Annotated in this window: 54 protein-coding genes, 5 tRNA genes and 1 pseudogene (1 of these 60 running past the window's edge); 38 read left to right on the top strand and 22 right to left on the bottom strand. The window is 45.0% G+C overall.

Going from position 1 to position 57,671, the window contains the following annotated elements; genetic code table 11:
* Positions 1-1,230 carry the 5' portion of a phosphogluconate dehydratase gene (edd, locus tag C6H00_RS05420; protein WP_104749993.1) on the bottom strand. Its footprint begins 561 nt before the window's first position, so the window shows 1,230 of its 1,791 coding nt (coding positions 1-1,230); it begins with the start codon at positions 1,228-1,230; its stop codon lies beyond the left edge, outside the window.
* A 90-nt stretch (positions 1,231-1,320) separates the two neighbouring features.
* On the opposite strand from edd, the gene C6H00_RS05415 reads away from it, so the two are divergent.
* Genes C6H00_RS05415 through C6H00_RS05395 form a run of 5 tightly spaced genes read left to right on the top strand, consistent with a single transcriptional unit; the run spans position 1,321 to position 7,170 of the window.
* Positions 1,321-2,643, top strand: coding sequence for a glucose-6-phosphate dehydrogenase (locus C6H00_RS05415; RefSeq protein WP_104749992.1), 1,323 nt, complete (start codon positions 1,321-1,323; stop codon positions 2,641-2,643).
* A complete protein-coding gene (gene pgl / locus C6H00_RS05410) occupies positions 2,640-3,344 on the top strand; it encodes a 6-phosphogluconolactonase (RefSeq protein WP_233704439.1) in 705 nt (234 codons plus the stop codon). The genes C6H00_RS05415 and pgl overlap by 4 nt, the downstream gene beginning before the upstream one ends.
* On the top strand, positions 3,325-4,311 hold the full coding sequence (locus C6H00_RS05405) for a glucokinase (RefSeq protein WP_104749991.1): 987 nt from the start codon (positions 3,325-3,327) through the stop codon (positions 4,309-4,311). The genes pgl and C6H00_RS05405 overlap by 20 nt, the downstream gene beginning before the upstream one ends.
* Positions 4,308-5,972: a glucose-6-phosphate isomerase gene (gene pgi / locus C6H00_RS05400; protein ID WP_104749990.1), complete on the top strand. Its 1,665-nt coding sequence runs from the start codon at positions 4,308-4,310 to the stop codon at positions 5,970-5,972. Before C6H00_RS05405 ends, pgi begins: the two co-directional genes overlap by 4 nt.
* Positions 5,956-7,170 (top strand): sugar MFS transporter, encoded by a 1,215-nt coding sequence (locus tag C6H00_RS05395; protein WP_104749989.1) that lies wholly within the window; start codon positions 5,956-5,958, stop codon positions 7,168-7,170. Before pgi ends, C6H00_RS05395 begins: the two co-directional genes overlap by 17 nt.
* Here C6H00_RS05395 and ligA read toward each other — a convergent pair.
* The gene (gene ligA / locus C6H00_RS05390; RefSeq protein ID WP_104749988.1) at positions 7,167-9,356 is read right to left on the bottom strand and encodes an NAD-dependent DNA ligase LigA; all 2,190 of its coding nucleotides are present in this window, start codon (positions 9,354-9,356) and stop codon (positions 7,167-7,169) included. The genes C6H00_RS05395 and ligA overlap by 4 nt on opposite strands.
* 60 nt (positions 9,357-9,416) lie before the next feature.
* Between ligA and C6H00_RS05385 the strand changes: the two genes are divergently transcribed.
* The 6 genes from C6H00_RS05385 to carA all read left to right on the top strand — a co-directional run bounded on the left by C6H00_RS05385 (position 9,417) and on the right by carA (position 15,065).
* On the top strand, positions 9,417-10,367 hold the full coding sequence (locus C6H00_RS05385; RefSeq protein ID WP_104749987.1) for a chemotaxis protein: 951 nt from the start codon (positions 9,417-9,419) through the stop codon (positions 10,365-10,367).
* Between the two features lie 17 nt (positions 10,368-10,384).
* Positions 10,385-12,139, top strand: a complete 1,755-nt coding sequence (gene aspS, locus C6H00_RS05380; protein ID WP_104749986.1) for an aspartate--tRNA ligase — start codon at positions 10,385-10,387, stop codon at positions 12,137-12,139.
* A complete protein-coding gene (locus C6H00_RS05375) occupies positions 12,136-12,708 on the top strand; it encodes an adenylate kinase (RefSeq protein ID WP_104749985.1) in 573 nt (190 codons plus the stop codon). The genes aspS and C6H00_RS05375 overlap by 4 nt, the downstream gene beginning before the upstream one ends.
* A gap of 8 nt (positions 12,709-12,716) precedes the next feature.
* Positions 12,717-13,241 carry an inorganic diphosphatase gene (gene ppa, locus C6H00_RS05370; RefSeq protein WP_104749984.1) on the top strand — a complete coding sequence of 175 codons (525 nt, stop codon included), beginning with the start codon at positions 12,717-12,719 and terminating at the stop codon, positions 13,239-13,241.
* A 142-nt stretch (positions 13,242-13,383) separates the two neighbouring features.
* A complete protein-coding gene (locus C6H00_RS05365; protein ID WP_104749983.1) occupies positions 13,384-13,935 on the top strand; it encodes a DUF507 family protein in 552 nt (183 codons plus the stop codon).
* Complete coding sequence (gene carA / locus C6H00_RS05360; RefSeq protein ID WP_104749982.1) at positions 13,935-15,065, top strand: glutamine-hydrolyzing carbamoyl-phosphate synthase small subunit; 1,131 nt, start codon at positions 13,935-13,937, stop codon at positions 15,063-15,065. The genes C6H00_RS05365 and carA overlap by 1 nt, the downstream gene beginning before the upstream one ends.
* A 2-nt stretch (positions 15,066-15,067) precedes the next feature.
* Here the strand turns inward: carA and lpxB are convergent, their stop codons facing one another.
* The 16 genes from lpxB to C6H00_RS05280 form a co-directional block, all read right to left on the bottom strand.
* Positions 15,068-16,141, bottom strand: a complete 1,074-nt coding sequence (gene lpxB / locus C6H00_RS05355; protein ID WP_104749981.1) for a lipid-A-disaccharide synthase — start codon at positions 16,139-16,141, stop codon at positions 15,068-15,070.
* Positions 16,138-16,737, bottom strand: a complete 600-nt coding sequence (gene mua, locus C6H00_RS05350; RefSeq protein WP_199769195.1) for a nickel-binding protein Mua — start codon at positions 16,735-16,737, stop codon at positions 16,138-16,140. Before mua ends, lpxB begins: the two co-directional genes overlap by 4 nt.
* Positions 16,734-17,078, bottom strand: coding sequence for a hydrogenase/urease nickel incorporation protein HypA (gene hypA / locus C6H00_RS05345; protein WP_104749980.1), 345 nt, complete (start codon positions 17,076-17,078; stop codon positions 16,734-16,736). Before hypA ends, mua begins: the two co-directional genes overlap by 4 nt.
* 8 nt (positions 17,079-17,086) lie before the next feature.
* A complete protein-coding gene (gene flgE, locus C6H00_RS05340; RefSeq protein ID WP_104749979.1) occupies positions 17,087-19,243 on the bottom strand; it encodes a flagellar hook protein FlgE in 2,157 nt (718 codons plus the stop codon).
* A gap of 81 nt (positions 19,244-19,324) precedes the next feature.
* Positions 19,325-19,657 (bottom strand): single-stranded-DNA-specific exonuclease, encoded by a 333-nt coding sequence (locus C6H00_RS05335; RefSeq protein ID WP_104749978.1) that lies wholly within the window; start codon positions 19,655-19,657, stop codon positions 19,325-19,327.
* Positions 19,657-21,030, bottom strand: a complete 1,374-nt coding sequence (locus C6H00_RS05330; RefSeq protein WP_233704438.1) for a DHH family phosphoesterase — start codon at positions 21,028-21,030, stop codon at positions 19,657-19,659. The genes C6H00_RS05335 and C6H00_RS05330 overlap by 1 nt, the downstream gene beginning before the upstream one ends.
* Complete coding sequence (locus C6H00_RS05325; RefSeq protein ID WP_104749977.1) at positions 20,958-21,686, bottom strand: 7-carboxy-7-deazaguanine synthase QueE; 729 nt, start codon at positions 21,684-21,686, stop codon at positions 20,958-20,960. Before C6H00_RS05325 ends, C6H00_RS05330 begins: the two co-directional genes overlap by 73 nt.
* Positions 21,683-22,312, bottom strand: a complete 630-nt coding sequence (locus tag C6H00_RS05320; protein ID WP_199769194.1) for a 6-pyruvoyl trahydropterin synthase family protein — start codon at positions 22,310-22,312, stop codon at positions 21,683-21,685. Before C6H00_RS05320 ends, C6H00_RS05325 begins: the two co-directional genes overlap by 4 nt.
* Before the next feature lies 1 nt (position 22,313).
* Positions 22,314-22,964, bottom strand: a complete 651-nt coding sequence (locus tag C6H00_RS05315; protein WP_104749975.1) for a hypothetical protein — start codon at positions 22,962-22,964, stop codon at positions 22,314-22,316.
* Between the two features lie 40 nt (positions 22,965-23,004).
* Positions 23,005-23,772 (bottom strand): 5'/3'-nucleotidase SurE, encoded by a 768-nt coding sequence (surE, locus tag C6H00_RS05310; RefSeq protein ID WP_104749974.1) that lies wholly within the window; start codon positions 23,770-23,772, stop codon positions 23,005-23,007.
* Positions 23,769-24,659, bottom strand: a complete 891-nt coding sequence (locus C6H00_RS05305) for a polyprenyl synthetase family protein (protein ID WP_104749973.1) — start codon at positions 24,657-24,659, stop codon at positions 23,769-23,771. The genes surE and C6H00_RS05305 overlap by 4 nt, the downstream gene beginning before the upstream one ends.
* Positions 24,646-25,614, bottom strand: a complete 969-nt coding sequence (locus C6H00_RS05300) for a DUF7488 domain-containing protein (protein ID WP_104750151.1) — start codon at positions 25,612-25,614, stop codon at positions 24,646-24,648. Before C6H00_RS05300 ends, C6H00_RS05305 begins: the two co-directional genes overlap by 14 nt.
* A gap of 33 nt (positions 25,615-25,647) precedes the next feature.
* Positions 25,648-25,953 carry a YbaB/EbfC family nucleoid-associated protein gene (locus C6H00_RS05295; protein ID WP_104749972.1) on the bottom strand — a complete coding sequence of 102 codons (306 nt, stop codon included), beginning with the start codon at positions 25,951-25,953 and terminating at the stop codon, positions 25,648-25,650.
* On the bottom strand, positions 25,947-26,309 hold the full coding sequence (gene panD, locus C6H00_RS05290) for an aspartate 1-decarboxylase (RefSeq protein ID WP_104749971.1): 363 nt from the start codon (positions 26,307-26,309) through the stop codon (positions 25,947-25,949). The genes C6H00_RS05295 and panD overlap by 7 nt, the downstream gene beginning before the upstream one ends.
* Positions 26,310-26,317: 8 nt before the next feature.
* Positions 26,318-28,525 carry an AAA family ATPase gene (locus C6H00_RS05285; protein WP_104749970.1) on the bottom strand — a complete coding sequence of 736 codons (2,208 nt, stop codon included), beginning with the start codon at positions 28,523-28,525 and terminating at the stop codon, positions 26,318-26,320.
* Positions 28,526-28,542: 17 nt separating this feature from the next.
* Positions 28,543-28,959 carry a universal stress protein gene (locus C6H00_RS05280; protein ID WP_104749969.1) on the bottom strand — a complete coding sequence of 139 codons (417 nt, stop codon included), beginning with the start codon at positions 28,957-28,959 and terminating at the stop codon, positions 28,543-28,545.
* Positions 28,960-29,045: 86 nt separating this feature from the next.
* Between C6H00_RS05280 and bioD the strand changes: the two genes are divergently transcribed.
* From bioD to C6H00_RS05255, 5 genes are read left to right on the top strand one after another with little or no spacing between them, the layout of a single operon-like run.
* Positions 29,046-29,705 carry a dethiobiotin synthase gene (gene bioD / locus C6H00_RS05275; protein ID WP_104749968.1) on the top strand — a complete coding sequence of 220 codons (660 nt, stop codon included), beginning with the start codon at positions 29,046-29,048 and terminating at the stop codon, positions 29,703-29,705.
* A gap of 48 nt (positions 29,706-29,753) precedes the next feature.
* On the top strand, positions 29,754-30,395 hold the full coding sequence (gene sodB / locus C6H00_RS05270; RefSeq protein WP_104749967.1) for a superoxide dismutase [Fe]: 642 nt from the start codon (positions 29,754-29,756) through the stop codon (positions 30,393-30,395).
* Positions 30,395-31,171 carry a thiazole synthase gene (locus C6H00_RS05265; protein WP_013468976.1) on the top strand — a complete coding sequence of 259 codons (777 nt, stop codon included), beginning with the start codon at positions 30,395-30,397 and terminating at the stop codon, positions 31,169-31,171. Before sodB ends, C6H00_RS05265 begins: the two co-directional genes overlap by 1 nt.
* The gene (gene cmoA, locus C6H00_RS05260) at positions 31,168-31,866 is read left to right on the top strand and encodes a carboxy-S-adenosyl-L-methionine synthase CmoA (protein WP_104624928.1); all 699 of its coding nucleotides are present in this window, start codon (positions 31,168-31,170) and stop codon (positions 31,864-31,866) included. Before C6H00_RS05265 ends, cmoA begins: the two co-directional genes overlap by 4 nt.
* A gap of 11 nt (positions 31,867-31,877) precedes the next feature.
* On the top strand, positions 31,878-32,573 hold the full coding sequence (locus C6H00_RS05255; protein ID WP_104749966.1) for a tetratricopeptide repeat protein: 696 nt from the start codon (positions 31,878-31,880) through the stop codon (positions 32,571-32,573).
* Between the two features lie 14 nt (positions 32,574-32,587).
* Here the strand turns inward: C6H00_RS05255 and C6H00_RS05250 are convergent, their stop codons facing one another.
* Positions 32,588-33,616, bottom strand: a complete 1,029-nt coding sequence (locus C6H00_RS05250; protein ID WP_104750150.1) for a bifunctional 3,4-dihydroxy-2-butanone 4-phosphate synthase/GTP cyclohydrolase II — start codon at positions 33,614-33,616, stop codon at positions 32,588-32,590.
* Positions 33,617-33,719: 103 nt separating this feature from the next.
* Here C6H00_RS05250 and C6H00_RS05245 point away from each other — a divergent pair, with 103 nt between their 5' ends.
* The 18 genes from C6H00_RS05245 to nusA all read left to right on the top strand — a co-directional run bounded on the left by C6H00_RS05245 (position 33,720) and on the right by nusA (position 50,621).
* Entirely contained in the window at positions 33,720-34,418 is a 699-nt protein-coding gene (locus C6H00_RS05245) for a 5'-methylthioadenosine/adenosylhomocysteine nucleosidase (RefSeq protein ID WP_104749965.1), read from the top strand.
* Between the two features lie 49 nt (positions 34,419-34,467).
* Positions 34,468-34,543: transfer RNA gene (locus tag C6H00_RS05240), tRNA-Thr, on the top strand.
* A gap of 3 nt (positions 34,544-34,546) precedes the next feature.
* Positions 34,547-34,632, top strand: a tRNA-Tyr gene (locus C6H00_RS05235).
* A 2-nt stretch (positions 34,633-34,634) separates the two neighbouring features.
* Positions 34,635-34,711: transfer RNA gene (locus tag C6H00_RS05230), tRNA-Gly, on the top strand.
* A gap of 5 nt (positions 34,712-34,716) precedes the next feature.
* Positions 34,717-34,791, top strand: a tRNA-Thr gene (locus tag C6H00_RS05225).
* A gap of 49 nt (positions 34,792-34,840) precedes the next feature.
* On the top strand, positions 34,841-36,040 hold the full coding sequence (gene tuf / locus C6H00_RS05220; protein ID WP_104749964.1) for an elongation factor Tu: 1,200 nt from the start codon (positions 34,841-34,843) through the stop codon (positions 36,038-36,040).
* Positions 36,041-36,053: 13 nt separating this feature from the next.
* Entirely contained in the window at positions 36,054-36,212 is a 159-nt protein-coding gene (rpmG, locus tag C6H00_RS05215; RefSeq protein ID WP_104749963.1) for a 50S ribosomal protein L33, read from the top strand.
* Positions 36,213-36,233: 21 nt separating this feature from the next.
* A tRNA-Trp gene (locus tag C6H00_RS05210) sits at positions 36,234-36,309 on the top strand.
* Positions 36,310-36,331: 22 nt separating this feature from the next.
* Entirely contained in the window at positions 36,332-36,511 is a 180-nt protein-coding gene (gene secE, locus C6H00_RS05205) for a preprotein translocase subunit SecE (RefSeq protein ID WP_104749962.1), read from the top strand.
* An 8-nt stretch (positions 36,512-36,519) separates the two neighbouring features.
* Positions 36,520-37,047, top strand: coding sequence for a transcription termination/antitermination protein NusG (gene nusG / locus C6H00_RS05200; protein ID WP_104749961.1), 528 nt, complete (start codon positions 36,520-36,522; stop codon positions 37,045-37,047).
* Positions 37,048-37,056: 9 nt separating this feature from the next.
* The gene (gene rplK / locus C6H00_RS05195) at positions 37,057-37,482 is read left to right on the top strand and encodes a 50S ribosomal protein L11 (RefSeq protein ID WP_104749960.1); all 426 of its coding nucleotides are present in this window, start codon (positions 37,057-37,059) and stop codon (positions 37,480-37,482) included.
* A 2-nt stretch (positions 37,483-37,484) separates the two neighbouring features.
* Entirely contained in the window at positions 37,485-38,186 is a 702-nt protein-coding gene (gene rplA / locus C6H00_RS05190) for a 50S ribosomal protein L1 (RefSeq protein WP_104749959.1), read from the top strand.
* A gap of 86 nt (positions 38,187-38,272) precedes the next feature.
* Complete coding sequence (gene rplJ, locus C6H00_RS05185) at positions 38,273-38,755, top strand: 50S ribosomal protein L10 (RefSeq protein WP_104749958.1); 483 nt, start codon at positions 38,273-38,275, stop codon at positions 38,753-38,755.
* A 9-nt stretch (positions 38,756-38,764) separates the two neighbouring features.
* Positions 38,765-39,139: a 50S ribosomal protein L7/L12 gene (gene rplL, locus C6H00_RS05180; protein ID WP_104749957.1), complete on the top strand. Its 375-nt coding sequence runs from the start codon at positions 38,765-38,767 to the stop codon at positions 39,137-39,139.
* Between the two features lie 127 nt (positions 39,140-39,266).
* Positions 39,267-47,930 carry a DNA-directed RNA polymerase subunit beta/beta' gene (locus C6H00_RS05175; protein WP_104749956.1) on the top strand — a complete coding sequence of 2,888 codons (8,664 nt, stop codon included), beginning with the start codon at positions 39,267-39,269 and terminating at the stop codon, positions 47,928-47,930.
* 215 nt (positions 47,931-48,145) lie between these two features.
* Entirely contained in the window at positions 48,146-48,733 is a 588-nt protein-coding gene (locus tag C6H00_RS08825) for an HP0729 family protein (RefSeq protein WP_233704436.1), read from the top strand.
* 16 nt (positions 48,734-48,749) lie between these two features.
* Positions 48,750-49,418, top strand: coding sequence for a hypothetical protein (locus C6H00_RS08820; protein WP_233704435.1), 669 nt, complete (start codon positions 48,750-48,752; stop codon positions 49,416-49,418).
* 72 nt (positions 49,419-49,490) lie between these two features.
* Entirely contained in the window at positions 49,491-50,621 is a 1,131-nt protein-coding gene (nusA, locus tag C6H00_RS05165) for a transcription termination factor NusA (protein WP_104749955.1), read from the top strand.
* Here the strand turns inward: nusA and C6H00_RS05160 are convergent.
* The gene (locus C6H00_RS05160) at positions 50,618-51,922 is read right to left on the bottom strand and encodes an anaerobic C4-dicarboxylate transporter (RefSeq protein WP_104749954.1); all 1,305 of its coding nucleotides are present in this window, start codon (positions 51,920-51,922) and stop codon (positions 50,618-50,620) included. The genes nusA and C6H00_RS05160 overlap by 4 nt on opposite strands.
* A gap of 12 nt (positions 51,923-51,934) precedes the next feature.
* Positions 51,935-54,277, bottom strand: coding sequence for a VirB4 family type IV secretion/conjugal transfer ATPase (locus C6H00_RS05155; RefSeq protein WP_104749953.1), 2,343 nt, complete (start codon positions 54,275-54,277; stop codon positions 51,935-51,937).
* A gap of 56 nt (positions 54,278-54,333) precedes the next feature.
* On the opposite strand from C6H00_RS05155, the gene C6H00_RS05150 reads away from it, so the two are divergent.
* A complete protein-coding gene (locus C6H00_RS05150; protein ID WP_104749952.1) occupies positions 54,334-55,086 on the top strand; it encodes a type IV secretion system protein in 753 nt (250 codons plus the stop codon).
* Here the strand turns inward: C6H00_RS05150 and C6H00_RS05145 are convergent.
* Positions 55,079-55,870 (bottom strand): hypothetical protein, encoded by a 792-nt coding sequence (locus C6H00_RS05145; RefSeq protein WP_104749951.1) that lies wholly within the window; start codon positions 55,868-55,870, stop codon positions 55,079-55,081. The genes C6H00_RS05150 and C6H00_RS05145 overlap by 8 nt on opposite strands.
* 70 nt (positions 55,871-55,940) lie before the next feature.
* Between C6H00_RS05145 and C6H00_RS05140 the strand changes: the two genes are divergently transcribed.
* The 3 genes and pseudogenes from C6H00_RS05140 to C6H00_RS05135 form a co-directional block, all read left to right on the top strand.
* Entirely contained in the window at positions 55,941-56,960 is a 1,020-nt protein-coding gene (locus C6H00_RS05140) for a hypothetical protein (protein WP_104749950.1), read from the top strand.
* The gene (locus C6H00_RS08980) at positions 56,950-57,084 is read left to right on the top strand and encodes a hypothetical protein (protein ID WP_267891998.1); all 135 of its coding nucleotides are present in this window, start codon (positions 56,950-56,952) and stop codon (positions 57,082-57,084) included. Before C6H00_RS05140 ends, C6H00_RS08980 begins: the two co-directional genes overlap by 11 nt.
* Positions 57,085-57,303: 219 nt before the next feature.
* Positions 57,304-57,671: pseudogene (locus C6H00_RS05135) on the top strand (RNA-guided endonuclease InsQ/TnpB family protein); the annotation flags it as partial.

Raw genomic sequence — 57,671 nt, 5'->3', positions numbered from 1 at the left:
GCTAAAGGGTTCTTTTATAGGGCGCACAATATTAGTGTCTAGACTCTCCAATACGCCCTCCTTATAGGTGAGCTTGTCCTCCAGCAAATAGGGGTTTTTGGTGTAGGCATGTAGCCCCTCTCCCATGATTGTCTCACAATCCTCATGCAAGAGCCCGGCACTTAGCAACTCGCGCACCACAAAGGCTAACCCTCCGGCTGCCTCGAATTGATTCACATCGGCTTTGCCATTGGGATAGACGCGCGTTAGCAGGGGGGTCATCTGAGAAATCGCGTCAAAATCATCCCAATTAATGATAATCCCTGCGGCCTTGGCAATCGCTACAAGATGGATAGTGTGATTAGTTGAGCCTCCTGTCGCCATCAAGCCCACCATCGCGTTCACAATATTCTTTTCACTTAGCAACACCCCAATGGGTTTAACCTCTTGGGTAGCCATATGCGTAGCAGCTGCTTTAACTAAGGCCTGCCTCAAGGAGGTAGTAGGATTGATAAAGGCAGAATTTGGTAGGTGCAAGCCCATGAGCTCCACCATCATTTGGTTAGAATTGGCCGTGCCATAAAAGGTGCAAGTGCCCACAGAGTGGTAAGATTGCATTTCACTCTCTAAGAGCGCGTCTCGTGAGATTTTGCCCTGTGCAAAGAGTTCACGCGTTTTAGACTTTTGTGCGTTAGAAATCCCGCTACTCATCGGCCCTGAGGGCACAAAAATACTGGGCAAATGCCCAAAATGCAACGCCCCCATGAGCAAACCGGGCACGATCTTATCACACACCCCCAAGTAAAACGCCCCATCAAAGACATTATGAGAGAGCGCGATCGCGGTGCTCATCGCGATCACATCGCGCGAAAAAAGACTGAGCTCCATGCCCTCATACCCTTGTGTGATCCCATCACACATGGCCGGCACGCCTCCGGCAAATTGCGCGCTCAAACCATGTTTAAAAAGCTCTTCTTTGAGCAGATCGGGATAAGTTTTAAAAGGCTGGTGGGCGGAGAGCATATCATTATATGCCGAAACAATCGCAAAGTTGCGCCTTTGGGTGTCTTTGATAGTGTTTTTGAGATGAGCGGGTAGGCTGGCGTAAGTGTGGGCTAAATTCGCACAACCCAAGTCTTTACGCGCGATCTTGCCTTGATGCCCAGCGATGCGCTCTAAGTAAGCTTGACGGGTGGATTTACTGCGCTCCATGATAAGTTTTGTAACATGGTTGAGGGCTTTTAGTGCCATAGATGATCCTTATATGTCTTGTGCATGCGCAAAGTATGCTATCTTTTTGGTAAAAATATCCCATGCGTAGGCTGGGTTTAAAGGATTTTCATGCGTGAGGGTCATTTTATTTTGCTGGGCGCAACGGGGGATTTAGCCCTACGCAAAATATTCCCCGCCCTTTATAGGGCCTATAGGGATCAATTATTAACCCCTAATATTTTAGCCACAGGGCGCTCGCGCTTCACCCAAGAGGAATTTTTACATGTATTAGACTCTAAGGTCAAAGCAAAATTTGCCCCAAAAGAGCAAGATTTGTGGGAAAATTTTACCCAAAAAGTCCGCTATGCGTCCATGGATTTAAATAGGGCAGAAGATTTTAGAGCCCTCCAAACCTCTACCCTCCACCCCAATACTTTAATTTACTTTTCTATCGCCCCGGAGTTTTTTGCGCTCGCTTGCGCACACTTAGCCCAAGTGGGGCTGAATGCGCCCTCTGCCAAAATTGTGTTGGAAAAACCCTTAGGCGTGGATTTGCATTCCGCGCGCGCCATCCATGAGAGTATCGCCCAGTATTATCAAGAGAGTCAGATTTATCGCATTGATCATTACTTAGGCAAACAGAGCGTGCAAAACCTCCTAACTTGGCGCGCTTCAAACCCTTTGCTCCAAAGCCTTTGGAATAAAAATCATATCGATCATGTGCAAATTAGTGTGTGTGAGACTTTGGGAGTGGAGAGTCGGGGCGGTTTTTATGATCCCATGGGCGCGTTGCGCGACATGCTCCAAAATCACATGCTCCAAATGTTGAGCCTGCTCACCTTACCTCTGCCAAACAAGCTAGAAGCCCCCTTAATTCGCCAAGCCAAGCTCACCCTACTCAAAAGCCTCAAACCTCTGCAACCTAAAAACCTCGCCAAACAAGTGATTCGCGCCCAATATAGCGCGCATAGAGACTTTGTAGGTTATCGTCAAGAACCCCATATCAATCCACAAAGCCAAACGGAAACCTTTGTCGCGCTCAAACTAGAGATTGATCGCCCTGAGTGGGCGGGCGTGCCCTTTTATTTGCGCACGGGTAAGCGCATGGGAGACTCCTTTGTGCGCGCTAGAGTGGCTTTTAAAGGGGGTAATTTCCTAGAGTTTCATGTCCAACCCAATCCCTCTCTCTGTTTTAAGCTTGCTCCCTTTACACTTTCTAGCGCGCTAGAAAGTGGCATGGACGCTTACCAACGACTCATCTTGGACGCGTTTGACTCCAACCAAAGCGCGTTTAACCACCAAGACGAGTTAGAAGCCGCTTGGGTGTGGCTTGATCCCATCTTGCAAGCATGGCAAGCCAATGAAACCCCCTTGTATTTCTACCCAGCGGGGAGTTTTGGTCCCAAAGAGGCTTTTGATCTGCTGGAGAAGGAGGGGCGTGCGTGGTTTTGAATTTTTTAGAACTTACCGATATGGGTACTCCTCAAGGATGCCTAGATAGTTTTGGATGCCATGCTAGTGCATTCACGGATGATCTAGACTATCTTTATGCCACAGACGATCACCAAATCCATATCGCCTTTTCGGGAGGCAAAAGCCCGATCCCCTTTTTAGAATATTTAGCAGGTCTCACTTGGTGGGATGAATACACTCTTAGTTTGGTGGACGATCGCATTGTCCCCCCCGATCACGAGGATAGCAACGCGCGTTTGATCCATAGGCATTTTTTAGATAAGGTGCGCTCTAAATTTAACATTGATGTGCCCTTTACCCCCTTAGTTGCAGATGCCAGCCTCCCTCCCGAGATGATCTTACAAAAGGCCCTGGAGAGTTACAAGCAACCCGATTTGGCACTGCTTGGCATGGGCTTGGACGGACACACCGCCTCGCTTTTCCCCGATGCACCTGAATACGAGCATGCCCTAAGCACAACCCAGCCCCTTGTGCTCACCACACCAAAAAACGCCCCCCACAAGCGCATTAGCATGAGTTTGCACGCTTTAGAGAGCTGTAAGGAATGCTGGTTACTCATCTCTGGAGAGGAAAAACGCAGGGTTTTTGATGAGGCTTCTAAGGGGATCAACCCCCAACTTCCCATTTCCTACATCTTACATTCTGAAAAGGTGAGTTGTAATGTCTTCTATACTCGATAAAACTTACCCCCGCCTGCTTGCCGACATTGGAGGCACGAACGCACGCTTTGGGCTAGAGGTTGCCCCCCAACAGATTGAGCATATTGAAGTCTTGCCATGCCAAGACTATAGCACCGTTGTTGATGCGATCAAGGCGTATCTCTCTAAGGTCAAAAACCCCACGGTGAAATACGCCGCGATTGCCATCGCTAACCCGGTGATGGGGGATTGGGTGCAGATGACTAACCACCATTGGGCATTTTCTATTGAAACCACACGCCAAGCCCTGCGCTTAGAGGTGCTTATTTTGATCAATGACTTCACCGCTCAAGCGCATGCCATTTCTCAGATCAGCTCCGAAGAGTTAGTACAGGTGGGGGGGAATGTGTGCGGGATTGATGCACCTAAGGTGGTTTTAGGACCGGGTACAGGCTTAGGGGTGAGCGCGCTCATTCCCTGCTGTGATGGCTCTTACACCGCCTTAGCTGGAGAGGGGGGGCATGTGAGCTTTGCGCCCTTTGATGATACCGAGATTATGATTTGGCATTATGCGCGTAAAAAATATGGACATGTGTCTGCTGAACGCTTTTTAAGCGGTGCAGGCTTAGTGCTTATCCATGCCGCCCTAGCTGATCGAGAGGGCGTTAAAGTCAATCATATGACCCCTGAGCTCATCAGCCAACAGGCACTCAGCGGTAAATCACCTCTATGTCGTCTTACTTTGGATATTTTTTGCACTATCTTAGGCACTGTGGCCTCCAACATGGCCTTGATTTTAGGTGCGCGCGGAGGGGTGTATTTGTGTGGTGGGATTATCCCACGCTTCATTGACTATTTCAAAACCTCGCCCTTCCGTCTGCGCTTTGAAAATAAGGGGCGTTTTGCGGCGTATTTGGCGGCCATTCCAGTCTATGTAGTGCTCTCCAAATACCCCGGTATTAAAGGCGTAGCGGTCGCTTTAGAAAACCATTTAAAGGCAAAGGCATGAATTTTACCGCCCTGCCCGCCTTTAAGGCCTTAAGCGCGCATTTTACCCACCTCAAAGAAGCGCACATGAAAGACATGTTTGCCAAAGACCCAGAGCGCGCCACGCGCTATTTTCTCAAAGTGGGCAGTCTCTGTTTGGATTATTCTAAAAACCGCATCAGTGATGAAACTTTGAAGCTTTTGAGAGATTTAGCTCAAGGGTGTGGTCTAGAGCGCAAGATTGAAGCGATGTTTTCCGGGGAAAAAATCAACACCACAGAGGGGCGCGCGGTCTTGCATACGGCTTTGCGCAACCAAGCACACGATCCCATCGTGGTAGAGGGGGAAGATGTGATGCCCAAAGTGCGCGATGTGCTTGCGCGCATGGCAGATTTTAGCGACGCTCTGCGCTGTGGGCGTTGGCTAGGTTATAGTAATCAAGTGATCACTGATGTTGTTAATATTGGGATCGGAGGTTCAGATTTGGGGGCATTAATGGTGTGCAAAGCACTCAAACGCTACGCTCACCCGCGCTTAAACATGTATTTTGTTTCTAATGTAGATGGGATTCAAATTCAAAGCGTGTTGGATAAAATCCATCCGGAAACCACACTCTTTATTGTCGCTTCTAAGACTTTTTCCACTCAAGAAACCTTAACTAACGCTCTGAGTGCGCGCGCGTGGTTTTTAGATCACGCCCATGATCGCGCCCATATTGCCAAACATTTTGTCGCCGTGTCCACCAATAAACAAGCCGTGCAAGATTTTGGGATCGACACGAAAAACATGTTTGAGTTTTGGAATTGGGTGGGGGGGCGTTATAGTCTGTGGTCGGCAATTGGGCTCTCCATTATGATTTATCTAGGCAAGGAGAATTTTCAAGAGCTTTTGGGCGGGGCTTATGAAATGGACATGCATTTTAGAAATACTCCCTTTGAGCATAACATGCCCGTGATTTTAGCCCTACTAGGGATTTGGTATGTGAACTTCTTTGATGCGGGCAGTCATTTGATCGCCCCTTATGATCAGTATTTGCGCTATTTCCCTAGATTTATCCAGCAGTTGGATATGGAAAGCAATGGCAAGCGCACGACTTTATGTGGGGAAGTGGTCAATTACGATACTGGCCCCATCATTTGGGGTGATTTGGGGATCAACTCCCAACATGCCTTTTTTCAGTTGCTCCATCAGGGTACACATTTAACCCCCATTGATTTTATCGCTTCTTTGAGCAAGGAGGGCAATTTACCCGGCCACCATGAAATTCTTTTAAGCAATGTTTTTGCTCAAGCGGAAGCGTTCATGAAGGGTAAGGATTACACAGAAGCCTATCAGCAACTCCTAGATAAGGGCATGGAAGCAGAGAGCGCGCGCCTGATTGCGCCCCATCGGGTTTTTTCAGGCAATCGTCCTAGCAACATGCTTTTATTGGACGCGATCACACCTAAGAGTGTAGGTAATTTGGTTGCGCTCTATGAACATAAAATTTTTGTACAGGGGGCGATTTGGGATATTAATAGTTTTGATCAATGGGGCGTGGAGCTGGGCAAGGAATTAGCTAAGGATATTCTCATTCAGTTGCGCGAGGAGGAGTCCAAAAACCCCCATGATAGCTCCACCCAGCACCTCATCAATCTCTATAAAACCTACAACAAAGGAATTTCACATGCAGACCAAGAGTAACAGCTTTGCGCTGGGTGCACTGACGGCACTATTTTTTGCCATGGGTTTTATTACGGTTTTAAACGATATTTTGATTCCTCATCTCAAGAGAATTTTTGATCTCAACCATTTTGAAGCAGCTTTGGTGCAACTTTGTTTTTTTGGGGCTTATTTCATCACTGGAGGGCCTTTTGGAAAACTCCTAGATAAGATCGGGTATCCGGCAGGCGTGGTGGGGGGTTTTTTGCTCACCGCTTTGGGTTGTATTCTATTCTACCCCGCTGCCTCTACTGCCTCTTACCCTATCTTTTTAGGCGCATTTTTTATTTTGGCTAGTGGAGTCGTGCTTTTGCAAACTGCAGGTAATCCTTTTGTGACTCTGTTGGCCCCGGGCAAAGAGGCGAGCGCGCTCACTTTGGTGCAGGCCTTTAATTCACTAGGCACGACCTTAGGGCCTATTTTTGGGGCATCGCTCATTATTGCAGATACCACTCATATTGTAGATAAGATCAAAGACGCGCAATCTGTGCAAATCCCTTATTTAATGATTGCAGGGGTGCTTGTCTTATTGGGCATTCTTGTTTATTTGCTCAAGCTTCCGGATGTGCGCGATCGTGCTGAACAAATTAGTGAGGAAAATCACGATGGTAAGCAAAGTCTCTTTGAATACCCCCATTTGGTGCTAGGAGCTTTGGCGATTTTCTTTTATGTGGGCGCAGAAGTATCTATTGGATCATTCCTTATTCTAACAATGGAAAAAGTTGCTAACATGGATGCCAAAGTGGGGGCAACCTATATCAGTGCTTATTGGGGTGGGGCGATGGTGGGTCGCTTTTTAGGGAGTGCGATCATGCAAATTATTGCGCCCAATAAATGCCTAGGTTTTAATGCTGTAGTAAATGTGTTGCTGATTGCGCTTGCAATTGCATTTGATAATCACTTCACGATTTACGCCCTACTTATCATAGGGCTTTTTAACTCCATCATGTTTCCTACTATTTTCTCTCTAGCTACTAAAAATTTAGGCAAGTTCACAAGCCAAGCTTCTGGGATTATTTGTATGGCTATTGTGGGTGGGGCTATAGTACCTCCTACACAAGGTCTTGTAGCCGATCACATGGGTTTGATTGCTTCTTACCTAGTGCCTTTAGTTTGTTATTTTTATGTCATCTTTTTTGCTCTTTATGGCTATAAGATCGGCGCAGAGGACGACTCTTAGAGTATGAAGGAAGGAGGGGGCATACTTTCTTTAAGACACTTGCGCAATGCATCTATCTCCATAATAGGAATACCTTTTTTTTTGGCCTCTTCTAACTTACTTCCGGGATTTTCTCCACATAGTAGTAGGTGAGTTTTTGCGCTCACTTGGCTTTTTACCTGCGCGCCCAAACTCTCTAAAAATTGGCTTAATTGTTCTCTGGGCATGTTAAAGCTTCCCGTAATAACCACCACCTTGCCCTGAAAAAACCCATGCGTGTGTGCGCTCTGCTTAGGCTCAATACTAGGCTCAAGCAGGCACATCAAATGGGCGATCTGCTCTTTGTTAAGGCGTACAAATTCCCAAAAAGAACGCGCGCTTTTATAATCACCACTCTTGCCCGCAAAGACTTTCTTAAATGCCTCTTGATAACCCTTTTCATCTTGATTAAATACTTCTAAGCCTAGAATGCCCGCGAGCTTCTTACTCGCCCCCTTGCCGACATTTTCAATCCCCAAAGCGTTAATAAAACGCCATAAAGGAGCGTGTTTAGTTTTGGCGATAGCATCTAGCAGATTTTGGGCACGCTTGTGCTTCCAGCCCTCTAGCTGGAGCAAATCCTCCAATGTGAGCGCGTACAGATCGCTAATTTGGCTCACCAAACCCACTTGCAATAATTGCCCCACCACTTTATCCCCTAGCCCGCTAATCTCTAGCCCCTGCTTAGAAGCGAAATAAACCAAGCTGGCATGTAGTTTCGCCTTGCAAGAGGGATTAGGACAATAGAGCGCGCGTGTGTAGGAACTCAAGTCTAAGTTACAGCGATAACAAAAGGGCTTATATTCTAGGGCTTGCGCGCATAGGGGACAAGAACGCGCGTTTTTGAGGTGGGTATGGGGGGCAAAACGCACACAAGAGGAGCAAAAATTAGGCTTATCTTTAAGTAAAAGAGGCAAATGGCATTGTGGGCAGATATTAAGGGGCTGTTGTTTTAAGAGAGTCTTACAACTGGGGCAGTGGGTGGGGGGAATGATGGGGGCTTGTGAACCATCGCGCCAATGGATCAAAGGTTTGATCACTTGAGGGATCACATCACCGCTTCTAAGCACGACCACCATGTCATTAAGCCTTAAGTCCTTTTGCTGAATATCTGTATAACTATTGAGTGTGGCGCGCGCCACCTGCGCCCCATCTAAGTTAATGGGCTCTAGGCGCGCGACAGGAGTGATCGCCCCGCTACGCCCTACTTGAGCTATCACCTCTAATAAGCGGGTGTGTTTTTCAAGAGCGGGAAATTTGTAGGCAATGGCAAAGCGGGGGGCTTTGAGGGTGAAACCTAGTTCTTTTTGCATGGCAAAATCATCCACCACCACCACCATGCCATCCATGCCCACTTTGGCGCGCTCTCTTTGGGCATGCAGTTCTGTATAAACCTGTTGGATTTCCTCTATAGCGCTACAAAGACTAAAAGGCATGGGTAAAAAGTCTTGTAATAAGGAGTCCATCATGCCTTTAAAGCTGGAGCTAGAGGGGGTGCAACGCCCTAAACCCCAGGGAGTAAAATTAAGTTTACGCGCCGCGCTTATACGCGGATCAAGTTGGCGTAAACTCCCTGCTGCTGCATTGCGCGCGTTAGCAAAAAGGGGCTGGTTTAACTTTGCTCTCTGCGCATTGATCTTTTCAAAATCTGCGCTCTCAATGGTTACCTCTCCGCGGATTTCTAGGGGGTTTGTGGATGCAATGCGCAAAGGGATAGAGCGAATCGTTTTAGCAATATGAGTAACAAGCTCGCCCTCAATGCCATTGCCTCGCGTAGCAGCACTGATTAATTTACCTTGATCGTAGAAGAGATTGAGCGACACTCCGTCTAATTTGGGTGAACAAGTGAAGCGCGCATGGGGGTATACCTTAAGAATGCGCGCTATCCATGCTTGCAAGCCTTCCAAATCAAAGACATTATCCAAGCTCCACATGCGTTCTAAATGGGTGTGTTTGGGCAGATACGAAAGCAGAGCGTCGCCTACGCGTTGGGTGGGAGAATGCTCTAAAATCTGTTTTGGGTGAGCGCGCTCATACTCTGCAATTTGGGCATACAGCGCATCATACTCAGAATCGCTTACCAGTGGATCGTCTAGCACATAGTAGTGATGGGCGTATTTGCAGGCGCGTTCTACACAATTTTGGTAATCTTGAAAAGTTTGTATCATTGTCCAGTCTTTGCTATAATGGCGGGCATTGTAGCGGAGTTTAGGTTAAAAAGGACAAGCTTGATTAGCGATGTGGATTCTACTATTTCTTTACACCTCAATAATGAGGCGCAGTTTCTCTGCTTCACTCTGGGCGATGACACTAACCATGATGCCGAGCTTTATGGGATCAATATCTTTAAAATCCGCGAAATTATTTACTATGATGGAGATGTAACCGAGACTGTGGGGGGCAATGAGAGTATGATGCTAGGGTTTTTGACCATTCGGGGCGAATCTGTGCCCCTCATTGACATCAGCCGTTGGTTACATTACGATCCGCGCTACCCTACAAGGGATTTAAGCGCGGTGTCTATCCCCGGAGAGGAAAACCTTGTGATCGTGTGCGAGTTTTCTAGCTGTGTGGTGGGCTTAAAAATCTTTGCCATTAAGCGCATTGTGCACAAGAGTTGGGCAGATGTGAGCGTGGGGGATAAACAAGGTTTTAGCGCGGGGGACAAGGTGAGCGCGATCACGCGTTTTGAACAAGATCGCGTGATGCAGATTTTAGATGTAGAGCGCATGCTCGTAGACACTTTCCCAGAAATGCAAGAGATCGATCATCTCAGAACCCAGCTAGTAGAAGCCATCAAGAGTGATAAATTGATTTTAATCGCTGAGGATTCCCAAGTAGCCATGCGCCATTTAGAGCGCATTGTGGACAATCTGCATTTGAAATACCAAACCTTTTCTAATGGGGACGCATTGCTTAAATTCCTCTTTGCAGAGGGGAATTTAGAGCAGGTGGGCGCGATCATCACGGATTTAGAAATGCCCATGGTTTCGGGTTTTGAGGTACTCAAGCGTATTAAAGAGGACGCGCGCGCCAAGCACTTACCCGTGATCATCAACTCCTCTATGAGCAGCGAATCCAATAAACAACTCGCCGATTCTCTGCATGCCGATGGGTTTGTGATCAAATCCCATCCGGATGAAATCCGCGAACTCTTACACGCGTATTTGCAAGCTTAAATGATAAAGGAATAACCATGTTAAGGACACATTTATGTGCCCAAGTGGATGAATCTCTGCTAGGGCAACGCGTAGAGCTATGCGGGTGGTGTCATAATTACCGCGACCATGGGGGGGTAATTTTTATCGATCTGCGCGATAAAAGCGGGTTGGTGCAGTTGGTCTGCGACCCGCAATCTCCAGCTTACCAAGAGGCTAATCTCGTGCGCCATGAGTTCGTGTTGATCGCACATGGAATCGTGCGCTTGAGGGGGGAGGGCTTGGAAAACCCCAAACTCAAAACCGGAAAAATTGAGGTCGTGCTAGAGAGTTTGCGCATTGAAAATAAGAGCTTGACTCCCCCCATTGCTATAGGTGACTCGAGCGTGAATGAGGATTTACGCCTGCAATACCGCTTTTTGGACCTGCGTTCCCCTAAGAGTTATGAAATCTTTAAAATGCGTAGCCGTGTGGCTAAAGCGGTGCGCGATTGTTTGGATTCTTTGGACTTCTTAGAGATCGAAACCCCCATGCTAGCTAAAACCACCCCAGAGGGCGCGCGCGACTTTTTAATCCCTAGCCGTGTGCATGATGGCGCGTTTTTTGCTCTGCCCCAAAGCCCCCAACTCTTCAAACAGCTTTTAATGGTAGCGGGGATGGATCGCTACTATCAAATCGTAAAATGTTTTAGAGATGAGGATTTGCGCGCGGACCGCCAGCCTGAATTTACGCAAGTGGATGTAGAGATGAGTTTTTGCACCCAAGAGGATGTTTTGCAAGTGGCAGAAACCCTCCTAAAATCCGTCTTTGCAAGTGTGGGCGTGGAAGTATCCGCCCCTTTTGAGCGCATGGATTACATGGAGGCGATGGAAAAATACGGGAGCGATAAGCCCGATCTGCGCTTTGAGTTACCCCTTGTGGAAGTGGGCGATCTCTTTGTGCAGAGTAGCAATGAGATTTTTAAGAGCATTGCTAGCGATCCCAAGAAAAATCGCTTTAAAGCCCTGCGCGTGCCCGGGGGAGATAGCTTTTGTAGTCGTAAGTATTTGAGCGAGGCAGAGGCCTTTGTGCGCAGCTTTGGCGCGCAAGGTTTGGCTTATTTGCAAATCAAGCCAGAGGGAGCTAAGGGTCCCTTGGTGAAATTCTTAAGCCCTGAGCATTTAGAAGAACTCTTGGCGCGCACGCAGGCGCAGGTAGGGGATATTCTCTTTTTTGGCGCAGGGGCTAAAAAGGTTGTTTGGGATTACATGGGGCGTTTGCGCTTGAAATTGGGGCAGGATTTGGGATTGATAGATGAAAATGCCTTTAATCTCCTTTGGGTGGTGGATTTCCCCATGTTTGAGAGCACGGAGGGGAAACTGAGCGCAGCACACCACCCCTTTACCATGCCCAAAGACCTAGAGAACACGGATTTAGAAGAAATGCGCTCGATCGCCTATGACATCGTGCTCAATGGGGTAGAGTTGGGCGGGGGAAGTGTGCGCATCCACAAAGAAGAGACTCAGGCTAAAGTTTTTGAACTACTAGGCATTAGCCCCCAAGAAGCCCAAGAAAAATTTGGCTTTTTCTTAGAGGCTTTGAAATACGGCGCACCTCCCCATGCGGGCTTTGCACTAGGACTCGATCGCTTGGTGATGTTGCTTGCCAAAGTGCCCAGTATCCGCGATGTGATCGCCTTCCCCAAAACCCAAAAAGCCACTTGCCTGCTCAGCCAAGCCCCTAGCGAGGCTTCTGAGGAGCAATTAAGAGAATTGCATATCCGCTTAAGAAATCCTAAAAGGACACATTCATGAAAAACCTATTTTTGATCATCGGCGCGCCCGGGAGTGGTAAGACCACAGACGCACAGCTCATTGCACAGCGCAATAGCGAGCAAATGGTGCATTATTCCACCGGCGATCTCTTGCGTGCAGAGATTGCGCAACAAACAGAGCGCGGAAAACGGATTGCAGAATTTACCAATAAGGGCGACCTCGTGCCTTTGGATATTGTGATTGATACCATTATTAGCGCGATTAAAAGCGCGCCTAAGGATGTGGTGATCATTGATGGCTATCCGCGCAGCGTGGAGCAAATGCAAGCTTTAGATCGCATGCTTAAAGCCCAAGAAGAAGTGCGCTTAAAGGGTGTGATTGAGGTTAAGGTGAGTGAGCCGGTGGCTAGGGAGCGCGTTTTAGGACGCTCTAGGGGAGATGATGATAATTTAGAGGTCTTTAACAAGCGCATGCAGGTTTATAGCGAGCCTTTGGAGAGTATTTTAGAGTTTTATAAAGCCCTTGAGGTGCATCAAGAAATCAATGGGGAGCGGGGCATTGAAGAGATTGTGAGCGACATTGAAAACTATATTAAAACTAATCTATAAGGAAAGCTATGCAAATCCAACACATTAAAACCGGTAAAAATCCCGATGCGATTAATGCGATCATTGAAATTCCCTATGGCTCTAAAGTGAAATACGAGGTAGATAAAGAGAGTGGCGCGGTGGTGGTCGATCGCGTGCTCTACCCTTCTATGGTCTACCCAGCTAATTATGGCTTTGTGCCCCACACTTTGGGAGGGGATGGCGACCCAGCCGATATTTTGGTGCTCAATGACGATCCTCTGCAGGCCGGCAGCGTGATCAAATGCCGCTTAATTGGGGTGTTATTTATGGAAGATGAGGGCGGGGTGGATGAAAAGCTTTTAGCAGTGCCTGTAGAAAAAATTGATCCGCGCTATGCTAAGATCCAAAGCCTAGAGGATCTCCCTCCCATCACCTTAGAAAAAATTAAACACTTTTTTGAAACCTACAAAGACTTAGAAAAAGACAAGTGGGTCAAAGTAAAGGGGTTTGGTAATAAAACTCAAGCCCAAGAGGTTTTAGCCAAAGCGACCTTAGATGGCCTAGCAGATTAAGAATCCACCTTAAAGGGGGGCGTTCATTCTGCTATTTGTCTTCGCCCTAGAGCCAGTAAACTTAAAGCTTTTCTTTACCCAACTTTCTCAGTGATCTTTGAGCAAGTATGGGTTAGAATCAGGGTTTTAGAGGATGGTGTCTATGAGGTTAAAATCTAATCATGTCGGTTACATTGTACACAAAATTGCCCAAGATTTGGCACGATCCCCTCTGTTAGAATTGCGGGGAACTCTTGAAGAGATCACAAGTATTATTGCCAGCGCGCTCCAAAAAAATGTCACACAAGAAGCGCACATTGATGCACGGGCGCGTGAGATTTTAGAAGAACATTTAGATGAAATCGAGTTTATGCGCATGGATGAAAGATTGCTGTTTTGGGAGATTAAAAAGCAGTTGGCTTCAGAGGAGGAGTTTGTTTTAGGCTGGGAGGATCGTTGCAACACGCTCTCTCATGCGATTTTAGAGAGTATTTTGGACGCGGACTTGGTAATGTTTTCGGTTTCAGAAAATATGATTCGTAATGTTATTTTTAAATCTATGGATACCTACGCTAAACTTTATGAGAGTGTAGAGTTAGAAGTGGCTGAAAAAATCAAGCATTACAAACGCAAGCTCCCTGTAGGTAGCGATGCTTATGATTTAGTATTTGAGCGCATGTATGAGGAGGAATTGCGCCGTAGGGGCTTTTTATAATGGCCTCTTTACTTTTTGAAAATGGGCTTTTTTTGGAGGGAGAGAGCTTTGGAGCTTTAGGCGTGGCAGTGGGAGAGGTTGTTTTTAACACGGCAATGTCTGGTTACCAAGAGATTGCTAGCGATCCTAGCTACTATGGTCAATTCGTGGTTTTTAGTGCGCCAGAAATCGGGGTTGTGGGAGTCAATGATCAAGACTTCGAATCTTCGAGTTGTTGCACGGGTATTTTAGTGCGCCATGCTCCTAAGCTTTACTCTAATTTTAGGGCCCAGGGAAGTTTAGGCGCATGGCTACAAAAAAGACAGGTTTTGGGCATTTGTGGCTTGGACACGCGCGCCATTGTAGGGATGTTGCGTGATGAGGGAGCAATGCAGTTAGTTATCTCCACGACTCCTATGGAAAAAAGTGCGCTTGAGGAAATTTTAAAAAATACGCCCCCTTTACGCGATTTGAATGTAATTCCTATGGTTTCTCACAAAGCGACACCTCCAACACATGGGCATTATGATTTTCACACTTTAGATTATAAACCCCTTGCACGCGCTAAAAAAAATATTGGGGTTATAGATTTTGGCATTAAACAGAGTATCCTCAATAATTTAGGGGCTGTGGGTTTGGGCGTACGCCTCTATGGACATGAAAGCAAGGCAGAGCATATCTTAGAGGATTATAAACAAGGGTTGATTGGGGGGGTATTGCTCTCTAATGGGCCGGGCGATCCGCTTAAACTCAAAGAGGCGATAAGAGAAATCGCACTCTTAATTGAGGCGGGTATTCCTCTTTGTGGGATTTGTTTAGGCCATCAGCTCTTAAGCCTAGCACATGGCCATCCCACTTATAAACTCAAATTTGGACACCATGGAAGTAATCATCCGGTGTTAAATTACCTCACCGGGCGCATAGAAATTAGCGCGCAAAATCATAATTATTGTGTCCCAGAAAGCTTGGCTAGTATCGCCACCATTACACATAAAAACCTCTTTGATGGCACGATTGAGGGAGTCGCCTACAAGGATTCTCCTATTCTTTCCGTACAGCACCACCCAGAGGCTAGCCCGGGACCTAGCGATGGTTTGTATATTTTTAAGGAATTTGCCCGCCTTGTGGGTAACCACACTTCTAAGAATTGATTCTAAGTTTTTTGTCTGTATTCCTCTATCCATGTGGCAACTTGGGAGGCACTTCCTTTAGCTAGATAGTCGCGCAATTTTTTGGCTTCTTGCACAAAATGCACCCTATCCATTTTCGTATAGACTTCTAAAAGGTTTGCAGGGTTGACATCCTCTTGAATAAATTCTTGATGTAGCATAGTTTTTCCTCTCCCCGGGGGTTCTTGGTGCAGGGCATTATAAAAGATATTGGCAAGTCCGATACAAGTGAGTTTTACTAAGTGTTTGACAATAAAAAAATCTAGGGCTTTAGCCTTGTAAGCTAGCACAAAGGGCGTGCCAATGAGCGCGGCTTCTAAAGTCGCCGTGCCACTACAAATAAAGGCAAAACTAGCTTGATACAAGCTTTCATGCGTGTTGTAAGAAATCTCAAAGAGATCAATCTCTGCACCATAGAGGGCTTTTAAATCGCTCCCTTGCAAATGCGCCGGCACGACTAAAATACGCCTCTGTGAAATTGTCTTGGCCACCTCTACAAAGATAGGGAAGAGAGCGCGTATTTCTTGTTTTCTGCTCCCAGGCATAAACACCACCCCCTGCCCCTCATGGCTGTCCTTGTAATAAGCAATCTCATCTAAAAGCGGATGCCCTACATAACTAGCTTTTTTGCTATAGTGTTGCAATTCAAAGGGCAAAATCGCGCCCAATTTATCACAATAGCGTTCTAAAGTTTTAGCGCGCCAACTTTTCCACGCCCACACTTGGGGTAAGATGTAATAAATAATAGGTTTTTGTGGGTATTTTTTCTTAATACGCTTGGCTAGGGGAAGGTTAAAGGAGCTAGAATCCATCAGCAAGATCACATCAGCTTCTTGGGCTAAAAGGCGCATTTTCTGCAACATTTGATAAAAGAAAAAAAGTTTGCCAAAAACCTCTTTAAAACCCATGACAGAAAAAGTCTTGGGACTAAAAAGTGGGCGATCTGTGGGCTCTATAGGCTCATAAATGCCCAACCATTCTATATCTTTAAGATGAGCGCGCAAAACTTTTAGATGCACATTCGCGCTCACTTCTAACGCGCTCACCAACACTTTCATTGATCACCCCTAGAAGACTCCTCTTCTAAATACCCATTCACTCTCAAAAACTCTTTAGTTTTGATGTCTCTGAGCTCAATTTTTAAAGTGCTATTTTCTAAATCTAACTCAAAAATGCGATCCTTGAGGGCTTTATTTTCCCGTAAAAGAACGCGGTATTTGCGATAAAGTTGATCGCCAAAAAAACGCTTGGCTGGGCGCGCTTTGGCTACACTGCGATCTTTAAGATAAATTTCTACAAAACTCACCGGTTGGGGCAAGAGCTCTTCATCTTGCTCCAGGCGTTCCTCTCTATTTTTCTGCTTGAGCACCAAATCCCGTTGCACCTTGTGCGTAAAAAGTTCTTGCTGGAGGGTTTTAATCTCTTCTTTCTTGTTTTGGTGGCGCGCTTCTAAATCTTTGAGGTGGTTTTTAGCTTCTATTAACTCCGAACGCAGAGTTTTAAGCGCGCTACGCGCCTGAGCAATCTCATTTTCATAAGCCTGTAATTCCTCTTGAAACTTTTGGCGTTCTTCTTCAAAGAGGCGCACAATCTCCCATTTTTCCTTGATGTCGGGAGCTTTTTGGATAAATTCTTGAAAAATGGAATCGTTCATAACATTTCTAAAGAAAGGAGTTTCATCTCTGTCCCCTTGCTCATGCGCACCGCCCCCCCACACTTCTGACATGCGCTATAATCTAACCCCTCAGGCATAAAGACATGCCCGCATGCCAAACAAGTCAACTCTACCTTTTCTTGCACAATGTCTAAAATCGCTTCCTTGCAAATCTCTAATTCCTCCTTGAAAGTTTCAAATGCGCTCATAAACAGATGTTTATCCATCGCGCACCGCTCCCCAATGCTCACCACCACCCGCTCGATCTTGGTGGCGTTGTGCTTGCGCGCATGCGCCTCACACAAATCCATCAAAGAGGAGACAACAGAGTACTCATGCACGCTAAGCCCTATTGTTTGAGATTGAGCAAGGTGTTCAAAATCTGATCGGAGGTGGTTACGGCCTTAGAGTTTGCCTGAAAGCCTCTTTGCACCACAATCAAATTGGTCAAACTCCGACTCAAATCCACATTGCTTGACTCCAGCTTAGAGCCTGAAACTCCCCCTCTGCGCCCCGTATTAGCTGCCCCAATCAAAGCCTTGCCCGAGTTACCCGTTTCTGAAAACACGCTCCCCCCGATGGCTTGCAAACCCGCATCATTAGCAAAGCTAGCCATAGCCACTTGGGCAAGGGCTAGGGTTTTCCCATTGCTGAAAGAACCCAAGAGCGCGCCATCTCCATTAAAACGCACATCCATCAGATCCCCGGCCTGATAGCCGTTTTGCTCAATGGCGTAGGTTTCTGAAATCTTATCTACACTAGTAATGCCATCAAAGCCTCCGGCTGTACCCATGCTAAGAGTGATACGCTGAGGGGCTTTAGAACCATTTTTAGGATCAAATTGCAAAACGGGAGGATTCATGCCCGCTAAAGAGCCATCTTTATTAAAGTGCAAACGCCCTTCTTCAAAGACATTAGGGCGCGCGGGCGATCCTCCTACAATTTCTCCGGGCTCAGGCACAATCACTCTAAAACGCCATTCAGCTTCCCCACTTTTGAAAAACTCTAAACGCATAGTGTGTTTAGTCCCCAAGCTGTCCACCAAGTCGATACTGCTTGCATGCATGGCGTGGCTGAGTTTGGAGGTAGCTGTAGATGCTCCACCCTCAATCAAAGAGGCAGTGTTGAGCGCGCCCATTGTTTTCCCAAATAAAACATTGCTGGTAACCTTATCTGAGGCATAGTTAGTAACAAAGATACTTAAATCTTCTCTAGTGGGGTTGCCATCGTCTTTATTGGTGATTTCAAACATCCCGTTCTTATTTACCACAACTGAAACAGAGGCTGTCGAATCTTTATAATTACCCTTAAGTTTGGGATTTTTAACAATATTGGCATCTCTTTGCATAAGAGCGCGTAAATCTTCAGTCGTTTTAAATTGCCCTGTAGTGGGATCGGCTTTCACGCCCTCAGTGTAGCGGTATCTAAAGGCGGTAACATCTTGATCTCCTTTAGCAAATTGGGCAAAAGCACCCGTGCCCGCACCCGTAATGACGATATTTTTAACATGCTCATCGCCTTCTCTATTATTTTTATTTTCTAGACGCAACTGCCCATTGTCAATATAGGCTTCTACACCGGTCTTATCTTTGACGGCATTGATGGCTTCTTGAGCTGCTGTTAAACTAGAAATACGGCTTACAGCAGAATCGTTAGTGAAAGAGATTTTAGTCCCATTGAGCTCAAGAGTGCTGTTAGAATTAGAAACATTGATAGCTTTGGTCATAGCAGCGTTTTTATAGCTCACCCAAATCCCCTGATCTTCATTGAGCAAAAACGCGTCTCCATCTTCATTAAAGAGTGATCCCATGTCTTCGGCAAGTTGGGTAAGATTGGTTGAAGAATCGTATTGGGGTTTGACACCATCTGAGGGAGTTTTACTAGAAGAATCGAGCACAAAAATACTACCTGTTTGTTCAGCATGTCTTCCTGCGTTTAGATTGGCGCGCATGGAAATTTTGCTACTGGATCGTGCAGGCATTACCATACCCGGATCGATACGGATACTTTGCAGGGGTTTTGTGTTATCAATTTTGAGCATATCGGTTTCACTTCCCTTAGAGCCCATGTCTTTTGGATCGCGTACCCAACCTTGCACCACATACCCCCCTGTGGTTACTAAATTGCCCTCAGCATCGAATAAAAACTCCCCACTACGGGTAAAATTGCGCGTGATACCGCGATCAGGGCTAATGACAAAAAAACCATCGCCTTCAATGGCTAAATCTGTTTTTACATCCGTATTTTGCAAGTTACCTTGAGAGAAAATTTTAGTGGTGGCATCCACGCCCACACCCAAACCTACAGAGAAATCATTTTGCCCGGCTAAGCCATTTTTGTAGGGAGCTGTAGCAATCAATTTAACTTGAGAAAGCATATCCACAAAGGATGCACGGGAATATTTAAAGCCGGTAGTGTTGACATTGGCAATATTGTTACTTTCAATGTCCAAAGCAATTTGGTGGGCTTGCATTCCATTAACGCCAGACCATAGCGATCGAAGCATGGGGATCCTTTAGTGAAAAATTACTTTTACTAAAGCAAAGATTATTCCTATTTTAGGTTTCTTGATTGTCGAAAGAATTTATTATGATAAAGCTTGATCGCCCATGCGCACACATCTAAGTTCTTGATCTATGGGATCATATTCTCCTACTAGGCAGAGTGGCACACCTCTTTTAAAAAGGATGTGATATTTAGAGGGGCAAAACCACCATTTGCACACTAAACAAGCGGTGCTATCTTCTAAAACAAGTTCTACATGTTGTTGGGCGCGTCCTAGAAAACGCCATGACTTCAAAGGCGCGCAAACTTCAAATAAGGGCGTGGGATTACCCACCCCATAAGGCTCACCTTTTTGGTAGAGGGCAACAAATTCAGGATTAAAAAAGATTTCTAAATTGAGGACTTTAAAGAGCATTAAAGAGCACTCAAAAACTCTAAGGCTTGTTGAAAATCGCTTTGGCGATCAAAAACTAGCCCACAAGCCTGTTTATGCCCTCCGCCCTGCACAGCAATACCTTTTTCTTTGAGTTGTCCAAAAAGAGCAATCAAATCTAACTCTTTAGCCCGTAAAGATGCCTCAATACTTTCTCCCTCATAACGCCAACATAAGGACACATGCCCCCCGCCTTCTAAGAATTGATTGGCAAGCACACCAAGTAAACCTCTGGGGATTTGCCCGCCCGCGTGCACAAGCCCCCCTCTTTGTGTGGGTTTTAAGGTCTTTTTGATTTCTTGGATATACTCCTTGCGCTGTTGGTTGGTTTGCACTAAGAGCAGGGCATAATCTAGGTTAGCCTCCTTGCTTGCTAGCAAATCTACAACCAAATTACAATGACAAAACCCCTTAATGCCATCAAGCCTGCCTACGGCATTGATCAAGGGGATGATGTCCCAAGCGAGCGCGCTGAGTTTATAGGGGGTGGGGTATTTATGGGCTTGGTAAAGGGCTTTAATCGAATCGGGCATTTGGGTTTTTAGGGTGCGATCCATGCGTTGGACAAGTTGGCGGTTATAGGGCGCGCTTAAATCCATCATGTCGCCAATAGTGCTAAGACCAGCTAAAACCTGCATGTATTGCAGTTGATCTAAGCGCATTTTTACTTTATAGTGTTTGGCATAGGCGAGCATGAGCAAATAGCCCACACATGCCCCGCTAATACCCTTAAAGGGGTGATCATCGCTTAAGAGCGGGTGCACAAAGGCATCGCAAGCAGGGATACGCCCCTCTAAAAATTCGTGGTGATCGCTTAGGATTAAGAGAGTATTGTGGGCATGCAAAAAAGCGCACACCTCATCGGGGATGGTCGCGCCATTGTCAATGGTGATAAAAAGACTATTATTAAAATCTAAGGCTTGCCCCCCAGTGAGTTGCCCATGAATGTAGTGTGTGCGCACAAGACGGCGTTTGCAAGCGTATTGCTCAAAGAGTTCTACACTCATGCCATAGCAATCGGTGTTACGGCGCGGGATGATGTAGTTAATGTGGGGGTAGTTTAGCACCTCTTTAAAGAAGTAAAGCACCAAAGCTGTCCCACTCATTCCATCACAATCATAATCCCCCCCAAGAATGATCTGTCTTTTTTCCTGCAAGGCTTGGTGCAATAACTCTAAGGCGCACGCGCCATTACCCATAGTGAGCAGGCTATCTAGGCTAAATTGATGTGTGCCGTCCTCTTTACTGATGGTCTCAATGTGTATGCGGAAAGCTTCTAGCATCAACGCCCCGGCGTGTTGCCCCAAAGTTGGATGTGTAATCTCTGCCCCAAAGAGTAACCATGCGCTAAACACACGCTAGATAAGCTATTTAAACCCTCTTGCAGGGTATGTTTATCTGTAGCTAAAGGCATAAGATAGACAAGTGGGGGAGCTTTAAAGTGCAAACGCGCTAATAAAGCTTGCACCTCATCTACATCCGTAGGGCAATGCAGCACAAATTTAAACACCACTTCTAAGGCGTGATCTAAAATATTTTGCAAAGGCTTTAGGGGGATTTGTTCTTGACTAAAAGATAACTTAGGGCTTAAGGTAAAGCGCAATGTGTCTAAGGGAGGTTTAAATTCAAATAAAACACTCCCATTGCTCTCTACCCAAATGGCATGCCCTCTTTTTAATAAAATCTCTAAGGCTTCTAACAAAATAGGGTTTTTAAAGTGCAAACAGGGTTCACCACCGGTTAGCACGATTAAGGGGGGACGATCTGAATTAAAGGGGGGTAATCTGTCTAATAATTCTTGTGCGCTATTTAGATATTGCCATTGGGCATTAGGATAGATCGCATACGCACTATCACAGCCTAGCACTTTTTTACCTTCAATATAGCTTTGTACCCCAAAGCCAGCGCATTTAAAATTGCACCCCCCCAAGCGGATAAAGATACTAGGTTGCCCCACACAAGAACCCTCCCCTTGCAGACTATAAAAGCTCTCTACAAGGGGCAGATTCATGGAATTTGGGCTAGGGGCAGCGGACTTGAAAAAGGTTTTTTGGGCGGACAAATGGCGCACTCTAGGGTGTTGTAGTAGGTTTTAAGTTGCTCCAAAAGATGAGGATTAGCCATCTCCTCTAAAATCCCCTGTGAAAACTGCACGCTCTCCAAGGAGATTGCATGCATTAAGTGGGGATTTTCAAGGTCTTCTTTAAAGCTTTGAGCATAGCCATAAGAAGTTTCATGCACGCGCACGGAGCACACGGACACAACCTCACCATTGTGCAATTCTGTGGCTTGCAAGATTGCATCTAGGAATAGATGAAACATCAAGGCATAATGTTCTGCGCTAGGGTTAAAGCTAAGTTTGACATAGCGCGTGCAAGTTGAGGTGATGAAGTCTTGAAAATCTTGAGTTTCCTTGTTCCAAAAGTGGTGGGCATGATCAAAGCAATCAATAAAGCTAGCAATCTCATTTTTAAAAATCCCAAAATCAAGAGCCATGCCCGCTTTATCAAGCTGATGAGCTTCTAAAAAAACCTCAACTTGGTAATTGTGTCCATGTATGCTAGTGGCGCATCGTTTAGAACTGCAGTTTCTGACAATATGGCTAGCACAAAAGTGAAATAGACGGCGGATTTGCATATTAACGCTGATAACAGGGCATGTAGAGGGGCAAACGACCATAGTAGCGGTAATGCTCCGAGCGGGTGAAATCGATGCGCTTAATGGTGCTTTCAATCAAATCTTCATAGAGGCGGTTATAGCCACAAGTGTTTCCACTTACACTTCCATCAATGTAAAGCACCCGTTTATTGAGCACATTATCCCACCAATCTAAGATAAAATGCGATCCTACCAGCATTTTAGAATAGACAGAATACCCATTCACGGCGTAAAAATCTGTAGGGACTTTAGAGCAGTAAAACTGCCCTCCATGCCAGTAACAGCGGTTACTTCTAGCGTGATCGATGAGGGTGTAATTGTAAGTATAAACAGGCAGGGCTGAGATATTGCGCACCACATGCACATAGATCACATTTTTAGCTTGAGATAAGGGGAAGTCTTGGGCTTTAAAGACATTATAAAAGCCCAGCTGTTGCAATTCGTAGATGATAAAAGAGAGATAATAGGAACTTACCATATCCTCTTTGTCATGCACCACTACAATGGGCGAATTATAATTAAAGGCGTAATCTCCGCGTACCTCAGAGAAATAGCCCATGTTAAGGCGGTGGCAACCGGTGAATAAAAACATGGCAACTACCGACACAGCTAAAAAATGATAAAACCGCATGAATATCCTCACACTCCCATTTTACTACAAAGTTTACGCATTATAGCCATTCCTGCAAAGTTTGCAGATCGGCATAACTGGTTAAATTGAGCGTGATGGGAGTGATGGAGACAAAACCTTGAGCGATCGCCTCAAAATCGCTTAGATCCCCCTCTCTATCTTCCCATTTTAAGGGATTGAGTCCCAACCAACAATATTGTTTACCCTTAGGGTCTGTTTTAAGATGGATATTATTAGCATAAAGTCGTCTCCCCTTCTGTGTGATTTTAATGCCTTTGTGGGCATCTTGAGGAATATTGACATTGAGGAATTTGCGGGCATTGGGGCCAAAAGGAAAGCCTCTTTGTAAAAAACGCTGGACTAATTCTAGGGCAACTTGAGTGGCATGTGTAAAGTCGTGTCGGGCAAATTTAGAGCGATCTTTGATACTTTGAGATAGGGCGATGGAGGGGATTTTGTGCAAAGTGCCCTCAATAGCTCCAGCCACCGTACCCGAATAGAGCACATCCTCGCCCATATTAGAGCCATGATTGATGCCTGAAATCATCAGATCAAAGGGACGCTCACTCATAGAGACCGCCAAACACACGCAATCACTAGGCGTACCATCATCCACGCGAAAGTAATGCTGCCCAATTTCTTCTATGCGCAAAGGTACACTAATGGTAATCCCATGCCCGCAAGCGGATCGTTCGTTCTTGGGAGCAACCACCATGACATCGGCCACAGCACTTAAGGCCTCTTTGAGAGCTAAAAGCCCTCTAGCTTCATAACCATCATCATTAGTCAGCAAAATATGAGGCTTCATGCTAATTCCTTAAGCAAAGTCTGTAGGTAGAAAGCCAGATTGATGGGGAAAGCTTGTAGCACCCCTAACAACTCTCCTTTGAGGTTTTGCAAGTAATCCTGTGCGCCCTCTAGGCCTAATAGATTGACATAATTATTTTTAAAGGTGTCTAAATGGGTGCTTTTGCCCGATTCTTCAGGGCTTTGAGTGTGATCAATGATATCATCGCGCACTTGAAAAAAAAGCCCTAATTTGAGTCCAAAAGCAAAGAGGTTTTGGGGTAAATGGGGCTCTGCGCGCGCCCCTACTACCAACGCGCCCATTTTTAAACTAGCGGCAATAAGCGCACCGGTTTTTAAGGTATGCAGGTGTTCTAACTGGATGCGTTCTAACTGGATGCGCTCAAAATAGCAATCTATGGCTTGGCCTAGTACCATACCTCCAATCCCTCCACATTCGGCTAAAGTAGCAATAAGAGCGACTTTTATACCATCTGCAAGGGGAGCGTTAGCTAGAAGCACAAAGGCGTAGGTGTTAAGTCCATCGCCCACTAGGGTCGCAGTGGTTTCATCATAGCTTTTATGCAAAGTAGGGTGGTAACGCCGTGTGTCTGCGTTATCCATGCAAGGCAGGTCGTCATGGATGAGCGAATAGGTGTGTAACACCTCTAGGGCGAGGGCGACTGGAAAGCAGGCATGCACAACTTCTGTGTTCTCTTCATAGGCGCAAAGCACGGCTAAAAACAATTTGGGTCTAAAGCGTTTGCCCCCATTTTCTAGCATTTCCCAAAAGGCTTTTTCAAAAAAAGGGTGGAAGGTGTCTAATCTTGGTTTAGCTTTGTGGAGATACTCTTCAAAAGCTTCACAAACATGGGTATAAAAATTTAAGGAGACTTTAGAGACGGACATAGATTTCAAGTCCTTTTCTTAATATCAACATCTCAATATACCCTTGCATAGAGGCCGCACTTAGGGCGCGCTGCAAGGCGCGCTGAGGGGGGAGCCAGTTGACTAATACCGGCCTTTTGTTAATCCATTTGATGCGATCCCCAACCCTAAGCACATTGAGGGGATAGCGAAGATGGCGCGCTTGCTTGATAGTGAGCTTGTCATCTAGGATAATTCCAAAGCGTTCCAAAAATGTATCAGGCAATAAAAAACCTCCATAACGGCGACCTACTTTGACCTTAAACTCTTTGAGCGTATCGCCTCGTTTGATGGCCACACGGGCAAGACTTCCATAAGTCAAGTTGCTCACCACCCACTCAAAGGCATTAGGATTAGCAATATGCTCCCCATTGATACTTACAATGACATCTCGTTCAACAAAAGGATTATTCACAAAAAAAGGATCGATACGCTCTACAACCATCCCCTCTCCCACGCGCACCCCAATATCTCCGTAATAAGGCGTCTTTTGTGCCAAAAAGCGTTTGAGGTACTTAGTTTCTATGAAAGAATGCCCACCCACCCCTATACCATAAATTTGATAACAGATATTGCTCACCACCGCATTAGCCGGCATGGGTGCAGAGAATTTAGCAAAGTCTAAAAAGCCTTTTTGTCTTTCCAAAATCTTGCCTAGCAGCGCGCTTTGTTTGATGCTTGCTAAAGGGTATCTGTAAGCCCTAGAATCAATATCTAAGAGGCGGTAAGCAAACCTAGTCTTGGGGGTTCCAATAAGATAAAAACCCATAAAAGGATCGGCTTTAAGAATTTTTACCCCTTTGGGAGGAGTGAGAGATCGCAAAAATATAACCTGATGTTTTTGCCACTCTAGTGAGAGGCTGTTCCCTCGAGTGGCTAAGTGGTGGTAACGCACGCATTGTGAAAAATTATAAGCCCCCAAAGGTGCAAGAAACACAAAGGCAAGATAAAGATTTTTAAATGTCAAAATCTATTTGCCACTAAAAGGATTAAGACCACCAAGCATTCCAAAGGCCGAATTCTTGCGCCCCTCCTCTACTTGTTTATAAGCTTCATTCAACGCGCTCATTAAATAAATTTGTAGAGCTTCCTTATCTTCTAAGAGGCTATCGTCAATTTGGATGTCTAAAACTTCTCCCATGCCATTAAGCTTAACTTTGACAAGCCCCCCTCCGCTTTTAGCGTTAAACTCCGTAACCTTATTTTTTTCTTCCATATCTTTTAATTGGTCTTGGAGTTGCGATAGAAGTCCACCTAACTGACTAAAATCTAACATGAATCCTCTTTTTGCAAGATAGTGTTGTTATTGTCTAACAAAACGACATGGGGTTTGTGCGTGGAAACATTATCGAGGGGAATTTGTGCATAAGCAAGGATAATCACCTGATCGCCAATTTGCACCTTACGGCTAGCTGCACCATTGACACAGATTTCGTTATTCTCACCCATGATAGCGTAGGTGCTGAAGCGTTCCCCATTATTAATATTGACCACATCTACTTTCATCCATTCTTGGATTTTGGCCGCCTGCATGAGGTGTTTGCCAATGGTGATAGACCCCTGATAGTGCAGATTTGCATCTGTTATTACCGCACGATGAATTTTTGCGTAGAGAACAGCGACAGAAAGCATCGATTTCCTTAGGTATCCCGGATTTTTTTATAACTCTTCTGTTTGGAGACTAGGCAAATTTCTTGTTTTTTCATAGAAATTCGCACTCCTCCACCTTCTTTGAGTCCCCCAAAGAGGATAGCATCACTGAGTTTGGCTTTAATGTGATCGTGTACTAATTTTTGCATCACCCGGGCTCCCAAAGGGTCTTTGAGGCAAAGGGAAGCTAGGTGTGTGGCCACGCTTTTATCTAAGGTAAGGCTAATATTTTTGGGAGCTAAAAGAGCTTCAAGTTTGCAAAACTCCTTGTGTGCAATACGCTCCAAATGTTCTAAAGTGAGAGGGTTGAAAGTTAGAATCGCGTCCAAACGGGATCGTAGTTCAGTGCTCAGTAAATCTTTTAAAGCCCGATCGTATTTATGGCTATGGTCTTCTAAGAAACCCAAAGACCCCAAAGTACCACTACCGGCATTGGAAGTTAGGATCAAAATGGCGTGTTTAAAATCACCTTTCCGTCCGCTATTGTCTGTGAGTGTGGCGTTATCTGTGATCTGCAAGAGTAAATCATAAATATCAGAGTGAGCTTTTTCGATTTCATCTAGCAAGAGCACACAATGAGGATGTTTACGGATGGCATTGACCAAGAGCCCGCCCTGATGAAAGCCCACATAGCCAGAAGGCGCGCCAATGAGCTTAGAAATGCTATGTGGCTCTTTGTATTCGCTCATGTCAAAGCGTTCCAAATGCAAATGCATATGTTTAGCCAAAGCTTTAGCCAATTCTGTTTTTCCTACTCCACTAGGTCCTACAAAAAGAAAACTGGCAATGGGTTTTTGCTCCCCTATCAAACCAGAAGCATGGACCTTAATGGCTTTTACAAGGCGTTCGATGGCATCATCTTGTGCGACCACTTCTTTTTTGAGTTGTTCCTCTAAATTCTTAAGATGATTTTTATGTTCAAGGCTGATATGGGATTTAGGAATAGCAATCTTAGCAGAGAGGGTATTTTCTATATCATCTTTAGAGATCAGGGGTGTTTTGACACTTGGGGCGTAAATCTTTTTAAACGAGCCCGCCATGTCCATTAAATCAATAGCCTTATCTGGGAGAAAATTCTCATGCAGATAATGCATTGAGAGATCTACGCAAGCCCTAAGTGCTTCCTTACTATAGCGTACATGGTGGTGGTGCTCGTAATAGCTTGAAAGGTCGTCTAAAATGCCGTAACAATCCTGTTTAGAAGGTTCTAAGATGTCAATTTTGCTAAAACGGCGACAAAAAGCCTTATCTTTTTCCAAAACTAATCTAAACTCTTCAAAGGTAGTTGCGCCAATACAGCTCAAATTCCCATCAGCGAGCATAGGTTTTAAAATATTAGCCCCATCCAAAGCACCTACACTAGAAGCCCCAGCACCTAACACGGTGTGGATTTCATCAATAAAAAGAATGCTCCCTTTGTCTTTTTGTAATTCTTTTAAGGTTTTTTTCAGTCGCTTTTCAAACTCTCCGCGATATTTACTCCCGGCTATCATGCCACTCAAGTCTAGGGAGTAAATAGTGCGCCCTAACAAAAAAGAGGGGACCTCTTTTTGTACAATTTTAAGAGCCAATCCCTCAGCAATAGCTGTCTTACCTACTCCCGGTTCTCCTACTAACAACGGATTATTTTTCTTGCGACGACCCAAAACCTCAATGACCTTAGCAATTTCTCCATCTCTATGGGAAACTGGATCGATGCGCGCTTCTTGTGCTAACGCGTTAAGGTTTTTGGCATATTTCTGCAAAGCTGAGATTTTCTCTTTGGAAAAAGAAAGAGGAGGATGCTCCAAGATGCGCACCTCATCAATTTGAAAAGAGGCCAAAACTTTAGCACTATAGCTTCTATTTTCTTGCAACAAAATGAGCAAAAAATCTTGGACATCTATGACATGATAGTGCGATTCTTTAGCATAGTCATCCAGTGCACAAAAGAGATCAAAAAGCTCCTTATCTTGTTTGGGCCGTTTGTGATTCTCCATATTCATAGAAGAGGGTACATGCTCAAGTAAATAATTTTGTACCATCTGCTTGGCATCCACAATGTCCATATCAAGCTGTTTTAAGAAGTTTTGAATCTCCTTATCATTGAGCATAACCAAAAAAATATGCTCAATTGTAACATAGCAATGTGATAATTTTGTAGCCAAGGCAGTGGCGGAGTTAATAATGCGGTAAAGTCTTGTAGTGATTGAGGGCATTAATTACCTTTGCACTTTCATTTAGCGACTAGAACAGGAATGGGCGAATTGTCAATAAAGCTATTTTGGTGCGAACCAAAAATCTTATAGAAGGCAGAGGACTCGCTCGCTCCAATCACCAAGAGATCAAAACCGGGCGCCATTTCTAAAATAACATCTACCGGATTGCCCACCTTGAGCAGGCCATCACAAGAAATCCCCTCTTGTTTGAACAACTCGCTAAACTCTTCTAAGAGCTGGTTAGACTGCTCATGAGCAATCACTTCCGCTTGGCTATAATTCATGATCCCACTCTCTGGATAAATTAGCACCTCCGGACTGACATGCACTAAAGTTAAATGGACACCCTTAAGCTTGACAAAGAGTTTTAGGGCCGCGTCTAACCCGGCGCGACATTCCTGTGTGTCGCTGATCCCAAAAAGTACCCTTAGCATGTGCCACCTTTGTGAAGAGTATTAAAGCCATTATAAGAGAAATAAGCTTAAGCTACTAGGTTAGAAATACGAATAAGGATTTTGTAATGTATGCCCCTATCTTTGTGAGCGCAACCAACACTGGCGTGGGCAAAACCACGCTTTCACTAGAGATCGCCCGCTTGTGCAAGGCGCGCGGGATAGAAACCCTTTTAGTCAAGCCTATTGAAACGGGGATCAACGCCGAAGCTAAGAGCGATGCCCAGCTTTTCCTAGAGGAAAATTTAAACTCTCATGGCGGACTAAAACTTGAGGATATTAGCTTTTATCGTTATGTTTTAGCAGCTAGCCCCTTTGTGGCGACTCGCTTTGAACCTCATATTGTGATCGATTTTAAAGAGATTAAAAAAAATCTGGACAATTTACAAGAGCGTTGCGACCTGCTCATTATTGAGGGTGTGGGGGGACTGCTTACTCCCTTAGATAGCAAGAATAAAATCATCGATTTATCTACTTTTCTTAAAGCTAAACTCCTTCTTATCGTTCCCGATCGCTTGGGCATGCTTAACAATCTCCTTTTAAATCAAGAATATTGCAACGCGCATAAAATCCCCGCACATTTCCTCATCAATGTGCAGGATAAGCGCACCTACGCCCAGATTTGCAAACCCTATATTGATCATCTCAACCCCACTCTCAAAATCCCCATTTTGGAATTCCCTGAACAAGGCGCGCGCTTTTTAGACTCCGTATTAGTACCTTGTTGAGTATATTGCGCTATAATGCGCGCTCAATCCAAATAGTAAGGAGATAATATGTTTACTTTACGCCAACTGCCCTATAGCAAGGATAGCATGGGGGATTTTCTAAGCCCGACCGCTTTTGACTTCCACCATGGCAAGCACCACCAAGCCTATGTTACCAACCTCAACAACCTTATCAAAGGCACAGAGTTTGAAAATAGTTGCCTCTTTAGCATTCTCACCAAATCCAGCGGGGGCATTTTCAACAACGCCGCACAAATCTACAATCACGATTTTTATTGGGATTGCTTGAGCCCTAAGGCAACCCAAATGAGCGAAGAGCTCAAAAGTGCGCTAGAACATGATTATGGCTCTTTAGAGAGCTTTAAAGAAGCCTTTATTAAAAGCGCGGCTACCCTTTTTGGCTCTGGCTGGAACTGGGCAGTGTATAATCCTACCACCCATAAGGTAGAGATTGTGCAAACCAGCAACGCCCAAACTCCAGTAACGGAGAAAAAAATTCCCATTTTGGTCGTGGATGTGTGGGAGCACGCCTACTATATCGATCATAAGAACGCCCGCCCTGTGTATCTTGAAAAATTCTACTCCCATATCAACTGGGAATTCGTGTCTGCCTGCCTAGAATGGGCCAAAAAAGAGGGCTTGGGCTCTGTGGATCACTACATTAACGAGCTCGTGCATAAGAAAGCCTAATGGCAGACATTTTAAGTATTGGGGCTAAAAATTTCCACTCCCGTCTGATTGTAGGGAGCGGAAAATATAAAGACTTCGCCACCACCAAGCAGGCAACCCTAGCTAGCGGGGCGGAGATGATCACTGTGGCGGTGCGCCGGGTGAATATCACCGACCCCAATAGCGAAAATTTATTAGACACCTTTAAAGATACAGGTATTAGCTTTTTGCCAAACTCCGCAGGGTGTCGCACCGCTCAAGAGGCGATCGCCCTTTTTAGGCTTGTCAGGGAAGCTACCGGGATTGATTTTATCAAGCTAGAAATTATCGGGGATGATCGAACACTCTATCCGGATGTGCTTGAAACTCTGCAAGCCTGTGAGGTCTTGGCTAAAGAGGGTTTTTGTGTGCTCGCTTATAGCAATGACGACCCGATTATGGCTAAAAAGCTAGAAGATGCCGGAGCGAGCGCGGTGATGCCTCTAGCTTCCCCCATTGGGAGCGGGCTAGGGATTCAAAACCGCTACAACATTGGCTTTATTAAGGAGGCTGTAAAAGTGCCCGTGATTGTAGATGCGGGCGTGGGCTGTGCCTCCGATGCTAGCATTGCAATGGAGCTAGGCGCAGATGGGGTTTTGACCAACACGGCGATCGCTTTGGCTAGCGATCCGGTGGTGATGGCAGAGAGCATGAAATTTGCCGTGCTAGCCGGGCGCAAAAGTTACTTAGCCGGGCGCATTCCTAAAAAAGCCTATGCTAGTCCTAGCTCTCCGGTCTTTGGACTAGCCCAACTTTGAAAGATACCCTCTTTTGTGCGCCCCTGCCAAAACGCTTTGAGTTTGACAGCCAAGTGGCGGGCATGTTTGATGACATGCTCGCGCGCTCCATCCCCCACTACCAAGAAACCCTCAAATTAGCGAGCCACTTTGTCGCCCAAGATTTGGAGGGCGTGGTGTATGATTTGGGCTGTTCTACGGGCAATTTTTTAGCCACTCTAGCCCCTATGCTCCCCCAAGACACCCTCTTAGTGGGCGTAGATAACGCCCCTAGCATGCTAGAAAAAGCACAAGAAAAGCTACAGGACTCTCATGTAACTTGGCGTTGTGAAGACCTTTTGCACACCTCTTTAGACAATGCCGGAGCAATAGCCCTGCTCTATACCTTGCAATTTATCCGCCCCCTGCAACGCCAAGCCTTGATAGGGCGTATTTTCCATGCCCTAAAGCCCGGGGGGGTTTTGGTAGTGGCAGAGAAAATGATGAGCTTGGATCGAATCTTAGATAAACAGATGATCGAGCTTTACTATCTTTACAAACAAGCACAGGGCTATAGCCTCAATGAGATTAGCTTCAAGCGCGAAGCTTTAGAAAATGTGCTCGTGCCCTATAGTTTGCAAGAAAACACCGCCCTTTTGGAGCAAGCAGGCTTTAAACATGTAGAGGTGCTGTTTAAATGGGTGAATTTTGGGCTCTTAATCGCACGTAAGGCTTAAAGAGAAAAAAGATGACGCGCATTGCTAAAAACCTCCTTAAAATAGCTCTTGTTAGTCTGTGTTGTGTTGGAAGTGTTGTTGCCCATGAAAACCCAACAAAAGCCCAACAAATTAAACAATACCTCTCTATAGCCAACAAGGCTTACCATCGCAAAAATTATGACAAGGCTTTCACATACTTTCAAAAAGCAGCAGATTTAGGAAGCGTTAAGGGCTATGTCGGTTTGGGGGATCTATATAGTGACTATGATAGTGGTTTTAGTGATTACGCGCAGGCGTTGTTCTATTACAAAAAGGCGGGAGATTTGGGGAACGCGGAGGCTTATTTTAACCTAGGCTATCTGTATAATGTGGGTGGCGATTGCGATAGATTCGGGTGCGCTGTAAAGCCAGATAATAAAAAAGCCCTGCCATATTTCAAAAAGGCAGGAGACTTTGGATATGCGGAGGGTTATTTCTATATGGGAGTCATCTATGAGAATGACGATGAAGGTGTCCCCAAAGATTACACCAAAGCCAGACAATACTTCCAAAAGGCAGCAGACATGGGGAATCTTGCGGCTTACGATCATCTGGGAGTGATATATGAGTATGGCAAAGGTATTAAGCCCGACAGAGAAAAAGCACGCCAATACTTCCAAAAGGCCTGTGCTATGGGGTTTAAAGATTCTTGCCTGCACCTAAAGGAGCTAAAGCACAAACACTAAAGGGGTTGCAAGTGCTAGGGTTGCAAGGTTTCTAGCAGATTCAAACCAAAACCCCTCAAAGCTGTATATTCGGGGTTGTCCTGAGTGGTGATGAGCTTAAAATCTTGAATATCTAAACTCTTTAAAATTAGTGCCCCCACTCCAAAGCTTTTCATGGTATCTGTCTTAGCTTGAGGGTTAATGCACACTAGATAACCTCCTTGGGAATGCAATGTCTGCAGAGTTTTTAAGAAAAAGTTATATTGTTCGGGTTGGCTCAAGAGAGCGTGATCGTTTTGCACCACATGGAAGCGCACTAAAGGCACGGATGGGTTGCCAAATTGATAAACATGGTGTTCGCGTTGGAGATGATCCACAAGCTTAATGTAAGTGCAATGGTAATCCATAAAACACGCGGGTGCGCTGTAGACCAAATGCACGAGATTTTCTGTTTGGAGGCGATAACTCACTAAATCTGAGACATACAAAATTTTAAGCCCATGTTCTTGGGCAAAGTCTAGCAAAAATTTATCCCCCCGCTTGGCCATTGAGCCATCCTCTTTCATGATCTCACAAATTACACCCACTGGTTTTAATCCCGCCATTTTGCATAGATCTACGCTTGCCTCTGTATGTCCAGTGCGCACTAAAACGCCCTCATCTTTAGCCACAAGGGGGAAAATATGCCCCGGGCGCACAAAATCTTGTGCACTGGTCTTTTCATCGCATAGTAATTCAATCGTCAAAGATCGCTCATAGGCAGAAATACCTGTCTTGGCTTGGCGCGCATCTATGGAAACCGTGAAAGCTGTTTCATGTTTGGAGTCATTGTAAGACACCATAGGTTGCAAATCAAAGCGGCGGGCAAGCTCCTTAGTGAGCGACACACAGATCAGTCCGCGCGCATGTTTGGCCATGAAATTAATCTTATCTGGGTGGCTAAATTCTCCTGCCATTACCAGATCCCCCTCGTTTTCGCGATCCTCATCGTCCATCAAAATAATGAGTTCGCCCTTTTGGATGGCCTCAATCGCCTCCTGTACTCTTTTTAGCGCACTCTGCATAGTCATCCCTTTTAATTGATCGCGCCATTGTAGCACAAAATGAAAACAACACCGAATGTTAAAAAACCATGCTAGAATCGCGCCTTTGTATAAGGATTCACACATGGAAAAAACTATCGGTGTAATGGGTGCGATGTCTGAGGAGATCGCCCCTTTTTTAAAACTCTTAGGCGCACACACACAGGAGACCATTGGAGGTAATATCTTTTATAGCATTCCCTTTAAGGGCGCGCGTATCATTCTAGCCTATAGCAAGATAGGCAAGGTGCATGCCGCCACAACAGCAGCCACCATGTGCTTGCGCTATGGGGTGCAATCTCTCATTTTTAGCGGGGTGGCTGGGGGGCTTAATTCCTCTTTGCAGGTGAATGATCTCTTGCTAGCGAGCAAACTCTGCCAAGCTGATGTCGATCTCTCACCCTTTGGACACCCTCTAGGCTTTATTCCTGAGAGCGCGGTCTTTGTGCACAGCGATTCTAACTTGAACGCTCTTGCCCAGAGCGTGGCGCATGATTTGGGCATAGAGCTTAAAAGTGGGGTCATTGCCACCTGCGATCAATTCGTAAGTTCTAAAGAGCGCAAGGCAGAATTAGTGCGCGATTTTGGAGCGGATGTGGTGGAAATGGAGGGGGCGAGTGTGGGGTTTGTGTGTCATAATTTTGGAGTGCCCTTTTGCGTATTGCGCAGTGTGAGCGATGGTGCTAATGGGGACGCTCCGCAGGATTTTGATCGTTTCTTAGATCAAGCCGCACACACCAGCGCGCGCTTTGTGGTCGCCATGCTCGAAAAGCTCAGTGCGTAGCTCTTGACAGGGAGGGGCAAAAAGTGCTATAATTAAAATTTGTGTTAGTGCTGGCTTAGCTCAATTGGTAGAGCAGCTGCCTTGTAAGCAGCAGGTTGGGGGTTCAAGTCCCTTAGCCAGCTCCATTAGGTGAGATACTCAAGTGGCCAACGAGGGCAGACTGTAAATCTGCTGGCTTTCGCCTTCCGTGGTTCGAATCCACGTCTCACCACCAGCGCGGGAATAGCTCAGTTGGCTAGAGCATCAGCCTTCCAAGCTGAGGGTCGCGGGTTCGAGTCCCGTTTCCCGCTCCAAGGGTGCCCATATAGCTCAGGGGCAGAGCACTTCCTTGGTAAGGAAGAGGTCGGCGGTTCAATTCCGCTTATGGGCTCCAGTGTAGCTATCCCTAATAGGTTTTAAAATTTTAAGTATCAGGAGCACAAATGGCAAAAGCAAAGTTTGAGAGAAACAAACCCCATGTCAATGTGGGTACCATTGGGCATGTTGACCATGGAAAAACCACTTTGAGTGCAGCGATTTCTGCCGTGCTATCCTTAAAAGGTTTAGCCGAACTCAAAGATTATGATAATATTGACAACGCCCCCGAAGAAAAAGAAAGAGGGATCACCATTGCGACCTCTCACATTGAATATTCCACAGAAAACCGCCACTACGCGCATGTAGATTGCCCCGGACACGCCGACTATGTTAAGAATATGATCACCGGTGCAGCCCAAATGGATGGCGCAATTCTAGTTGTATCTGCTGCTGATGGCCCTATGCCTCAAACTCGTGAACATATCCTGCTCGCGCGCCAAGTGGGCGTTCCTCATATCGTGGTGTTCTTGAACAAGCAGGACATGGTGGACGATCAAGAACTTTTAGACCTCGTAGAAATGGAAGTGCGCGAACTCTTGAGTGCCTATGATTTCCCCGGAGACGACACCCCTATTATTGCCGGATCTGCGCTTAAAGCCTTAGAAGAAGCCAAAAGTGGCAATATTGGCGAATGGGGACAAAAAGTTTTGGATTTGATGGCGCAAGTGGATGGCTATGTGCCCACTCCTGAGCGCGACACGGAAAAAGCTTTCTTGATGCCTGTAGAGGATGTCTTCTCCATCGCTGGGCGTGGCACCGTGGTCACCGGTAGAATTGAACGGGGCGTGGTGAAAATCGGGGATGAAGTGGAGATTGTGGGTATTAAAGATACCCAAAAGACCACGGTTACCGGTGTAGAAATGTTCCGCAAAGAGCTTGATAAGGGCGAAGCAGGGGATAATGTAGGTGTGCTCTTGCGTGGCACGAAGAAAGAGGATGTCTTCCGTGGTATGGTGCTTTGTAAACCCGGCTCCATCACTCCTCATAAGAAATTTGAGGGCGAAGTGTATGTACTCTCCAAAGAGGAAGGTGGTCGCCATACTCCTTTCTTCAATGGCTATCGTCCTCAATTCTATGTGCGCACCACCGATGTAACCGGTTCTATCACTCTGCCTGAGGGCACTGAGATGATCATGCCCGGAGATAACACTAAAATTGTAGTTGAGCTCATTAGCTCTATCGCTTTGGAAGTGGGTACGAAATTTGCCATCCGTGAAGGCGGTAAAACCGTGGGTGCGGGCGTGGTAACTAAAATCCTTGAATAAATAGGATAGAGGGATGAAAGTTAAAGTTGGTCTGAAATGTGCGGATTGTGCCGAGATCAATTATAGCACAACCAAAAACGCCAAGACAAACACGGAAAAACTGGAGCTCAGGAAGTTTTGCCCTAGGGATAATAAGCGCACCATGCATAAAGAGGTCAAGCTCAAAAGCTAGGGGTGCGTGGGAGGGGGTCAGAGGTCAGTAGCTCCAATGGTAGAGCGCCGGTCTCCAAAACCGATTGTTGGGGGTTCGAGTCCCTCCTGACCTGCCAGTGGCAAGAGAAAGTTGGTAGAATGAAAAAGTGGTTATCCCAGTACAGATTGACAAAAGAAGAGCTATCAAAGGTGATCTTCCCACTCAAGGAGCAGATTCGTAACGCCCTTGTGTCTGTGGTGATTGTGGTGAGCATCATCACTCTATTCTTAGCTTTGATTGATTTTGTTTTGTCGTCTTTTGTTGCTAGCATTCTCTAGGAGGTCTTATGGAATGGTATGCAATTCAAACTTACTCTGGCAGTGAGCAGGCGGTCAAAAAGGCCATTGAAAACATGGTTAGAGAGAATAATATCAGCGATCGCGTGCAAGAGGTCATCGTGCCCACTGAGGATGTGATTGAACTCTCTAAAAAGAGCAAGAATAAGGTAACTGAGCGCAGTCTCTACCCCGGGTATGTCTTTATCAAAGTGGATTTAGACACGGTGCTTTGGCATAAAATCCAATCTCTGCCCCGGGTTAGTCGCTTCATCGGAGAGAGCAAAAAGCCCACCCCACTAAGCGATGCGGATATTGGCAATATTTTGGAGAAAATGACCAATCGGGCAGCCCCTAAACCTAAGATTTACTACGAAAAAGGCGAAGTGGTGCGTATCATTGAGGGACCCTTTGCTAACTTCACTGCTACTGTGGAAGAATACGATGTGCAACACCGCAAGCTAAAGTTGAATGTCTCCATCTTTGGGCGCAATACTTTGATTGAGATTCTCTATTCTCAAGTAGAAAAAATCATTTAAGGAGCATGTATGGCAAAGAAAGTTGTCGGCGAAATTAAATTGCAAATTCCGGCGGGGAAGGCAAATCCTTCCCCACCCGTGGGCCCTGCTTTGGGGCAAAGGGGGGTTAATATCATGGAATTTTGCAAGGCCTTTAATGAGAGAACAAAGGATATGGGTAGCTTTAATATCCCCGTGATCATCACGGTCTATCAGGATAAAAGCTTTACTTTTGTGACTAAAAAGCCCCCCATGACCGATCTCATCAAAAAGGCGAGTGGGGTGGCTAAGGGAGCGGACAACCCTCTAAAAAATAAAGTGGGCAAACTCACTTTAGCCCAAGTAGAAGAGATCGCCAAGAACAAATTAGAAGATCTTAACACCACAGACCTAGAGGCGGCTAAGCGCATTGTAATGGGTAGCGCAAAAAGCATGGGCATTGAAGTAGAAGGATAGAGATGGCAAAGACAGCAAAACGACTAGAAAAATTAGCCGATAAGTTTGAAAAAGAAAAGGTCTACAGCTTGGAAGAGGGTGTGGGTGTGGTGAAAACCCTAGCTTCTGCTAAGTTTGATGAAACGGTGGAGGTGGCTCTACGCTTGGGTGTAGACCCAAGACATGCCGATCAAATGGTGCGCGGAGCGGTGGTTTTACCCCATGGTACGGGTAAAAAAGTGCGTGTCGCCGTCTTTGCTAAAGATATTAAACTAGATGAAGCTAGAGAGGCGGGTGCGGATGTGGTCGGCGGAGAGGACTTAGCCGAAGAGATCAAAAATGGGAACACTAATTTTGACATGGTCATTGCCACCCCAGACATGATGGCGGTTGTGGGCAAAGTGGGGCGTATTCTAGGACCTAAAGGACTTATGCCCAACCCCAAAACCGGCACGGTTACGATGGATATTAAAAAGGCTGTGAGCAATGCTAAAAGCGGACAAGTGAATTTCCGCGTGGATAAAAAGGGGAATTTACACGCACCCGTAGGCAAGGTGAGCTTTGAGGTTAGCCAGATTAAAGAAAACATGCTAGAGCTCGTGCGCGCGGTAAACAAACTCAAACCTAGCACTTCTAAAGGGAAATATATCCGCAATAGCGTGGTGTCTTTGACCATGTCTCCGGGTGTGCGCCTCAACGCCCAAGAACTTATGGATGTCAAATAGTTGATCTTAGACTAAAGAAACAAGGGCATTGGCTTGAATTACTTTGAGAGTAGCCTTGTGGAAGTTGGAGTCGGAAAGGAGGAAGCATGAATAAGGAACAAAAGCAGAGCTTGGTCGCTACGCTCAGGAGTGCCTTTAATGGCATGGAAGCCCTAGTCGTATGCGATTATAAGGGTTTGAGCGTGAAAAATTTGGAAAAATTGCGCAATAGTGCGCGCGCCCAAGATATTCAGGTGCAGGTGATTAAAAACACGCTAGCAAGTCTCGCGCTTAAAGGGGCGCAATTACCCACCCTTGAACTCAAGGAAACCAATTTATTTGTGTGGGGTGGCGATCAAATCGCCCTCTCAAAGCTGGTCATGGGTTTTGCTAAGGATCATAAGGATCATTTTCGCGTCAAGTCGGGGTTGTATGAAAAACAAGCCGTAGACAGCGCGCATATTGAGGCAATCTCTAAACTGCCCAGCAAACAAGAGCTCATTGGCATGTTGCTCTCTGTCTGGAGTGCGCCAGCGCGTTATTTTGTTACAGGTTTAGACAATTTGAAAAAGTCAAAAGAAGAGGCATAAAGGATTAGCATGGCAATTAATAAAGAGGAACTCTTAGAACATATTGGTAATATGAGCGTTTTGGAACTCTCTGAGTTGGTCAAAGCATTTGAGGAAAAATTTGGCGTGAGTGCTGCACCCACCGTGGTCGCTGGAGCTGGGGGGGCTGTGGCTGCTGAAGCGGTGGAGGAAAAAACCGAATTTAGTGTGATCTTGGCTGAAACAGGCTCAGAAAAAATTAAGGTCATTAAAGTGGTGCGCGAAATCACCGGCTTAGGCCTTAAAGAAGCTAAAGAAGCCACAGAAAAAACTCCTCATGTACTCAAAGAGGGTGTGAACAAAGAGGAGGCCGAAACCCTCAAAAAGAAACTCGAAGAAGTCGGAGCGAAGGCTGAAATTAAGTAAGTCGTCTGTGGAGGGGGAAATGCTATAAGGGGATTTTCATGCGTATTTGCTAAAGCAGACATTTTAGGTAAATGCGCGTGGCTATTTATCTACAATGCCAACTTTACATATTCCACAAAGGTTTAACATGCAGTATTCAGCCTTGAATCAACGCTTGCGTGCAGATTTTACTAAAATATCTCAAGAGTTGGAAGTTCCCAATTTATTACTTTTACAAAAAAATAGCTATGAGGCTTTTCTCCATCCCAAAGGGGGGCGTGAGAGTGGGATTGAGCGAGTGTTCAAATCAGTATTTCCTATTCACGACACCCAAAACCGCATCACTTTAGAGTACGATGGTTGCGAGTATGGTAAGAGTAAATACACGGTGCGTGAGGCAATGGAGCGGGGCATCACCTATTCTGTCCCTCTTAAAATCAAAATCCGCCTTATTTTGTGGGAAAAAGACCCTAAAACAGATGAGAGATTAGGTCCTAAAGACATTAAAGAGCAGAGTATTTTTATCCGAGAAATCCCTTTAATGACTGATCGCACCTCTTTTATCATCAATGGAGTGGAACGGGTGGTAGTTAATCAACTACATAGGAGCCCCGGGGTGATTTTTAAAGAAGAGAAGTCTACCACCAGTGCTAACAAGCTTATCTATACCGGTCAAATCATTCCTGATCGCGGTTCATGGCTCTATTTTGAATACGATGCTAAAGATACTTTGCATGTACGCATTAACAAACGCCGTAAAGTTTCTGCTACGATTCTTTTCCGCGCATTAGGTTATAGTAAACAAGATATCATCCGCATTTTCTACCCACTTTTAAGGATTCGTTGTGTGGGAGAAAAATATTATATTCCTTTTGCAAGCATCAATTTGGATCAACATTTTGATTTTGAACTCAAAGATGATAAGGGTAATGTGCTTGTTGGTGCTAACAAAAAATTGAGCAACAAGCGGGCCAAAGAACTCAGAGCAAGTCAGATTGAATGGGTAGAATATCCTAGCGACATTCTGCGTAACCGCTACTTGGTTGAACCTATTTTGGACGCGCAAGGCGATCTGCTCTTTGATAGCCTCACCCTGCTAGAATCTGCCAAATTAGAAAAAATTCAAGAAGCGGGCGTGAGCGAGTTTGTGATCGCTAATGATCTGGCTTTAGGACATGACGCTGCCTTGATTCAATCTTTCTTGGGCGATGCAGACGCATTGCGCTTACTTAGACAGAGTGAAAAAATCGAGGATGAGAGTGCCTTAGCCGCCATTCGCATTTACAAAGTGATGCGCCCGGGCGATCCTGTAACCCCTGATGTGGCTAAAGCCTATGTGCAACAACTCTTTTTTGACCCTGAGCGTTATGACTTAACGATGGTGGGGCGCATGAAAATGAATCATAAGCTACATGTCAAAGTGCCCGATTATATTACCGTGCTTACCCATGAGGACATTATCGCCACCATGAAATACTTGATCAAGATCAAAAATGGACAGGGACAAATTGATGATCGGGATCACTTGGGTAATCGGCGCATTAGAGCGGTGGGTGAACTCTTGGCCAATGAACTCCATGAGGGTTTGATGAAAATGCAAAAAACCATCAAGGACAAGCTAAGCACGATGAATAGTGCCTTAGAAAATCTCATGCCCCATGATCTTGTCAACTCTAAGACCATTACCAGCACGATTTTAGAATTTTTCATGAGCGGACAACTCTCTCAGTTTATGGATCAAACTAACTTACTCTCAGAAGTTACGCACAAACGCCGTATTTCTGCATTGGGTGAAGGGGGCTTGGTTAAGGATCGCGTGGGCTTTGAGGCTAGAGATGTGCACCCCACTCACTACGGGCGCATCTGTCCTATTGAAACCCCTGAGGGGCAAAATATCGGATTGATCAACACCCTCTCTACCTTTACACGGGTGAATGATTTAGGTTTCATCGAAGCTCCCTATAAAAAAGTGATCAATGGTAAAGTGAGTGAGGAAGTAGTCTATTTAACCGCCATCCAAGAAGAAGGGCAGGTGATTGCTCCTGCTAGTACGCGTATAGACGCACAGGGTTATATTCAAGATGACTTTTTAGAAACCCGTGTGAGTGGGGAAATTGTCATGCGTGAAAAAGACAAGGTTACCTTGATGGATTTGAGCTCGCGCATGCTGGTGGGTGTGGCGGCCTCTCTTATTCCTTTCTTAGAACATGACGATGCTAACCGCGCCTTGATGGGGACTAACATGCAACGCCAAGCCGTGCCCCTCTTAAAAGCAGAAACTCCCATTGTGGGGACCGGCATTGAGAGCATTATTGCGCGCGATTCGTGGGGAAGTGTCAAAGCAACGCGTAGTGGGATCGTAGAAAAAGTTGATTCTAAGAACATTTATATTTTAGGTGAGGGCGAGCAAACCTATATTGATGCCTATCTTTTGCAAAAAAATCTGCGCACCAATCAAAACACCTGCTTTAACCAAACTCCCATTGTTAAGGTGGGCGATCGTGTGCAAGCTGGACAAATTATTGCCGATGGCCCTAGCATGGATTCTGGGGAATTGGCTTTGGGGAAAAATATCCGTGTGGCGTTCATGCCTTGGAATGGCTATAACTTTGAAGATGCGATCGTGGTGAGTGAAAAAATCACCAAAGACGATGTCTTTACCTCTGTGCATATCTATGAAAAAGAGGTCGAAGCGCGAGAGCTCAAACATGGTATTGAAGAGTTTACCGCAGACATTCCAGATGTCAAAGAGGAAGAAGTCGCTCATTTGGACAGCGGAGGAATTGTCAAAATTGGGACTTATGTCAATGCCGGAATGATTTTAGTGGGCAAGGTTTCGCCTAAAGGCGAGATGAAAAGCACCCCAGAGGAGCGTTTGTTGCGCGCCATTTTTGGAGACAAGGCCGGGCATGTGGTGAACAAATCACTTTATTGTCCCCCTTCCTTAGAGGGAATTGTGATTGGGGTGCATATTCTCACCAAAAAAGGCTATGAAAAAGACGCGCGTGCGGTAAGTGCTTATGAGGAGGAGAAGGCGGCCCTAGACATTGAGCATTTCGATCGCTTGACCATGCTTAATCGCGAGGAGCTATTGCAAATCAGCGCGCTTTTCTCTAAAGAACCCTTAGAAGAGGGCACAACCCTTAATGACACCACTTACCCTAAAGGGGGCAAAATCCCTAAAGATGTGGTGATGGAAATCAACCGCTTTGGGCTGGCTTCTTTAGCTAAAAAATACAAAAAGGCTGTTCAAGATCAATTTGAGCACATTAAAGCCAACTTCTTAGAGCAGAAAAAAATCTTAGGCCAAGAGCATGAGGAAAAGCTCTCTATCTTGGAAAAAGACGACATTTTGCCAAATGGAGTGATCAAAAAAGTTAAGATTTACATTGCCACTAAGCGCAAGCTCAAAGTGGGGGATAAAATGGCTGGACGGCACGGCAATAAGGGCATTGTGTCTAATATCGTGCCCATTGCCGACATGCCCTATACTGCTGATGGCGAACCTGTAGATATTGTTCTTAATCCTCTTGGCGTGCCAAGTCGGATGAACATTGGGCAAATCTTAGAAGTACATTTAGGTTTAGTGGGCAAACAATTAGGCGGACAAATTGACGCATTGCTCAAAAACCACACTCAAGACATGCTTAAGAAGTTACGCGCCAAAATGCTAGAAATTGCCCATGTGGTCAATATCCAAAACGATAGCCTAGCCAAAATGCTAGAAAATTGCCCGGATGAAACCTTGCTTGCCTATGCGCGTGATTGGAGTTCTGGGGTGAAATTTGCTATCCCTGTTTTTGAGGGCATTAGCGAGGAGCAGTTCAAACGCCTCTTTGAACTTGCTCAAATTGATCCAGATGGCAAAGTAGAGCTTTATGACGGACGCACGGGTGAAAAGATGAAAGAGCGCGTGAATGTGGGCTATATGTACATGCTCAAACTCCACCATCTTGTAGATGAAAAAGTGCATGCTAGAAGCACGGGGCCCTATTCTTTGGTAACTCAGCAACCTGTAGGAGGTAAAGCACTCTTTGGAGGGCAACGCTTTGGGGAAATGGAGGTATGGGCTCTAGAATCTTATGGGGCAGCCCATACGCTTAAGGAAATGCTCACCATTAAATCTGACGATATTAAGGGGCGTGAAAACGCTTACAAGGCTGTGGCGCGGGGCGAACATGTGGGCGAGTCTGAAATCCCTGAAACTTTTTATGTTCTCACTAAAGAACTCCAATCTTTGGGGTTAGATGTGAATATTTTTGGAGATGAAGTGGATGAATTTGGTGCGCCTAAGCCCATTGCCATTAAAGAGGACGAACGCCCCAGAGATTTTAGCTCTTTTCAGCTCACTTTGGCTAGTCCAGATAAAATTCGCGAGTGGAGCTATGGGGAGGTTAAAAAGCCTGAAACCATCAATTATCGCACCCTCAAACCCGAGCGCGATGGGCTCTTTTGTATGAAAATCTTTGGACCTACCAAAGATTATGAGTGTTTGTGTGGGAAGTATAAAAAACCTCGCTATAAGACTATTGGAAGCTGTGAAAAATGTGGGGTGGCTATCACTAGCTCTAAGGTGCGCTCTTTCCGCATGGGGCATATTGAGCTAGCCACTCCTGTAGCGCATATTTGGTATGTGAACTCTCTACCTAGTCGCATTGGCACATTGCTGGGTATTAAGATGAAAGATTTAGAGCGTGTACTCTATTATGAAGCTTATATTGTGCAAGAACCCGGAGAGGCTTTTTATGATCTAGAGAGTACTAAACCTGTTTGTAAATACGATGTTTTGAATGAGGAGCAATTTCAAGGAATTGCGCGCCGTTATGAAGATCATGGCTTTGTGGCGCATATGGGAGGAGAGGTGATTAAGCACCTGCTCGAAGAGCTGGATTTGGTGCATCTGCTCAATAGCCTCAAAGAAGAAGTTAAAGGCACTAATTCAGATGCCAAGAAAAAGAAGCTCATCAAACGCCTTAAAGTCGTGGAAAGCTTTCTAAATTCTGGCAATCGGCCTGAATGGATGGTGCTCACTGCTCTGCCTGTGTTGCCCCCAGATTTGCGTCCTCTGGTAGCCTTAGATGGGGGCAAATTTGCTGTAAGTGATGTGAATGAACTCTATCGCCGGGTAATTAATCGCAACCAACGACTCAAACGACTTATGGAACTAGGTGCACCAGAAATCATTGTGCGCAATGAAAAACGCATGCTTCAAGAGGCGGTAGATGCGCTCTTTGACAATGGTCGCAACGCTAATGCGGTTAAAGGAGCAAACAAACGCCCATTGAAATCCCTCTCAGAGATTATCAAGGGCAAACAAGGACGATTCCGTCAAAACTTGCTAGGTAAGCGGGTAGACTTCTCTGGGCGTAGCGTAATTGTAGTAGGTCCTAATTTACAAATGGATCAATGTGGTTTGCCTAAAAATATGGCCTTAGAACTCTTTAAGCCTCATTTGCTCTCCAAACTGGAAGAAAAGGGTTTTGCAACCACTCTTAAACAAGCCAAGCGCATGATTGAGCAAAAAACCAATGAGGTTTGGGAGTGCTTAGAGGAAATTGTGGATGGTTACCCCGTATTGCTCAACCGCGCACCCACCTTACATAAGCAATCAATTCAAGCTTTCCACCCTAAACTCATTGACGGGAAAGCAATCCAGTTGCACCCACTGGTGTGCTCTGCCTTTAATGCCGATTTTGATGGCGATCAAATGGCCGTGCATGTCCCCTTGAGCCAAGAAGCTATCACTGAATGCAAGGTCTTAATGCTTAGCTCCATGAATATTCTCTTACCTGCTAGTGGCAAGGCGGTTGCCGTGCCCAGTCAGGATATGGTGCTTGGAATCTATTATCTTTCTTTAGAAAAAAAAGGTGTGTTGGGCGAACATAAAGTTTTTTCCAGTGTTGCAGAGGTTTTGGTTGCCATCGACGCTAAAGAATTAGACCTACATGCCAAAGTGCGTGTTTTACAAGATCGCCATATTCTTCATACCACTGCAGGCCGTTTGGTGATCAAATCTATTCTGCCTGAGTTTGTTCCGCCCCATTTGTGGAATAGAGTGATGAAGAAAAAAGATATTGGAGCTTTGGTGGATTTTGTCTACAAAGAAGGAGGGATTGGCAAAACAGCGCAATTTTTAGACAATCTTAAAATGCTAGGCTTCCGTTATGCTACCAAGGCAGGAATCTCTATCTCCATAGAGGATATTATCACGCCTCAAAATAAAGCGCGTCTTATAGAAAATGCAAAAGAACAGGTCAAGGCCATTCAGGGGCAATCTGAGGGGGGACACTTAAGCGAGCAGGAACGCTACAATAAAATTATCGACATCTGGACAGAAGTTAACGAAGCGATGGGCAAGGAGATGATGGAAGCCATTTCCGAAAACAAGCAAGGTTTTAACTCTATCTACATGATGGCAGATAGTGGTGCGCGTGGTTCAGCAACACAGATTAGACAGCTCTCGGCTATGCGCGGTCTAATGACAAAGCCAGATGGCTCTATCATTGAAACCCCTATTATCTCTAACTTTAAAGAAGGCTTGAATGTGTTGGAGTATTTTAACTCCACACACGGGGCGCGCAAAGGGCTAGCAGACACCGCGCTAAAAACTGCCACCGCCGGGTATTTGACGCGTAAACTCATTGATGTTGCCCAAAATGTCAAGGTCGTTCAAGAGGATTGTGGCACGCATGAGGGCATTGAAATCACGGATATTACCGTGGGAAGCGAGCTCATCGAGCCTTTAGAAGAGCGCATTTTTGGGCGGGTTTTGGTAGAAGACATTATCGATCCGCTCACTAATGAAATTTTGCTCAATACAGATACTCTTATTGATGAAGAAAAAGCCAAGAGAATCGTAGAAGCGGGAATTAAATCTGTAACCATCCGTACCCCCATTACCTGTAAAGCGCATAAGGGCGTGTGCGCTAAGTGCTATGGTTTGAATTTGGGTGAGGGTAAAATGGTTAAACCCGGGGAGGCGGTGGGCGTGGTGGCCGCTCAATCCATTGGTGAGCCAGGCACCCAGCTCACTTTGCGCACCTTCCATGTGGGTGGGACTGCTTCGCGAAGTCAAGAGGAGCGCGAAATTGTGGCCAATAATGAGGGCTTTGTGCGCTTCTTCAATGTCAAAACCTATAAAAATAAAGAAGGAAAGAATATTATTGCTAACCGCCGTAACGCGGCGATTCTTGTAGTAGAGCCCAAGATCAAAGCCCCCTTTGATGGCGAGATCCGCATTGATAACTCCCATGAAGAAGTAGTATTAAGCGTGCTAAATGAAGAGCAAGAAGCGCGTTTTGTATTGCGTAAAAGTGATGTGGCTAAACCCAATGAGCTAGCTGGGGTGAGTGGCAAGATCGAGGGTAAAATCTATCTCCCCTATGGCAGTGGTTATAAAGTGCACAAGGGGGGCAGTATCGCTGATATTATCAAAGATAGTTGGAATGTGCCCAACCGCATCCCCTATGCCTCAGAGATCACAATTAACGATAACGATCCAATCACGCAGGACATCTATGCCAAAGAAAAGGGCGTAGTGAAGTATTACAATTTAGTAGACGATCATCTTGAGCGTTTCAGAGATATTCAGGTGGGAGCGGTGGTTTCTGAAAAAGGTCTTTTTGCAGTGGTGGCCGATGAGAATGATCAAGAAGCGATCCGCCACTACATCGCGCGTGATTCGATTATTGAAACCGGGGACAATAGTCCTGTGGAAGCTACAACATTGTTGGTAAGGGCCAATCAGGAGGCAAAAAACCTCATTGCTACATGGGATCCTTACAGCACGCCTATTATTGCAGATGTGAAAGGTAAGGTGCGCTTCCAAGACATTGTTCCGGGAGTGAGCGTAACTCAAGTTGAGGATCAAAACACCAATATCAGCACAATGACCATCAATGATTACATTCCTAATGATCTAAAACCATGCCTAGTTATTGAGACAGAAACAGGGGAGGATTTAACTTATCCTCTTGAATCCAAAACCGCTATCATGGTGAACGATGGGGTGCAGGTAGAGGTGGCAGATATTTTAGCCAAAGTGCCTAAGGCTACGGCCAAGTCTAAGGATATTACTGGTGGTTTGCCTCGTGTTTCTGATATTTTTGAGGCGCGCAAAAGCAAACCCAAAGACACCGCCATTCTTTCTGAGAAAGATGGGATTGTGAGTTTTGGCAAATCTGTACGCAACAAAGAGCGGGTAATGATTGTTGCTAGCGATGGAAGTTTCTCAGAGCATTTTGTGGATAAAGGCAAGAAAATTTTAGTACACCCCGATGAGTTTGTACATGCGGGCGAGGCAATCACAGAGGGAGTGGTGAGCAGTCATGATATTTTGCGCATTAGTGGAGAGAAAGAGTTGCACAAATATATTGTCAGCGAAGTGCAAAAGGTGTATCGCGGTCAGGGGGTGAACATTGCAGACAAGCACATCGAAATCATCGTTTCACAAATGTTGCGCCAAGTGCGTATTTTAGACAGCGGGGATAGTAAGTTTATCGAGGGGGATTTGGTGAGCAAAAAACATTTTAGGGAGGAGAACCAACGCGTCCTATCTCTCAAGGGAGAACCGGCCATTGCTGAACCCGTCTTGCTTGGAATCACTCGTGCGGCCATTGGGAGCGATAGCATTATCTCAGCGGCCAGCTTCCAAGAAACCACAAAAGTGCTCACAGAAGCTAGTATTGCTATGAAAAAAGACTTTTTGGAGGATTTAAAAGAGAATGTGGTTTTGGGGCGCATGATTCCTGTAGGCACGGGGCTTTACAAGGATAAACGCATCTGTATCCAGCTAGAAGAAGATTCACATTAAGAGTTAGAGAGGGGAGATTTCTATAAAAGCACAGGTTGCCTGTGCGCTAGTGATACTTTCAAGGAAGTACGCAAAATTCGGATGCATTTTGCGCGAGACTTGCAAGCCTTAAGTGGAATCAGAAAGGTGGATTTTTCACTATTAAAAGTGGTTTCACAACGCAATTCTAGTAATATCAAGAGTTTCTAAATAGCTTGCAGAAGGGCGGTTTTGATATGATTTTCAATTTACTTCTTCTTTACAATCCTTTTTACGAAAAAGATGTGATCGAGTTACATTTAGAAATCCTCAAAAAGGATGGGAGGGTAGCTTTTGGTAAAATCCGCTCCAAGTCTAAAGACAAGGAACATAAATTTCCTCAAGCTCTGCAAGATATTTACAAAAATGTGAATAGCACAGATTTTTTACAACTCTTTTTAACAGATTGGAATAATCTTTTTGTAGCCAAAGTGGAGGCGGTGCGTAGCAACTTAGATCAGACTAGAGCTCCTAAGTACTATAAAGAAAAAAATCACGATGTGGAGGCGTGGTTTGTTATCACCGATTTAAGAGAGTTGGAGCGCAATAATTTTGTTGTGGTGCGTGATGAGCATTTGCCTAAGTTTACCACGCCCAATTACGGCGATCACACTTTCCGACTCTATGGGAACGATTACGATTATCCTCTAATAATTAATATGAAAAAACCCCATGATTATTTTGCAGATCAAGAGAAATTCTATCCCAATGTGTTTAAAACTCAGGATTTTAGAAACGCCAAACAATCTTTAATTGATGTCAATTTAGGGGTATCAGCTTTATAGTTTGCACTATGAAAGTTTGGATAACATTGTTTACGCCGAATTGGAATATCAAGCCAATAAACAAGACCCTCTTTATGATTTTAGTACCATGCTTGTCAAGTATTCTAAGATGTTAGAGCAAGAGTCGTATCTTTTGATTAAAGACCTCATCGGGTTTTTAGGCGCGATCGATCCGTCAATTCTAAATGTAGATTGCTCACTAAAACATAAAAAAGTAACACTGGAAGATATATGGAAATGTAAGAATATTGCCAAAAAAGACATCGATTTTAAAACATGCCGAGATCTTTTAAGACACTGCTGTTTTTACGAATTAAGAGAAAAATTACCTATGTTTAGTGCTTCTTTTGCCCTAGAAAAACTACCCAATGAACTTGAGAAATTTGCTAAGATTCGCAATGATGGCGTGCACGCTAGAGCCATCACCCTAAAAGAAGCCCAACTAATAAGAAGTCAAATTTTGGGTGTAGCGATCGATAAGAAGGCAACAGACATTCCTAGCAGTTTGGTCAAAAACATGCTCCAAGTCCGCCATGAGATCAAACCGCCATTCTCACTACTCTCACCCACTCAAAAACCCTCGATTGCTCCCCAAAAACCTACACCAACCCCTCCAAAGCCTACACCCACCAAATTTAAATCTAAAGGTCCTCAGATTCTCAATATTGTTGTGCGTAATAGATAAAGTTTTCGACCCTAATTTGCTATACTAGGATTCTCTTTTATAAAAAAAACGCCCCAATATTTAAGGATATAAATGGAAAAAATCTTAGACATCGTAGAGCTAATTGCCTATGAAAAAGGTTTAAGTTTAGACATGGTGAAAGAAGTTGTAAAAAATAGCATTCTCAAGGTTGCAAAAAACACTATCGACCCGCAGGCAAATTTTATCATTGATGATAGCAATAAGGATTTTACTCTCTTGCATGTTGTGGAGGTGTGCGCTGATGATGATCCCAAGCTTACCACAGACCCCACCAACACGCTTGCCCTAAAAGAAGCCCTCAAAGACGATCCTTCCTTAAAGCCTAATGATTTTCTACACTATGAAATTAGTTTGAAAGACATGAAACGAGGGGCAGTCAACGCCCTTTTTAAGGATTTAGAATTCAATATCCAAAAAAGTTTAGAGGATCAATATTTTCAAAAATACAAGGGTATGCTCAATAGCATTGTAAGGGGCGTTGTTTTAGATGTGGATAAGAATCACAACACCTTTGTAGAGATTGAGGGCGTGCAGGCGGTGCTGGCATTGCGTAATCGTATTAAGGGCGAGAGCTTCAAGGTGGGCGACACTTTGCGCGCCATTCTTAAAAGTGTGCGCTTCAGCAAACAGGGTTTGATCTTAGAGCTCTCAAGAACTACGCCTAAATTTTTAGAGGCTCTTTTACACCTAGAAGTGCCTGAGATTGCCGATAAAGAGATTGAAATTATGGGAGTTGCGCGTATCCCCGGGGATCGCGCTAAATTAGCCCTACGCTCACACAATACCCAAATTGACCCCATCGGGGCAACCGTGGGTGTTAAGGGGACACGCATTAACTCCATTAGCAAAGAGCTTTGTAATGAAAGTATCGATTGCGTGCATTACAACGAAGTGCCTGAAATTTACATCGCCAACGCCCTATCACCGGCCAATATTGTCAAAATTGAATTGAGTCAACAAACCCTAGAGGACAAGGTGCAAAAAAACGCTTTAGTAACCCTGCGGGCCGATCAAAAGAGTAAAGCCATTGGTAAAAGTGGAGTCAATGTGCGTTTAGCCTGCATGCTTACTGGTTATGAAATTGACTTTAATGTCATTGCTGAAGAGGAGAGCCCCAAAAAGAGCGGTTTGAGCATGTTAGAGTCCTTATTTAAAACCTCCCCAACTCCCCAACAATCTTAAAGCAAAAGAGGAGCTAGCAAGAAGCCTAGTGCGACAGCAAAGACAATCACAAGCACCCCGGGTAAGAAAAAAGAGTGATTAAAAATGTATTTGCCAATGCGCGTACTGCCCGTGTCATCCATCTGCACAGCCCCTAGCAGAGTGGGGTAAGTGGGCAAGACAAAGAGGGCTGAAACGGCCGCAAAGGAAGCCACCACAATATAAACATGCTGGGTATGTTCAGGAGTGATGCCCAAAGCCACAATCACGCTGGGAATTAGGGCTTTGGTAGTGGCTGCCTGAGAATAAAGAAGCATGCTAGTAAAAAACAAACCTATAGCGAGCAAAAAGGGATAGTGCACGAGCAAAGAGGAAGCAAGGGTTTTAATAGGCTCGATATAGCCCTTTACAAAGGTATCTCCTAGCCACGCTACACCTAACACGCACACGCACGCGCTCAAGCCCGCTTTAAAAGTGCTGGTGTGTACTAGATCATTGCATTTGAGCTTACAAACAAGCACAATTAGGGTTGCAATGGCAAGCATAAAGCTAATAATGGCATCGTTGCGCGGGAGAATGACCGGTTTGATCCAAGCGATGTTTTTAGAAATAGCCGTCGCATAGCACACCACAGCAACAATGCCCAACACAAAGATCAACACCGAGAGTTTAGCACTTTTGGGGATGTCTTGGTGGGAGTAGGTGGTGGTGGCATTAGAAATTACTTTATGCTCTAGTGTATTAGGAAAAAAGGTGCTGACAATAAAGGCGGTGAGCAGACACGCGCACAGAGTAGAGGGAATACAGATAGCTAGCAAAATAGGGTAAGACACTCCAAAGGGCTCTAAAAAGCCACTCATGGCGATCACAGCAGCTGAGACAGGGCTGGCAGTGATGGCTATTTGCGAAGAAACTACGGCTAGAGAAAGGGGGCGAGAGGGGCGAATATTTTGCCCCTTAGCCACTTCTACAATGACGGGCAACATAGAAAAAGAAGTGTGTCCCGTGCCCGCTAGCAAAGTTAGGGTATAAGTAACTAGCGGGGCTAGGTAATTAATGTGTTTAGGGTTACGCCGCAAAATTTTCTCAGCAATGCTCACTAAGTAATCTAACCCTCCGGCTAGTTGCATGCTAGAGATCGCTCCAATAACTGCCATGATAATAAGGATCACATCCCAAGGGATATTGCCCGGACGCATTCCTAGAAACAAGCTCAACACCACCACGCCTAATCCCCCGGCAAAACCAATCCCCATCCCTCCCAAACGCACGCCCAAATAAATCGCCCCTAAGAGCACCGCAATTTGCAATGTGAGTAACATCGCTCTCCTTTCTTAAGTTTGTTTGAGCAGATGGGTGCGCCAAGTTTGAGGGTGGGTGCGCATAAGCTCTTCTAAATATCTGGCATGAGTGGCATTAGAATTAAAGATTTGTAAATAAGGTCCTAAGTCTTCAAGATTGACATCTACAATATTAGAACTCCCATCATTCATGTTTTTGATCAAAACTTGGCGCGCGTGTAGGGGGGTGGTTTCTAAAAAATGCCTCTCCATTTGGCTGAGAGCAACGCCTAGCTCAGAGCTCAAGTCTTGGGCATGTTTTTGAGGGTAAATGATCAAAGTGCCCATGTTTTTTAGAAAACTCTTGGCATCTTGCATTTGTGCGAGCTGATGGATGTCTTGGAGGGCGAGCACCACAACCCCATTTGCCTTGCGCGCTTGCGTGATGAGGGTATTGATGTGGGCATTCAGGCTTGGATTTTGCGCGTAACTTCTAAATTCATCCACAAATAACAAAAACCCCCGATTAGCATGTAAAGATAAATGAAAAAGTTTATAAAAGATGTAATAGGCTAAAAGTCCTAAATCTTTAGAATTAAGGGTGATAGCGTCCATGTTAATCGTGGTTAGAGGGTTGTTAAGCTCTAGGCTATCCTCTAGGGCACTAAAAAGGGGGTGGTTACAATAGGGTTCTAGGCTTAAAGCGAGTTTAGAGTTATGAATCAGAGTTTCTTTAAAATCTTGAAGACTAAAGGTTTTGGGGGGCAGAGTAGAATAGAGGCTATGCAAAGCCTTATGAATGGCGTTGTTTTCTGCGATGTCTTGGGGCGTTAGATTGAGCATGGCTAGATAAAAGGAGTGCAAAAAGTCGTGGTTTTCTTGGGAATACTCTAAAGAAAGCGGGTTGATTTTAAAATGCGCCCCGCTATTGTAATTCCCTCCAAGATACTGCGTGCAAGAGAAAAGACCATAAGCGCGATCGAGGGCTAGAATGTTGAGGTGATCGTATTTGAGCGCGCTCATCATCAAAAACCCCATCAAAGTAGTTTTACCTGCCCCAGTTGCTCCGATGATCATCGTGTGCCCATTCACCTTAGCGATATTGTGTTTAGCTACGCCTAAATGGCGCACTTCTTGGTTATGAAAATTAAAGAGATAGGGAGAGTGATCCAAATTCTTAAACACACTTAAGGGCATATTCCCCCAAGAATTGCTTTTAAAACCCCGATTGGATCGCTCAAACACCACCAAACACGCCAAAGCTTGCGCGCTTTGATAACGCAATCTTGGATTAAGATGCATGCGCCCCGGGAAAAAAGAAAAATACGCCGGTTTCAAGCCCAAAGTTTCTACCACGCCGACTAGGTGCTCATTGGCCAATAAACTTAATACCTCTTGGGCGTGCTGGTTTAAGGTTTCTAAATCAGGACTTTTAAGGTGGATATTGAGTGCGCATTGTTGCAAACAGAGGCGTTTAGCCTTGATAAGTTCATGGTAATTTTCTAACTCTGCGCGCACCAGCTTTGTAAAGGTGAGGCGGATTTTTTCTTGGAGAAAAGCTAGGGCTTCTTGGGTGCTTAGAGGCTTGATCGAAAAAATAATGTCTAGTTCTTTTTGGTGGTGGAGCAAGGTAGAGAGGGCTATAGAAGTGATGCTTTGACTCCCATAGGCCTTAATTCCGATAATACAATGATAAGTGCGCGTGTTGTGCCTCTCTTGTACAAAATAATTTTGATGAAAATGCACATTAGTGGCGATATAGCTATCCTCTAAAAAACCTTGCGAGGGTTTGAGGGGAATACTAACCCCATTGATATAAGAAGCGTAAAACTCAAGGACTTCACGAGCACTTAAAAGAGTGGGTTTAAAATTGGCAAGTGTGTGTCTGATTTGTGCGATCGCTTGGTTTAAAAGAGAGAGTTTGTGCGCGTAGGGTTGATCTTCTGAAGTGGTGAGCTGGAGTTTTTTTGTCGCAAAAAAGCCTTGAATGGGCTTGGTGATGGTTTCAAAGATCAAATAATAGCGTGTGTCATAAATCGCTTTACTCTCAAAGCTTTGGATAATGGCTTGGGCATGCGCATTTTGCACGCAAGGGTTTTGCTCTAAAAGAACACGGCGGCGTTTGGTGTAAATGCGCAAAATCACCCCATCAAGTTGGCTTAAGGCGTTGTGTTTGCTCTCAAAATAGCCCTCTAAATCCTCCTTGCTCATAGCACTCAAACTCAAGCCCTCAATTTCTACCATGCCCACCAACTGCTCTTGTTTGGTGAGGATGAAGTGCGCATCATAAAGCCCCAAGATATTATTTTCCTCAGTCATAGAATAGACTTTGGGGAAGGTGCCGGTTAAAAAATCCCAAGATTTGGTGCGTAAAAAATTGCCTAACCTATGCCACATTGCTAGGAAAAATTATAAGGATTCTGCATTAAGCCCGGGTTAATTATAATTCTCTTATGAGAGATGATTTTCTGCGTGAACAACTTTTAAAAGAACTCTTGGAGCGTTTGGAGGCCAGGCAAGCTCAATTTGAAGAAGAGATCAAGACCAAGATCGATGGTCTTAGCTTTGAGCGTATGGACTTAAATAGTGTCTTTAGATTGGAGCGCAAACATACTGCAATTGCCTATAGACTCGTGGCTTTATTGAGTGTCATTAGTCTAAGTCTAGCGATTGCCATCATTGTGCTTTTGCCCCTCAAAGAAACCCAACATCATTTTATAGACTTTGCCAATCAAGATAAACATTATGCCATTATCCAGCGCGCTGATGGGAGTATTTCAAGTAATGAGGCTCTTGTGCGCTCCCTCATTGGGCATTACATCCTCAATCGCGAGTCCATTAATGGGATTGATGATCAAGAACGCTATGAGATCGTGCGTCTGCAAAGCAGTAGCAAGGTGTGGCGACTTTTTGAGGAATTGGTCGCCTCTAAAAATAGCGTTTACACTGATAGCAAAATACAGCGAGACATTCGCATTATCCACATCGCCATTTTAGAGGGAGCGCAGGGTTCTAAAATCAGCCATGTGCAAATCAAAGCTAAACTTTTCCACGAGGGAAAACCTGTTTATGAAAAGCGTTATAACATCACCCTAAGCTATACATTTGTAACGCCCCCCACATCTGATAACGCCCCCCTGCCCAAGAACCCTACAGGTTTTCAAGTTACCCAATATAGCGTTACTCAAATGCAGGAATTCAAGTAAGTTCAAACTCTTTAAGTTTTTCTAGCACGGCTTCGGGTACTGCATCTTGGTGGATTTCTGTAAAAAACACCCGATTTACGCACGCTCCCCCAGCACACGCTCCCCCAGCACTCGCATCAATCCAAAAATCCGAATCCAAAACAGGAATGGGAGCTTTTTCCCCTACAAAATGTAGAGCCTCTTGTTCTCTAAGACCCACCACCCAGCCATACCCTTCTGCAGTGTTGGTAATGGGCTTGTAAAGCTCCAAATTTAAAGCATGGTTTCTTGCATCAAAAAGAAGACCACAAACTTTGGAATCCTTGTAGGATCGTAACCAGTCAGCGCAATAAACGCCCGCATTTTCGATCTGATCTTCTTCAAATTCCTCACTAGCCCCCACGGCTCTAGCCGTCATTTTCAAGAGGTCTAGGGGGGAGGGAAGCTGTGTGAGCACATGCACATGCAAAATATTAGTCGCGGTATTGATGAGTGAGCTGGTGATAGCGCGTAATTCCTCATCAGCCATGAACACCTTGAGGGCGTAACCACTACGGGTTTTCTCTTTCATCTTGTCTACAAGAGAGGTATTATTTTTAAGTTCCTCCTCTAAGAGTTTATCAAAGCGTAAAACCAACACATCCGCCCTCAATAAAGAGGCGACCTGTTTCATGTAATTGCTATAAAGAGTGGGGTCATGCCATGGGTAGGGTTTGTGTTGCATGAGCACTTTGTGGGCATAGGCACGCGCGTCCACAATCAAGCGTTTTTGAGAGTCCTTTAATAAAGTGCGCAGGGGATTCATCTAAAGCCTTTGAGCAGATTTTAAAAACTTTGATTATACTACAACTCCGCATACTGCTAGAAAGTCGGCCGTGGATCTTTACCAACATCTTTTAAACTTTTTTATGAATCCAACCCAACAGCTTTTGTCAAGCTTGGGTGATCAGATCTTAGAAAATTTGCACCTCCCACTAATTTATAATGGGATTTTAAGTTTAGCCTTGATGATTTGGGCGTATCAAAGGGTGCGTTTGGGAGATATGTTTGCAACTAAGACGCTCTTTTCTATGGCGGGTTTTGCGGGCTTTTTTACCCTTTTTAATTACGCTTGGAAACACCCCCATGATTTTTATGGGTATTTTAAAGGCGTGCTATTCATTCCCTCAAACGCTCTTATGGAGATCATCTCATCTAGTTTACAACACGCTAATTTTGCCTTTGGAGCGGAGGGCGCACAGCTCAACTTCGCCTTTTTAATCAATCAAGCCTTCCACGCGCTAGAATTGATCATGCACACAATGGGTACATTGAGCTTGAATGCTAGCACTCTTTTAACAATAGGGGTGTTGCTCTGTGAGGGCGCGCTTCTTGCCTTAACCTTATGTTTAAGCCTCATCGTGTCTATTGAAATTTACCTTTGGCTTGCCTTAGGTATACTGGTACTCCCCTTAGGCTTTTTTGCTAGTTTGCGCCCCATTCTTTGGCTATATTTAAAAAAATGCGCAGGGCTTAGTTTTTACCAACCTCTCATGGTGCTTTGTGCCTGCTATAATGCGCAAATTCTCCAAACCCTTATCCCCGCCTCCCCATCTAACTATGAAGTGTATTTTATGGTTATCATCAGCACGCTTTTAGAACTCTTTCTTGTGTGGCGCATCCCTCGCTTTATCCAGTCTCTTTTCCACACACAAGGGAGCGTACAGGATGCTATCCAGTTAGTGGCTTTGAGCAAGAGCGTGTTAGTGCAAAATGTGTCAAATCTTAACCCCTCTGCAAACATCCATGTAAGCCATAAAAGTAAATCTAAGCCTCAGGAGATGACCTTGAATATCAAAACACTCTCTCAGCCCAGCACACCAACCACTACCATTAGGAACACACATGGGTATTAAAATTTTTCTAACACTTTTTCTTATTGTCGTTTTCAACGCCTGCTCTAATCGCATGCATGAGATGCAAAAGAGCCCATGCGCACGCGCAGAATACGCCACATTGCACCAAGTTTGGCAGACTTAAGGATTAGTGTTTGAGGTTGGTGTATGTGCAAAATCAACCAAAGCGGTGTACCTAATTACAGGTATTGTTAAATTTTCAATTTAAGTTATATGAAAGCATATATTGCATTAGTTATAAGAAATTCGATTAAAGGTAACGGCGTGCTTGTTAATGCTGTCATAGAAAAAGATCAAAGCAAAGTAAAACAAGAACTCATAGATGCGATTAATGGGGATTTAGATGACTCTAACTGAACGCCACATCATCAAACCTACACACCCAAGTTTTAAGCGCATTAAAGACTTTTGTCATTTGTCTAAAAATCTTTACAACTATGCAAACTTCATTTTAAGAGAACATTACTTTGCAGGCTTTAAGCTCCCCAGTGCTTATGACTTAATCAAATGCTTCACTAAAGAAAACCAAAGAGATTACAGAGCTTTGAGCGCTCAAAGCGCACAACAAGTGTTAATGCTCTTAGTCCAAAACTGGAAAAGCTATTTAAAGGCAATCAAAGTCTACAAACTCAAACCCTCTAGCTTTTTTGCCCGCCCTAAAATTCCCAAATTCAAGCCTAAGGAGGGCGTGGCTGTGGGGGGTTTTCCAAA

This window comes from Helicobacter cynogastricus (assembly GCF_900197855.1).
Lineage (GTDB): Bacteria > Campylobacterota > Campylobacteria > Campylobacterales > Helicobacteraceae > Helicobacter > Helicobacter cynogastricus.
This window is presented reverse-complemented; position numbering and strand designations above follow the sequence as displayed.

Coding starts and splice junctions, on each gene's coding strand:
- C6H00_RS05415 (WP_104749992.1), top strand. CDS start 1,321: ATGCGTGAGGGTCATTTTATTTTGCTGGGCGCAACGGGGGATTTAGCC.
- C6H00_RS05405 (WP_104749991.1), top strand. CDS start 3,325: ATGTCTTCTATACTCGATAAAACTTACCCCCGCCTGCTTGCCGACATT.
- pgi (WP_104749990.1), top strand. CDS start 4,308: ATGAATTTTACCGCCCTGCCCGCCTTTAAGGCCTTAAGCGCGCATTTT.
- C6H00_RS05395 (WP_104749989.1), top strand. CDS start 5,956: ATGCAGACCAAGAGTAACAGCTTTGCGCTGGGTGCACTGACGGCACTA.
- ligA (WP_104749988.1), bottom strand. CDS start 9,356: ATGATACAAACTTTTCAAGATTACCAAAATTGTGTAGAACGCGCCTGC.
- aspS (WP_104749986.1), top strand. CDS start 10,385: ATGTTAAGGACACATTTATGTGCCCAAGTGGATGAATCTCTGCTAGGG.
- C6H00_RS05375 (WP_104749985.1), top strand. CDS start 12,136: ATGAAAAACCTATTTTTGATCATCGGCGCGCCCGGGAGTGGTAAGACC.
- ppa (WP_104749984.1), top strand. CDS start 12,717: ATGCAAATCCAACACATTAAAACCGGTAAAAATCCCGATGCGATTAAT.
- C6H00_RS05365 (WP_104749983.1), top strand. CDS start 13,384: ATGAGGTTAAAATCTAATCATGTCGGTTACATTGTACACAAAATTGCC.
- carA (WP_104749982.1), top strand. CDS start 13,935: ATGGCCTCTTTACTTTTTGAAAATGGGCTTTTTTTGGAGGGAGAGAGC.
- lpxB (WP_104749981.1), bottom strand. CDS start 16,141: ATGAAAGTGTTGGTGAGCGCGTTAGAAGTGAGCGCGAATGTGCATCTA.
- mua (WP_199769195.1), bottom strand. CDS start 16,737: ATGAACGATTCCATTTTTCAAGAATTTATCCAAAAAGCTCCCGACATC.
- flgE (WP_104749979.1), bottom strand. CDS start 19,243: ATGCTTCGATCGCTATGGTCTGGCGTTAATGGAATGCAAGCCCACCAA.
- C6H00_RS05335 (WP_104749978.1), bottom strand. CDS start 19,657: ATGCTCTTTAAAGTCCTCAATTTAGAAATCTTTTTTAATCCTGAATTT.
- C6H00_RS05325 (WP_104749977.1), bottom strand. CDS start 21,686: ATGAATCTGCCCCTTGTAGAGAGCTTTTATAGTCTGCAAGGGGAGGGT.
- C6H00_RS05320 (WP_199769194.1), bottom strand. CDS start 22,312: ATGCAAATCCGCCGTCTATTTCACTTTTGTGCTAGCCATATTGTCAGA.
- C6H00_RS05315 (WP_104749975.1), bottom strand. CDS start 22,964: ATGCGGTTTTATCATTTTTTAGCTGTGTCGGTAGTTGCCATGTTTTTA.
- surE (WP_104749974.1), bottom strand. CDS start 23,772: ATGAAGCCTCATATTTTGCTGACTAATGATGATGGTTATGAAGCTAGA.
- C6H00_RS05305 (WP_104749973.1), bottom strand. CDS start 24,659: ATGTCCGTCTCTAAAGTCTCCTTAAATTTTTATACCCATGTTTGTGAA.
- C6H00_RS05295 (WP_104749972.1), bottom strand. CDS start 25,953: ATGTTAGATTTTAGTCAGTTAGGTGGACTTCTATCGCAACTCCAAGAC.
- panD (WP_104749971.1), bottom strand. CDS start 26,309: ATGCTTTCTGTCGCTGTTCTCTACGCAAAAATTCATCGTGCGGTAATA.
- C6H00_RS05285 (WP_104749970.1), bottom strand. CDS start 28,525: ATGCCCTCAATCACTACAAGACTTTACCGCATTATTAACTCCGCCACT.
- C6H00_RS05280 (WP_104749969.1), bottom strand. CDS start 28,959: ATGCTAAGGGTACTTTTTGGGATCAGCGACACACAGGAATGTCGCGCC.
- bioD (WP_104749968.1), top strand. CDS start 29,046: ATGTATGCCCCTATCTTTGTGAGCGCAACCAACACTGGCGTGGGCAAA.
- sodB (WP_104749967.1), top strand. CDS start 29,754: ATGTTTACTTTACGCCAACTGCCCTATAGCAAGGATAGCATGGGGGAT.
- C6H00_RS05265 (WP_013468976.1), top strand. CDS start 30,395: ATGGCAGACATTTTAAGTATTGGGGCTAAAAATTTCCACTCCCGTCTG.
- C6H00_RS05255 (WP_104749966.1), top strand. CDS start 31,878: ATGACGCGCATTGCTAAAAACCTCCTTAAAATAGCTCTTGTTAGTCTG.
- C6H00_RS05250 (WP_104750150.1), bottom strand. CDS start 33,616: ATGCAGAGTGCGCTAAAAAGAGTACAGGAGGCGATTGAGGCCATCCAA.
- C6H00_RS05245 (WP_104749965.1), top strand. CDS start 33,720: ATGGAAAAAACTATCGGTGTAATGGGTGCGATGTCTGAGGAGATCGCC.
- tuf (WP_104749964.1), top strand. CDS start 34,841: ATGGCAAAAGCAAAGTTTGAGAGAAACAAACCCCATGTCAATGTGGGT.
- rpmG (WP_104749963.1), top strand. CDS start 36,054: ATGAAAGTTAAAGTTGGTCTGAAATGTGCGGATTGTGCCGAGATCAAT.
- secE (WP_104749962.1), top strand. CDS start 36,332: ATGAAAAAGTGGTTATCCCAGTACAGATTGACAAAAGAAGAGCTATCA.
- nusG (WP_104749961.1), top strand. CDS start 36,520: ATGGAATGGTATGCAATTCAAACTTACTCTGGCAGTGAGCAGGCGGTC.
- rplK (WP_104749960.1), top strand. CDS start 37,057: ATGGCAAAGAAAGTTGTCGGCGAAATTAAATTGCAAATTCCGGCGGGG.
- rplA (WP_104749959.1), top strand. CDS start 37,485: ATGGCAAAGACAGCAAAACGACTAGAAAAATTAGCCGATAAGTTTGAA.
- rplJ (WP_104749958.1), top strand. CDS start 38,273: ATGAATAAGGAACAAAAGCAGAGCTTGGTCGCTACGCTCAGGAGTGCC.
- rplL (WP_104749957.1), top strand. CDS start 38,765: ATGGCAATTAATAAAGAGGAACTCTTAGAACATATTGGTAATATGAGC.
- C6H00_RS05175 (WP_104749956.1), top strand. CDS start 39,267: ATGCAGTATTCAGCCTTGAATCAACGCTTGCGTGCAGATTTTACTAAA.
- C6H00_RS08825 (WP_233704436.1), top strand. CDS start 48,146: ATGATTTTCAATTTACTTCTTCTTTACAATCCTTTTTACGAAAAAGAT.
- nusA (WP_104749955.1), top strand. CDS start 49,491: ATGGAAAAAATCTTAGACATCGTAGAGCTAATTGCCTATGAAAAAGGT.
- C6H00_RS05160 (WP_104749954.1), bottom strand. CDS start 51,922: ATGTTACTCACATTGCAAATTGCGGTGCTCTTAGGGGCGATTTATTTG.
- C6H00_RS05155 (WP_104749953.1), bottom strand. CDS start 54,277: ATGTGGCATAGGTTAGGCAATTTTTTACGCACCAAATCTTGGGATTTT.
- C6H00_RS05150 (WP_104749952.1), top strand. CDS start 54,334: ATGAGAGATGATTTTCTGCGTGAACAACTTTTAAAAGAACTCTTGGAG.
- C6H00_RS05145 (WP_104749951.1), bottom strand. CDS start 55,870: ATGAATCCCCTGCGCACTTTATTAAAGGACTCTCAAAAACGCTTGATT.
- C6H00_RS08980 (WP_267891998.1), top strand. CDS start 56,950: ATGGGTATTAAAATTTTTCTAACACTTTTTCTTATTGTCGTTTTCAAC.